The sequence below is a fragment of the [Flexibacter] sp. ATCC 35208 genome (genome assembly GCF_001975825.1).
In the GTDB taxonomy this organism is placed as follows: domain Bacteria; phylum Bacteroidota; class Bacteroidia; order Chitinophagales; family Chitinophagaceae; genus Chitinophaga.
In genome coordinates this window covers 57,672-115,342 of record NZ_MTKN01000023.1, presented here as the reverse complement: position 1 = coordinate 115,342, position 57,671 = coordinate 57,672, and the positions used below count along the sequence as shown (strand labels likewise).

Here is a 57,671-nt window from a genome sequence, read left to right as displayed (position 1 = left end):
TTGTTTTCGTAGTAAATATGGTTGATTGGAATTGACGTATTGACAGACAAAGAAGATAAAGCAGGTAAAGACGGTGATGAAATAATACTGTCTTTTTTCACAACAGTAATCTTCTTTTCTTTTTGCAGACTAAACATCTGCAGACAGCACTGGGCGGAACGATCAGAACAGAAGATCACATCATCTAATAAGGAAGGGCCTTTGCTCAGGAAATAAATATCATCTTTTACATCATTTACCGGATAGCCGAAATTCAAAGGGGCTTCCCAATCTGCTGGATTGGCCGGATTGGCTGAATTTTCCTGCTTGCCTTTTGCATAATATAAATCATATCCTCCCATTCCCACTCGTCCATTGCTGGCAAATACAAGGGTTTGTTCTTTGGAGAAATAATATGGCGCCTGCTCATCATCTGCCGTATTAATTACTGCTCCTAAATTTTGTACAGCAGTAACACGACCAGCTGCATTTAATGATGCCACATACAAATCATATCCGCCGTACCCTCCTGCCTTATCGCTGGAAAAATACAAGGTATTGCCATCTACAAAAGGCTGCTGTGTATTCGAACCCGGTTTATTCACACTGGTATCCAGTTTCAAAGGCTCGCTCCATGTTCCACCCAGTAAACGGCTATAATATATCGCGGCGGATTTCTTACCGTTATTCACACTCCATTGTGTGAGATACATACCTTGTCCATCGGAGTCGATACTCACTGCACCCTGATGCATTTTAGGCGAACCTGCGATTCTCAATCGTGATACATGACTGGTATCGGGCGCCTGAAAGATTCTGTTGATGCCATTGGGTGTAGCCGTGAATAATAAACTATCACGAAACCATACCGGCGCATAAGTAGCCCCATCGTTATTAATCACGGATGAAAATTTGTTCACATGATAATCCCCAGGATCGCTACGTTGCAATTGCTCTTTTATAAATTTCAGATTACGCAATTCCTTCTCCGCTGCTGCACGATAAGTATCCTTTACACCATACGCCTGTAAAAAATGTTCAAATATGACAGTCGCCGAATCATACTTTGCCAGTGCCCGCAAGCTTACTCCATAGTAATAAGCCGTGAGTGGAAACTGGTTGTTATCATACGTCAGCGCCTGCTGAAAATAAGGCGCTGCCTTAGCAGGATCATTCAGTCTTCTATAACTATCTGCTAACTCATACACTGCCTGCTGCTCACTACCTGCATATTTCACATCTGCCACTTTCCCTGCATAAGGGCTATAGTTCACATTCCGCTGCGTACCACTTGCCAGGTATTTTTCATAATACAGTGTAGCAGAATAATAATCTTCCTGCGCATAATAGCGGGTTGCTGCTTTCAGATAAATTGCTTTATGCTGCGCCATTCCCTGTAAGGAACAAACCATCAGCACCAATATCAATAATTGCTTCATGTCGTGTTGATTATAATCTTGGACAAACAAATGCGCCGGCAGGTGTCTTTACCGTTTTCCTGCCAATGAAGGATAAGGAAATCTCAAAGCTGTTCGCTCCCCTGGTTAGTTTTCCAAGGTCTGAGGAGTTCACATCATAACTCATTCCCAGCATAAAGCTTTTGTAGTTAAAGCCTGCGTATACAGCGAATGCATCTTTAAAACGGTAGTTGGCACCCAGCATGACATCCGTTTCTTCTGTCACAGTGTATTGGCCAAATGCACCTAACATTTTCTCTTTCGCCGTACCTTGTTGCATATACATTACATTCGGTGTAATGGTGAATAAGTCCGACACATAACATCGGATACCACCATGTGCTATATACCGCACAGGTATGCGCGCATCGCTACCTACTGCAAACTGATCCTGCGGACGATTTATATGCGAAGCAGAGAACCCTGCAAAGAGATTGTATTTCTTACCGGGTGTAGCATCGTAATAGAGGAAACCCGCACCCGCATCAAAAGCAATGGCTGAAGTACGCTGGAAGCCATCTACCGTTGTATTCAGGGGACTATACCCTGTGAGCGGATTCCACTGATCCCCGAAATGTAATTTGGCAGGATCAAAACGACGCTGTATAAAACCCATCTGTAATCCAAACACTACGCGATGTTGATCTACCGCGCCAAATGTGACGCCTGTATAAGAAACACTGCCATACCCACTGGTATATTTATATCCACCATCGCCGGCTGCCTGGGTCAGCAAGCTACCACCGTAGTTGATATGTTTTGTCGTCGTGGCATCTGCCGCCACACCGTATGTTTTAAAAGGACTATTCACACTACCCCACTGTGAGCGATAAATACCAGATACCCGGTAATTACCATCAAATATGCCTGTGAGAGCAGGATTCAGAAAAGCAGGATATACATAGTATCCTGAAAAGTGGGGGTCTGACTGCGCCAGCAGCTTTTTACCTGTCAGACTCACTAAGATCAGCATCAGCCATGCTTTGGTAAAAGTTCTCATGATGTCAGGATTTTGGTTGAATACTTTTATTATTTCAGGATCGCTACATAACCTGTTATTGGAGCAAACCCATTCTTTAATCTGATCACATAGTAATAGGTGGCCAGCGGCAATGGTTGCCCATTGTAAGTGCCATCCCACGCAGTGCCGTAGCCTGTAGATTGATATACCAGCTGGCCATAGCGGTTAAATACCTCTATTGAACAACCCGCATAATCACTGAGGTTTGTAATCACCCAGGTATCATTGATATGATCGCCGTTGGGAGAAAATGCATTGGGTACTTTGACTGGCTTCAACACTTTCACTGTCGTTTCATCACTGGCTGTACAACCGCCTTCGCCTTTGGCGGTGAGGGTATACACCACATCTTCTGTGGCAAACAGTGAAGGACGAAGTATATCATCTGCTGATAAGCCATCGGCAGGTGTCCACACAAAACTGAGATTGTCTGCATCATTAGCGGTAGCTTCCAGTACCAATGGTGTACCCTGTGCTACGGTGAAAGAAGGCCCGGCATCTACAACTGGCTGTAAATACACTTTTACGGAATTTGTCGCCGGGTCAGCCGCGCAACCGGCGCTACTGGTGACTACGAGCGTTACATTATAATCACCAGGGCTGGCATATCGTTTTACAGGATGGCGGGAGTCGCTGGTGCTGCCATCGCCAAAGTCCCATGCCCATGCCGAAATCGTACTATTCACGGCAAAGCTTTCATCTGTAAATTCATTGTCCGTACCCTGACACAGCGTATCCGGCGACACCGTAAAGGCAGCTATAGGTTTGTCATAGAACGACCGGAATGTTTGGGTCGTATCATCTACACACCCATATGTAGATGTTGCGACCAGGTTGATCTTATAAGATCCCTTTGCAGCATATACATGTGCAGGAGAGGTCTCTGTACTGGTAGCACCATCGCCAAACGACCAGAGATAATCTTTTGCATTGGAAGATGTATTTGTCAATATCACGCCATCTGGCAGACATACACTCTTTGGCAATTTGAAAGCTGCTACCGGTAGTGGATATACATTTGTAGTTACTTCCCCCGTATCACCTGCACAACCCAGATCACTCACTGCTACCAGCTTCACTACATAAGCACCAGCCGTAGCATAAGTATGTTCAAAGGTGGTATTCCCTGTCTGTGTACTACCATCACCCAGGAACCAGGACCAGCTTACAATGTTGCCTGTAGACTGATCTGACACTGTTACCGGCAATCCTATACACACATCGCCCGCTACTGTAAATGAAGTACGCGGAGCTGGATTCACCGTCACTGTACCTGCAACGGAATCTACACAACCACCATCGGAAGTAAACACATACCAGATAGTGTGCGAACCAGCTCCTGCCACTGAAGGTTGAAAATTGCCAGCGGCATCAGTAGCCAGCCCCCGGTAGACACCAGTACCGGTTACGCCATTTGTAACTCCGGCAAGCGCAATTGAAATTGGGGTCTTTGCGCTTTCACAAACAGCTGGTATAGCAGCGTACGTGAGCATTGGCTTCAAATTGAAAGTCGCCTTTACCAACGTATCCGCTGTACAACCATTTGCGGTCGTTACACTGTGCCGGATATTGTAGGAACCATAGTAAGTATAGGAATGAACAGGATCAGCGTCTGTGGCAGTAGTGCCATCTCCAAAATCCCAGGTATACCCTGTCAGCGCCTGTGCGTCTGTAGTGGTAGCCGTACTGGTAAACTGTACCTGACCACCTGCTGGCATACAATTGAGCGGATATGTAAAAGAAGGGGCCGGATTGTCAAATACCTGGATCGTCTTCTTTACTGTATCGCTTATACACACAGCACTTACCTTCGCTACCATTTTCACGGTATAAATACCGGCGCTGTCATAAGTAGCTGTGTTTTTCACATTGCCATAATCCCAAAATAATGATGATATACCCGATGTACCACTATAGGTAGAATTGTCTGTGAATGTTGCGCTATTGCCTTCGCAGGGTAAAGGAAAATTAGAAGTATAATCTGCTACTGGTTTAGCAAAACTCCTGATGGTAATACTGGTATCGCCTACACAACCTTCCTGTGAAATGACTTTTAGTTGTACAGCCTGATCGCCGGCTCCCAACATATGATTCACGGTCTTACCGGAATCAGCAGAATCGCCAAATGTCCACAGCCATTTTTGAATTGCATATCCATTCCCTGTATCTTCTCCACTAAAATGAATGGTATCCAACACACAATCAGATACACGATTATAAGTTGCTACTGCATAAGGTCTCTCTTTTACTGTTACAGAAAAATTCACTTCTTCTATGTTATTACAGTTCTCAATATGGGGTGCAGTTGATATCACTGTCACATCATACACACCCGCTGCCGGAAATTGTGTAACAGTACCCAGTGAATAATGATAATAAGTAACACCTTTTAGCAGCAACATCGAATCTGCCACCGGTGCATTGTTTGTCACATCAGTACCTCCAAACGAACTTAGTTGCCATACCAGTTTAGTGGGTTGATAGGTGAGCAGCACAGACAATTTCACGGGTGTATTCACACAGGTAAATTCACTCACACCTTTGCTGGTATCAAATTGGTTTTTGATTTGTCCGATTGCATTCAGGTTGTTGATAAAAGTACCGGCATTGTAACCATAACTTTCAAAATCTCCTACCCCATAGGTCACTGCTGTAAATCCTGAATCGCAGGATACACTACACTGTGCTTTTTGAGCATTCCAGCTCTTCACGACTACGGTATATCCGGGTTTATTAGGATGTGCATAAGTAGCGTTGAAAGTAGTACCCCCATCAATCTTCAACGAATTCATTCCACTATCGGGCACTACCAGCGTCAAATGATTGGTTTCAATTCCTTCTTCGGTGTTACGGTAAAAGCCCACTTTTTTAGTTGCCTGCTCTATTGGGCTCAGGTAAATCATTTCAGGGTCACCGGGACCATTGGTGGCAGGACATGCATTTTTAGATGCCATGAACTGTGCCATCATCACCGGCTTATCTGCTTCAATATAATCGGCTGTATTGCTTTCGAACTGATAGGTGTTATTGACAGTCATACCTGTAAGCACCATGCCATTTCGCTTTACAACCGTAGCAGGATCCTTCACCAGTACTTTGTAAATGTTTGTCTGGTAAGCAGTAGCCGACCTGCCTGAAAGTGGCGCTGTCAAATATTTTTTACCCCATGCCTGGTAAGGAAATACCTGTTGAATAATGTTGTCCCCACTGCCAGGTGTATAACCGGAACAACCAATATAGGTACGACTGCTGCCTGAGAATACGCCAATGGGAAAACACTTTCCATCCGAATTACCGATCGAGCGTGCGGTAGAACCAGTCAGGTCCTCTCCTTTCCCACTCCCTAACGAAGCGCCTATCAGCTGGTAAATATCTCCTTTCTGTAATGTCACCGTAAAAGGCACATTCGCGGCATGACCAGACCGGGTAGACCGGGAAGGGACAATCTCCACCACTGTATTATTTTCCTTTGCAACGACATACATCCAGGAAAAACAGTTGTCTGCAAATTGCTGCTCACTGTTCAGTGAGATATAAGAATACCCCCATGTCACGATCGGCATCAGCATGGTAGCGCCTGAGGACTGACTACCATAAATATGTGCATATGCGACAATCGGTACATTACTTTCAATGTGAATGGACTTGTTATTAAATACCTGCTCCCCGCCCATACCTCCATAAGATGGTGGTAACGACACCAGCCTGGCATCGTACGTACCTACCTTTGGAATGGTCTCTGTCGCTACTACTGTATTCGCCGGTATAGTGTAGGTACGCGTCCAGGCAGTGCCATAGATGCTGACTGTCACGGTAGCCGCTTCTTCCGCACTCAGGTAGATCACCATATCCTGAGAGTTGGACATGCCAGGCTCCATGAACTGGTGGTGACCATATCCTACCCAGAACTCCTTCCCTTTGTTGGAAAGGCCCTGGGCAGCCGCCTGCAGCGAACACAGTAGTAGTAGAACAGGTATATATCTCATAATGGTTATCTGATCAGGTTAATAACTCCTTTCTTTTCCACCGTGCTGCCATCTATCAGGTGCATTCTGCACACATACATGTACACGCCTGATGGCTGTGGTTTGCCGTTGTAATTACCATCCCATCCACGCTGCTGGTCATCGGTTTCGAACAGCTTCTCACCCCACTGGTCAAAGATCATCAGGTGCATATCGTGAATGATGGCGCCATATACTTTCAGTACATCATTAACTGCATCTCCATTTGGTGTGAAGGCGTTTGGTATATAGATACCGTCTACCAATGTGGAACCTGTCACCGCATTGCCTTCTACGGTTTCACAACCCAGTGCCCTTACATGCAGGGTAACTTCCTGCGATGGCTGCAGACCGGTGATGGTATGAGACAATGTACCGGTAGGGATGATCCAGTTCAGACCGTCGGTAGATACTTCATAGCCGGTGGCATTGGGTACTGCCGCCCATGAGAAGCGCAGTACGCTCACACCAGCTGAATCCACCATGGCTATCGGTGCTGTCAGTTGTGGTAATACAGTCAGTACGGCTTTGGTACGGGTGGTATTGTAACAACCATCTTTAATTGTTTCGAGATAATACACAGCGGATGCCTGTGCATTGGAAATTGTCAATGTGCTACCTGTATAAATCAGGGTGCCTGCTGCATCGTACCAGTTATACACCACATCTGCTGCAGGACTTTGTACAGCGAAAGATTCATTTGTACCGATACAGGTGGCCAGTGAATCTTTTACAAGGATCGCTGCTGCAGGGCCTTTTACTTCGATGGTTGCAGCCGTATCGGCCACACAACCATCTACAGCAATGAGCTGTAAAGTAGCTGTATAGTCTCCGCCGGCGGTGTACTGGTATTGCGGGCTTTGTATGCTATCAACTGCACCGTTACCAAAGTTCCATTGCCACTTTCTGATCGCTACACCATTGCTGGTAACACCATTGCCTGTGAAGTGAACCGTATCGCTCACACAACCATTGAAGTCGTAAGTGAAGGATACATTTGGTGCGGCTATTACTGTCGCCGGGATATAGTCGATCTTATTATTATCACAACCTTCAAAGCTTACATCGTTCATAATGACAGGTATATAATACATACCTGATTTGCTGATGGTAAACTGCTGATCAGGTACAAACGTGTAGTACTTGCGGCCATTGGCAGTGAAGGAGTCCACTGGTACAGGGTTCTGTTGTACGATATCGGCAGCTGGTGTGATATAGCGCACCTGGCTCACCTGCCATGTAATCTGTTGCGGGCGGGTCGTTGATGTAAAGGATATAAGAAACGGTGTATTCGGACAAGTGTAGGCACTGGTCTGTGTAGTATCGCCATATACATTTGTAATACCAGCACGGGTGTTCAATACCTTTACCAGTGTACCTGCATTGTAACCATAGCTTTCATCATCACCCAAACCATATGTGATACCTGTGAATGCGGAGTCGCTGGATGCAAGCGCTTGTGCTTTACCGGCTTCCCATCTTTTTACCACAACGGTATAACCGCTCAGATTAGGATGTTTATAAGTATAATCAAAGTTGCCGGTGCCATCTATCTTCAGGCTCTTCACCCCATTATCAGGAATGACAAGCGTGAGGTAGTTGCTCATTATTTCAGTCTCGGTATTGCGGTAAAAACCGACCTGTTTAATACCCTGTTCGATCGGACTGAGGTAAATCATTTCAGGATCACCATAACCAGCTGTGTTAGAGCAGTATCTTCTGGATGCCATGTATTCTGCTACCATTACCGGTTGGTTTGCTTCGATATAATCTGCTGTGAGGCTCGTATATTGGTAGTAACGACCATTGATCAGGCCTGTCAGTTGTTTGCCATTTAACTTTACGACTGTTGCAGGATCTTTTACCAGCACACGATATACGTTCTGCATCAACACTGTTGCATCATCATCAGTAGAAGTTGGTGCTGTGAGATAACGCTTGCCCCATGCCTGTGAAGGGAAACACTGTTGTATGAAGTTATCCCCATTACCACCCGTACCATCTGCACTACAACCTACGCTCGCACGGCTGCTACCGGAGAACACTGCTATTGGATAACACTTACCCTGGCTATTGGATACTGAGCGGATACGTGTACCTGTCAGGTCAAAACCATTCTGTCCGTTGATCATTGCACCCATAAGCTGTAATACCTGACCACGGCCCAGTGTGACTGTGAATGGTACATTTGCCGGATGTCCGGACCAGGTAGGCGCAGAAGGTGTGATCTCTACGACAGTGTTTGGCTGGTCAGCTACTACATTCAGCCAGGAATGACTGTACATGTCGTAGTGTTGCGTATAGTTGAGCGACAGGTATTCGTAACCATAGGTACCTACAGGCAATAACATGGTTGCACCGGAATTGCTGCCATCGTATATATGTGCATAAGCTACCACCGGTACGTCACTTTCTATGCAGATGCCCCTGTCGTAAATGCCTTCTGTCAACAAACGGGCATCGTCCAGACCTGATTTCGGAATAGGATCTGTCGCTACCACAGCGTGAGCGGTGAGGCTATAATGTTTTACAAATGAAGTTCCATTGACCCGGAGGGTTACATTCGCAGCCTGGTCAGCACTGAGATAAATCACCATGTCCTGGCTATTCACACTTTCAAAATCCCAGTTATGTCCATAGCCTACCCAAAAGCGGGTACCCATGTTAGAACTGTCTGCAGCAGGGAGTAATACAGGTACGACAGCATCTGTACTATCTACAAGGCCAGTGAATTTATCAATGTAGTGCAGGTCATGTGCTGCGATATAGTTCTCCTGATCATGTACGAAACTGGTATCGCCACTGCTGATCCACTTACCTGCTGCATTGGTGCGACCCAGTTTGAGCAGGGATTGGTTTCTCACCGTTCCCTGCCATGGGTCCATGTAGTGTTGCTTTAAGTCGTAGGTATAAAGAGCGCTTTGCGAAGATTCTATTTTGGTGTAGAAATACATATACTCTGCATCTGCTGGCAGATTGGGAGGTATGGTACCTGTATATCTCCTCATGGTCACAGCAGATGGAGCCGCTGCACTGGCATTCCAGGTTACATGAGCGACTGTATCAGACCCCATCATGAATACCTGTGTACCACCTACGGCAGGAGTAGCAGGAATCGCAGTGAGGGCTGCTGGTTCACTGGTGGGTGTGAATTCGAAAGCACCCAGATCAGGCACACCAGTTGCAAAAGTTTCTGCACGGGCGCTGTCATTGAAGTCATGGTTATTGCCCAATACCTGTACACCACGGCCCTGCAATGCCCATACATCTGCATTGGCTACATTTGGATGCAGGTCTGTATTGCTGACGAATGCCGGTTTGTACACAAGTGAATGTTCATCCAGACCGGAAGCGCTCATCCAGGCAGGCAGCGTATTATAGTTTACACCTGCTGTGGTGGCGAGTACAGAACCTGTTGAATACAGCAGGTTGTAGTCAATGTTTTCGTTGTCTTTATCTGATACCGTCAGGGCTACATTGCCACCTCCATGATAGAAGATATTGTTATACCCAACGGTTCTGCTGTTATCATCATGCGCCATGTAAGCCGCAGCATTGGCGGTACCTGTAGCTGTTGAGAAGTTGGCAATTGTATTATTGTAGTAGCTGCTATTCTCATCACCTTTTACATACAAACCATATACGGTTGCATTGGTGGTATTGATGCTGACCACGTTATTCAGCAGGTTAGTAAAGTCACCATAGCCTTTATAAATGCCATACAGACTACCTGTATTACCAGTACCGGCGATGATGGTATTGGCTTCTATGGTATTCGGGTTGGCACTGTTTGCAAAGCAATAGTAGATATACATACCGTACACACCTGCGGAGGTATTATTGATCGTAACGGTATTGTGAGATATTACACAACCCGTATCTGCATAGCGCAGGTAGATGCCATAAGGTTTGCTATACAATGTACCTGTAAAGTCAATGGTATTCTTCTTTGCCTGCACACTGTCCATATAGTAGAATACCAGTCCATACCTGTATACACCACTGATCTTATTGCTATCCACAACATAGCCATGCAGCATATCTCTTTCACCATAACCATTCAGGTATACACCATTTGTACCATTCTGAATGGTATTGCCTTTGATCACATTATGATGACCTCTGAAGGAATTACCATATACACCTGAGGTAGTGGTACCGGAGGAGGTAGTAGCCGGCATGGTGATCTTACAATTCAGGATGCTATCATAAGAAGCGGTACCTGTGAAGACAACACCATTTCCATAGTTCTTATTACCTGGCTGAATGGTCAAACCATTAAAGGTGATATAGCTTGCACTATCCAGCTTTACCACATAGTTATCATCGTCATTGGCGGCAGTATAGGTAAGTATCGTACCTGTTTCTCCATAGAAGCTAATACGGCTGTCAGGCCCTGCACCCGGTACCGGATGCATATACATCTGCTCATTATAAGTAGCAGGTGATGCGTGGAAATTGACAGGACCATCTATACCACATTCCAATGCTGCCACTGCACTGCTGAATGTCTGGAAGTTTGTCGCGCTGACAGGTGCGGCAGGATTGATGGTATAATCACCGGCAGCAAATGCGGCATTCATATTTACATTGGCAACTGTGGAATAAGCGGTATCACCACCACATGCTACTGCACAACGGAAGTAGTTTTCGAATGTCAATTTCGTTTGTAATTCCGCTACATACAATGGGTTCCCGATATTCGTCCATGGGCCGGCAGCTGTTTTCGCCATCTGCCATTGGAAGGTTTGGGTACCACCGGTGGAATTACCTGTCAGGCTCAGTTTGATAGAATCACCCAAACAAATGCTGGCAGCAGGATCTACCACTGCTGTACCGGCCAATGGTGGCGCTGTACAGGCAGGTATTGTGATTTCATAGGCACCGATATCAGGGGTGTTGATATTCCTGGGCTTACCTGATATATCGGTAGTGACACCTACTGATGCACCTGCATTATCAAACGGAGAGATGATAGGTGTAAGATTGCCACCAGCCAGATCAGCATAGACAGGATCAATATTGATGGATTTTGCATCCTGACCGCTCACCGCCTGCCAATCTGCAAATGTAGCCACACCGTTATTGGAATAGTAACCAATGAAGGCATTGGCACCACTTACGAAATAGTTATTATTGTTGATCACAAATTGACTGGTACTATTCCCTAAATACATTGCATACTTCTCTCCGGTACCTGTTCCTTTTATTGAAATGCTATTGTTCAGCATCTGTACATTGGATACGTCTCCTACATGGTTAAAGCCATACAGGCTGCCATTGTTAGTAGTAGAGAAATCCACCGTATTGTGATAGTAGTTTACATTGTCTGAAAAAGCGTTACTGAACGCAGTCGCAATACCTTCACCATTTATACCATACACCACATTGTTGCTCACTGTAGAGACGCCACCTGTAGTATTGTCCCTGTTATCGTTCAGTTCTACGGCTGTAAAACCGGCGCCACTGGTCAGGTCATTCCCGAATGGATTGGTGAACACGTTGCCATTGATGACCATGCGGCTTTGCCCGCCGGCACTGATACCCACAAAGTAGATCTGGTAATTAGAGTTAGGGCGGGAGAAACGGTTGCCGGAAATCGTTGTCTGGTCAGTATTCATCGTCATTACACCATAACTATAAAAGTCTTTGATGTCATTATTCACAATCCTGTTATTAAAAGACAAGCCCTTATCTGCCATTACCTGTATACCTCTCACCCCACCGGCAATAACACAACGCTCTACCAGGTTACCATCTGCAAATGAGCCGGGATATTCACCCCATTCTTCTCCCCCGTTATTGATCACCACACCGATGAAATCAGTACCATTCAGCGGTTCTGCAATTACAATGTTACATCTGCGAATCACGTTGCTGTCAGCATCATGTATCAACTGTACACCATATCCATATGCACCACTTCCTGTAGCATCTACTGTCAGGCTATCCAGGATCACATGGTCAGTGCCATCAAGCATGATCACACCTCTTGCAGTCGTCACATCGGAAGAGTAATGGATAGTATTTCCATTTCCATTGAAAGTAACAGTATTCAAAGCAGATGTTCCCCTGATAGCTTCCAGGTGCAACTGCTCTTCGTAAGGACCAGATCCAGCTACGACATTGAACACTACAGGACCTGTGATACCGCAACTCAACGCATCGGCAGCTGTAGCAAAACTGGTGAAGTTGGTCGCACTTGCAGGTGCACCTTTATTAATCGTATAGGTATTTGGCGCCATAGCAGGGTTCACCGTCAGCAATAGCGGTGTGGAATACGATGTACTGCCACTACAGGTCACTGCCACGCGATAGTATAAAGAAGTGGATGAAGTAATGATGGTATCAGGCGCTGGCAGCGCTGCTCCCAGGTTGGTAAAAGGCCCTGCTATATCCGTAGCCGTTTGCCACTGGTATGTTTGTCCACTACCCACAGAGTTGCCGGAAAGAGACAAGACCACATTCGTATTCACACATACCGGGTTTTTCCCTGATATAGTAGTACCAGCAGTTGGAGGTACTGTACACACAGGCGCCGTATATTCATATGCACCTAAGTCCGGTGTAGTATGACTACGTGCGGCGCCTGTGATGTCCAGATCAATAGATACATATTCACCCAGGTCATCCATGACACTGCTCCTTGGCAGGAAATTGCCGGTAGCAGGATCTGCAAATACGGGGTTAGTAGATACAGATGCTTTGTCCAGACCGGATGCCACCTGCCATGCAGCAAGGGTAGCGGCCTTATACCCTATGAATGCTGTCTGTACACCGGGTGCTATAAAATAGTTATTCCTGTCTGCATCCAGGTAGGCCGGATCGGACAGGGAGTACATACAATATTTATTGCCCACACCAGTTCTGGAAACCACGACCACATTGTATTTAAAGATATTTGCTGCGGAAGCCGCATCCATGTTCACGCCATAGGTACCAGCAGTACCCGCAGGCATATTTCCATCCATCACAATGGTATTATTGTAGAACCAGGTATTGTTTGTATTCTGGATCTGCATACCCGTATTCTCGCCACGGCCATTCATATTATAGACCAGGTTATTCTCAATTCTATTCTCCAAACCAGTGAGGCTGCTTACCCCCTGACAATTGATGGCAATCGCATTATTCAGACTGGTGAGGTCAGCACCAAATGGATTGCTGATGATATTGCGGGCGATAGAAGCCTGTGTATTCAGATTGGCCAGATCGATCGCATAATAAAACTGTTGAGAATTAGTACGTGCAGGGCGGCTGATTTGATTACCCACTACCTGCAACTTATTGGTATATTGGGCACTGATGCCGCCTAACCAGCCATCTAACAGCTGGTTATTGATGATCTTATTATTCCCGGCTGCATCAGTTACATTGCCACGAATAGCGATATTGTAAATACCTCCTGTAATGGTATTGCCGGTAATGGTATTGTAATCACATCTGGAATTATCTGTATCGTAAAATCCACCGCCATTGATCACAATACCCGCAAAGTAATAAGATTCAGATTGTGGACCATTGGAGATTGTACAGTTGGAGATCGTATTATAATCCGCATCATTCGTCAGTTGCACACAATACCCATATCCTGAATTGGAAGCGCTAATGGCGGTGATCTGAAGGTTATTGATCGTAATATAGTCCGCTCCGTTCAGACCGATTGTATACAGCTTATCATAATCGGAACTCACATAATCAAGGGTATTGCCATTCCCATTGATGGTGACTGTATTTGTAGCAGAGGTACCGGCAATAGGATTGATAGTTACCTGTTCATTGTAGGGACCGGAACCTGTCACCACATCAAATACCACAGGTCCGCTAATACCACATTTCAAATAGTCAATCGCTGCGGCAAAGGTCTGGAAGTTAGTACCACCGGTAGCCTGTGCACTATTGATGGTAAAATTGCCCTGCGGCAGTACAGGCGATAATACCTGTACGCCTGCAGTAGCTGATGCAAGACCAGAACTACTACAGGTCACTACACAACGATACCAGCTGTCAGCTGTCTGGGTCACGGTCGCAACGGGGCTGGTAGCACCGCTGATATTGGTCCATGTACTATTGTTTGTTGAAGATTGCCATTGGTAAGTAAGGCTGGAAGCGACTGAAAAGCCACTCAATCGCAGACCTACTGTTCTGGCCAAACATAAATTCGTCACATCGGTAGTGACAGTACCTGCTACTGGTGCACCTGTACAGGCAGGTGCCGCTGTATATGCAAATACGATATTCGGTCTGTAAGTCAGTGTTCCATAAGCGGTGGTATTCGTAATACCACACGCTGTTCCACTGGTATTATCTTTATAAGTATGTTGGCCATTAAAGCTCACAGCAGAGTAAGCCAGGGCCGCATTCTTACTGCTCTTGGCAGCACCGGCTTCCCCACTGCAAATTTCTATAATGATGTTATCCACCCCATTCCAGTTGAATGGTGAGGAAAAGGTGAAGAGGTTTGTACCTACTACAGGTTGATAGTTGGCCGGGCCGTATACATTGGTTGTACCGCTTTCCCAGCTATTAGTGGCCAGTGTGGCGGTGGTCGTGCTGCCAATACTGATGGCATAGCCTTCCAGCACCCCCACAGTGCGCAGGTCAAGAACATTAAAGCTCAATGCACTGATAGCTCCGGGTCCCATACCTGCCGCTTTCAGCTCGGCAGCTGTATACAGGTATTGTGCCCTGGTACGGTTTCCATAGTCCTGTAATGGACAGGGATACCCCGTCTCACTATTCGTGGCGGTACCCGTACCAATACTAATATTTGTCTGGGCAACTGCCTTGTGCAGTCCCATCAGCAACAATACTATCAAACAGGTTAAAGTAGTATACCTTCTCATCATCTTTGGAGAATTTTCGGAAATGAATGAATTAATACCAGGTTATCCATGTCTTACCATCTTTGGCACTCACCATATCATAGGAGGTTGAAGTGGTTTGTACGAGGTAATAGCCATTGGTATCGGCAAATAGTGTTCGGGCAGCAGTTACAGCTGTTTCTCCATCAGGAGCAGTACCGAAAAAACCGTAATAAGTAAACTTAATACGACCATCATCTGTGAAAGTGGGCGCCTTGAATGCAGGGGCATAAGACAGTGTCGCACCATCCGACTCAAGGGTTACAAAACCCAGCAGGTCATAACTGCCGCCGCCATATTTAGGATAGAAGATCAGGAAGTAATAGTTTGGCAATGCCGCAAAGTCTAAACCGTCATTCACCCCATTCACATGGAAACCTGTATAATTTGAAGAATAACTACCGGTAGCCACGATGGCGTCGTACCATTTTTTAGGCAGCGTTTTGTCCACTACCAGTGGTTTGGCCGTTTCGGCAATCGTAGCAGCTGTACCATTCACTGTAAGGGATAACGTCGTATTGGCAGCATTGAATTTCACATTGTCGAAACCAGTGATCACCATATCTCCTACTGTGATAGCGGGATAAAAAGCGATACCACCCGGCGTAGGATAAAAACCTATATTTACTGAATGTGAGGCTCCTGCTGCATCGATCCAGTTCACGATTGCATTGCGGGAAGAAAAGTTGATGGTAAAATCAAATGCCTGCTCACCTATGGTCAGGCGTTTGAAATACGTGAGGAATTTGGAGATGCTGTCTATATCATTCTTCTGTGGTGTACCAAGATATGCGGCTTCCTCTGCGGCTGTTGCTGCTACAAGAAATGCCTTGCTTTCATGATAACGACCTGTGAGCTGAATAGTATCTGCACGAATGCCATCCAGTATAAATTCAAAATCAGAATACAATCCTTCGCCATATACACCACCATTCACAGCCCCATCCGGATCAGCCAGTTCATGCAGATAGGAATAAGTGTCAAACAGCAAACAGGTTTGCTGCAGGGCCTTGAGCCGATAACTGCTTTCCTTCAGGGTTACGGAAGAAACAGCATCAAAATCAGCTAACATTTTCACCCTGTTGGAATCGTTGAACTGCATGTAAAATGAATATGTACCACCATCCATGCCGGCAGGTGCAATGATCATTTTCCAACCATGTGTAGCACTGGTCAGCATGCTCTGATAGCGGGCCAGCGTGTCATTGAGACGGTTGTCGGGGGAATTCCCAAATACATCATCTTCTGCTTTATGACAGGCGCTCAACGCAGAGATGATTAAACATATATAGAGTAAAGATTTGCGCATCATAGTTGGTTCGGTTTAATAGAGTAGTTGCTCCACTGCGGTACGGGTCCTTGTTTGCAGACTATAGAAATCCATGTTCCATGCTGATTTGAAATAATTCACTACAGCGGTTTCTTTGGCCCTGAGCGCAGCCTGCGCCTGTGCCTGTGTCATGCCGGATGTAGTGGTACCTTCAGGAATGCTGTTCACCAGATTATCAAAACCAGCCTTTCCATTCACCAGCATCAGGGAAATGGTTTCTACAAAATCATCGTCATAGCCAGACATGGCATAGGCGGAGATAAATCCTTCCCTGTTCGCATCCGCATCGGAAACGTTGTTCCAGTTGGAGGTATAATGGCCGGTAGAGATATCTTTCCACGTAGCCGGATAGAGAATGTTCTGGTGCAGGATATGTCCGAATTCGTGTTCTATTACATGAAAGATCTGCTTCACATTTTCTGAGTCACTGGGCTGATAGCCATCGCTTTCTTTTGTGCGGAAGTTGTTGATATTGTACAGTACGATCTTCCTTCCTCCTTCGGCTGTACCCAGCGTAACCGTACCACTCTCCGTATTCCAGCTGGCGCTACCACAAAGGATGATAAACTTGGGGCTGTAGCGGATAAAGAAGGTAGATCCGGCTTCGGCCACATAGGTATCTATCCACACTTTCTTCACGGCTTCCATAGAAGGGATCACCATACTCTCATCGGGTGGTACCAGTGTCTTGTCCAGTTCAAATTCGAACTGATCCCATTTGTACCGCACTTCTATGTTGTAGGGCACGACCAGGGTATCGTACAACCATGTGTCCAGCTGTGTTTGTGTCCAGGTATCTCCACCCAGACCTGATATATCTTCTATACCACTCAGGTCATCTTTTTTAGAGCAGGCAGCCAGTAGTAAAATGGCCAGCAACCAGCAATATGTTTTATGTTGCATGTATCGTTGTATTATCTAGGATTAAGTGCAATACCGGATGTTTTGGCAGATGCCGGTATCTGTAATACCCGGCGCAGGTCATCGGCGGCCAGTGTCATTGTTTCGCCTGTGATGGTTGTATGGGTCACAGGTATATTGTATCGCATCAGGTCAAACCAGCGCATACCTTCCTGTATATATTCCACGCGCTTAAAGTCGATCACACCATTGATCAGGGCATCCTGATTGCTGGTCACACCATAATAGGAGCGCAGGTCAGCTACTGCAATGCCGTAGGTAGTTGCATCATAATTCACGATGCGCTTGCTGGCATAGAGGTTCAGGTCTGCCAGTGCAGCGGTGTTATTACCGAGGTAAGCATTCGCTTCTGCCCTGTTGAACAATACTTCTTCAGTGGTGAACAATGGCACCATTACATAAGGCTGACCAATTGTGGCATTCACAGATTCCTTCACGAAGTATTCCGTCATCTTTGGCACCAGGTAATTGTAAGAGCCGGAGGTATAGATGGGAAAGCACCAGCTGCCACCCGTTACATTCCCGCCCAGCATTTCCTGGTACTTGGTATAGTTCATGCCGAAACGGTAAGAGTAATAATACCTGCCATACAGTGAAGGCGTTTCTACCAGTAGCAGATTAGCTTTTTCGGAGGAGTTGCTGTAGATATTGAAAAGCTCTGCAGGTGTCATGTATATATATTCTGTATTCCACTGACGCATGTTATCTGCGAGGTCGCCATTAGGGAATACTTTAGCAGCATATTCAATTACCTTCTGGTAATCCTTTTTATAGAGATAAAAGCGTGTAGCAAATGCATAGGCGGCGGCCTGGTTAAAATGATAGCGTGGTACATTGTACCTGTCATCACGAATCAACGGTAGCCCTGCCAGCAGATCTTTTTCTATTTGTTCGTACACATATGCAACTGTCTTGCGTTCATATTGTTTCATCACCACATCTTCCGGTTCTGTTACGTACGGAATACCCGCATCGGTAGCGGCAGTTGTGGCATCATATGCTTTGGAGAAAAAGGTGACCAGCATGAAATGTGCATATGCACGGCATACCAATGCTTCACCCTTCTGGCGGCTATAGGCTGCGGAGTCTTTGGCATTGTTACAGGCTACCAGTGCATTGTTAGCAGCGGCAATGGCAGTGTAAGCAGCGCGCCAGTAAGCCTCCGGAGAATCATCTTCCGTACTGGCCACATCCTGGAAATAATAGGAATCACGATTCGGTTTCTCGTCTGTACCGGTTCCTTTGTCCGCTACATTGTCCGACATAGATTCACAGAAGGTCATGTAGTTGGATTGTGGATAAGCCGTACCGAGCAGCTGACTTACCTTTTCAGGTGTATCCAGCGATGTCCATGTGCTATCAGGAGCCTTGTCCAGAAACTTGTTACAACCGGCCAGCAATACAGGCACCACGGCTATTAATATATACTTGCGCATAATGTCTTTTTTTAAATACCTGCTTTGATGGAAAGAGTCAGCTGTCTTTGAATTGGTTGGGCCACACCACCTGTGTTAAAGAATTCAGGATCCTGCCCTCTCAGTTTTTTGTCGGAATACAGCAGCCACAGGTTCGTAGCAGCACCAGTCAGCACCAGGCTTTTCAGGCCCGTACGCTTTATCATATCCGCAGGCAGGCTATAGGTCAGGGAAATGGATTTCAACCTGATAAAATCGCCACTGGCTACCCGCTCAGTTGAATAGTTATAGTTGTTATAAGGATAGGAACCAGAGATCAGGGTCTTCTCAAATGCATCCACGATAGAAGGCACTGTTGTCTTGCTTTCGTCCTGTGGCATTAACCAACGTTCATAAAACTCATTGGGCATTGCATCGAAGTCAGTATATGAAGTTTTAAATGCAGGATACAACCGGATCTTATTGCCCCACTGATAAGAGAAGAAGATGTTCAGTGAAAGGTTTTTATATCTGAAGCTGTTAGACCAGCCACCATACGTAGGCGGATCTACGGGACCTTCATATTTCAGGTAAGCGGTAGAATCGCTTTGCAGGTATACATCTGTAGATGTGCCACCACTTTCATCTACGAAAGAAGGCACCCCGGTTTTAGGATCCAGCCCTTTGTACTGGATAGAGAAGAGGCTACGTACGGGATGCCCCTGTACATTCCCACCTTCGGCACTTACGAGGTCGAAGATGATGGGCTGATTCTTTGCATTGGTAATTTTGTTGGGACTATAGGTGAAGTTGAAAGTCGTTCTCCATCCAAAGTCTTTCTGGCGAACGATTTCACCACTGATGCTGGCTTCAATACCTTTTGAAGTCATGTCTGCATAGTTGGCTGCTTTCATTGTTTCGCCACCGATACCGGAAGTTTTGATCACACTGATCAGGTCAAAGCTCTTACGGCTATATGCGTCCAGTGCCAGGCTTAATCTTCTGTCTATGAAGCTCACATCGACACCGACATTGGTGGTATACAGTTTTTCCCAGGTCAGTTCTTTGTTTTGCAGGTGTGCCAGTTTGATCACTGACTCCACTTCATTCAGATGAGGGCGGTTGGTATTGATCGTTTGGTATACAATGTTAGAATTGGTAGCCGGTCCCATACTTGCAGTCAAACCATAGCTTGCACGGAGCGAGAGGTAATCGATCCATGAGAGTGGTTGCATAAATGATTCCCTGTCTACATTCCATTTACCACCAAAGCTCCAGGTAGGCAGCCAGCGTGCACTGGAAGAAGATCCCAGGCGATTTGAGCCATCATAACGCACATTGCCGGTCAAGCTGTACTTATCGCCATAGGCATAGTTAGCCGTACCAAAGAATGCGGCAAAGCGGTCATAGTCTTTGCTCATTCCATAGTAAGGAAAGTTGCTCTCGATCGTTTGTTTCAGTATACGATAATCTATATAGGGAACACCACCATTGTCATACTGATAACCATAACCAGTGCTATTTGCATTTTGTCTGTCAGCATATTTTACCTGCTGCCCCACCAGTACATCGAGGTTGTGAATTTCGTTAAAAGCAGTATTATAATGAAGTGAGTTACGAAAATCATAATTCATGAGCTGGTCTTCGTTGCGGTTGTAAAAACCACCTGCCGGCAGTACTACCTGTGGTTCTGCATCAGGATTGTCTGGATCGGTGTAGAGAAATTTGTTAGCCGCTTTGATCGTAGAGTTACCTGCTGCTCTGTAGGCATTGGCCATGTTTGCATTTTCGGTGATTTCGTGTTCTCTGGATGATTTCACATAGCGCAGGGCACCTACGAATTCATACTTCAGGTGATCGGAGATCTTCCAGCCGATATCTCCCTGCAGGCGCAGGTCCATCATATTGAGGGAGAGGTAATTATTACGTAGTTCGTTGATAATATTGAAGTCGGTATAATTACGATGGAAGTATTCCAGCTGGCCATTCTGATCGTACGCTGTAAGTGTACGACTGGTATTCAGTGCATAACTGAATGGGTTGATATCAAAGTCGCGGTCGTACTGTCCTTCTACAGGGTTGCTGGATCGGGTGAGCGCACCGGGGGCACGCTGTTGTCTTACAGATCCAACTGTAGAGAAACCAGCCGTCACCCTATCAGATAATTTATAGTTGTTCCTGAAGTTCAGGGTGTAACGGTGCACTTTATCTGCAACCGTCCATCCGTTATCACCATAATAACTGGTGGAGAAATAAGATTGAGAACGATCTGTACCGGACGAGATGCTGATGGAATGATCCTGCATGAAGTTGTTACGGAACAGGATGTCGTACCAGTCCGTATTGGCTTTGCCATATCGCATCAGGTATGCCTTACGGGCTTCGGGGGTATTCAGCAGGTCTACATTTCCATTTTCATCGCCCTGCACAGACTCATACATTTTGCCATACACACCATAGTCTGCTTTGGACAGGATATCTGATTTCAGGATGCCTTTTCTATCCAGTTCAGCCAGTACGGAGATCTGGCGGGCAGAGTTCATAATATCATAATCGCCATAGGTAGGTTTCAGCTGGGTGCTCAGACTACTACTATAAGCAATAGTGGGTTTGCCTGCCTTTCCCTTTTTGGTGGTGATCACGACTACGCCGTTCATGGCCCTTGCACCATACAAAGCTGTAGCCGCTGCATCCTTGAGGATGTCGAAACTCTCGATATCGTTGGCATTGAGACCCGCTACTGCAGAGCCCATGAGGGTATTTGGATCGCCGGAAGATAGCTGATCGTTGGAAATATTCACCACGTCTTCAAGTACTACTCCATCTATTACCCACAGTGGTTTGTTGTCTCCATTAATAGAGGTCACACCACGAATACGTACTTTGGGCGCTGTACCAAAAGTGCCGGATACGTTTTGGATAGATACACCGGCAGCACGGCCTTCCAGCATACGGCTCACATCGGCCACGCCTTCAAGTCTTACGTCATCGGCTTTCAATGTTACCGCAGCACCGGCGAATTTTTGCTTATTAATATTCTGAAAACCTGTTACGACCACTTCATTGAGCACGCCTTCCCGATGACTCAGTACTACATTCAGTATTGCTTGTCCGCTAAAGAGTAATACTTTGGGTTGCTTGCCCAGAAAGGAAAAGCGAAGACTGTCCCCCGGTCTTGCAGCAATAGCGAATTCACCTGCTACCGTGGTTACAGTTCCTTTATGAGTAGATAAGTTTTCGATAGATACATTGGGTAAAGGAATCTTTTCTTCCGCATCCATCACCTTCCCTCTGGCGGCGGCAGGCAGAGAATCGCGCTGCAATGGCGCAGCCATCACACCCGAACACAATGACAGTAATATAATAATAAATAGTATCCCCTTCCGGCATGCCGGTGTCTGATTACCATGTAGAGGTAATAGCATAAACAAGTATTAAATAAATGATGTAATTAGATCCTGGTTCCTAAAAATTTTGGTTGTAATGCTCTTTCTTTCAATGCTTAAAATTATTCAAGACGCAGCCTTTTTTTATCCGGGAAAACATCTTAATTAGAAAATAGCGGAAAACCACTATTAATGTATTATCTTACTTCGGGAATCAACCAAAGTAGGAACGAACAACAAAAGACATAGCATGCGATAACCTGTTGCTTTTTAATTGTATTCTTGACACCATGTAATAATCACACTGTTCGAGACCAGGGATAACTGTGCCTTGATCGCACCATTTAATGCTGAAATATGCCAGACCTATTTGATTTGCACCACGGCAAATACGCCCGTATGGTGTTGCTGTTCGTACTGTTGCTACTCACTGGCCATTCAGTGACTGTAGTAGCTAATGATAGTATCATCCCTAGCCACGGAGAACCCGGCCATTACCCAATGGTGGAATCTTTTGGCCCGGCGCACACACGTGCCTATGTGGATAGTATGATGCGCATTGCATCTGCTGACAGGGATACACATCTGGCTACATCTATACGTATTTATTATGCGCTACTGGCCGACGCCCGACTGTTGCAATATGGCAATGGAATTGCCAAAGCACTGGGTGGACTAAGCGCCTGTTACAACATTAGCGGAGAAAAAGAAAAGTCCATCTACTTTGCCAGACTCGCATTGCAGTTTTGTGAAAACAATCCGAAAGGAAAGGAACTGAAAGTGAACAATTATCTTTTGCTTTCACAAAGTTATTTTTTCAAAGGCAGGTACGATTCTTCTGCTTACTATAGATATGCTGCACTCGACCAGGTAGGATCAGATCCTAAAGTACAATTGCGTGTCTATTGTAGCCTGATGGACTTCTGGCTCAACCTGAATGAGGATGTACAACATAGTTTACATGTACAGGAAGTGTTTCAGCACATCCGCGAACTGGAGATCGGGGCGAAAGAAAGAAAGGATACAACCAGCCTGATGCTGCTATATTATTACAAGGCTGGTTATTATACAAATATTCAGCAAAACGACTCTGCCCTTTACTACCTGTTTACCAGCATGCAATTGGGTAATGCCGGCAGAATGTCTATGGTCATGAAAGAAGGGCTCATGGTCAATATCGCACTCACTTATCTGGAAAATAAAGATCCGGAGAAAGCCATCTATTGGCTGCAAAAAGCGAATGCCGGGCAGCATGGTTATTTTGACCGTCAGCAATTGATGGCGCAGCTGGCACTGGGAGAAGCCTATATGTTACAGCACCAATATCAGAAAGCAATTACCATCTTAACCCCTGCCTTGCAGGATGCCACGGAGCACCACATAGCGCATGCCATGGTAGCACATGGTCATAACCTGATCGCCGATGCCTTTGATGCCACCGGCGAGTATCGCAAAGCGTCCCTGAACAGGAAGCTGTACGCCAACATGCGGGATAGCCTGATCAAAGTGGAGAAATTACAGATGGGGTATGACCTGGAAATGAAATACCGTATTGCTGATAAGAACAAGGAAATTGCGGAAAAGCAACTGGCCATCACCAGGAATGAAAACAGGATCAGGACGAAAAATTTGCTCATCGGTGGATTTTCTATTGGCCTGATCGGCATCTCACTGCTTACCTTTCTCTTTTACAGGAATAACAGACAAAAGCAGATCTTACAACTGGAAAAGATCCGTAATCTGCGACAGGAGATGCGCATCAATAACCTGCAAGCCATGATCACCGGCGAAGAAAAGGAACGCAGCCGCATAGCCCGCGATCTGCACGATGGTATGGGCGGTTTGCTGGGCACAATCCGTACCCGCCTCAGTTCCATCTTTCGCAAACATACCGTGATGGATGTGACAGAAGACTTTACAGAAGTATTATTACTACTGGAAGAAGCCAGTAGTGAACTACGTAAAACCGCGCATAACCTGATGCCTGAAATTCTATTACAGGAAGGACTGAATACTGCTACCAGCCTATTTTGTGAACGCATTCGCAAAGGGCATGAATTGAATATCAGTTTCGAAAGCTATGGTGACCTGCCAGCCCTGGCCGCAGATTTTGAATTAACGCTCTACCGCATTATCCAGGAGCTTGTGAATAATATTCTCAAACATGCAGGTGCCTCACAAGCAATCGTACAGATCACCGCCTATAATAACCAACTCTGTATTACTGTGGAAGATAATGGCAACGGTATGCCTGCGCACAACGGACGGGTAGACGGCATGGGCCTGAAAACCATTCGTGAGCGTGTACAATCACTGAACGGCGCCTTGCATATAGACAGTAAACCGCAAGTTGGTACCAGTATCCATATTGAATTTACCATCTTACAAAACACTACCCGACATGCCTATAACACTAGCGATTGCTGATGATCACCCCGTAGTGGCTAACGGTATCCGCACTATTATGCGCGGTGTACCCAATATGGAAGTAATAGATACCTATACCAGCGGACAGGCACTGCTGCAAGGTATTCAAACCCGCCGCCCGGATGTGTTACTACTGGATATGCAACTGCCGGACCTCAGTGGACCGGAACTGGCAGCCAGTATTCTGAAACGCGATCCACAACAACGGATCCTTGTTTTGAGCAGTACCGACATCATTCTGCAGGTCAAAAAAATGCTGAAGCTGGGGTGTATGGGATACCTGCTGAAAGATGCCGATGATATGACGATTATACAGGCTATAGAGACCGTTCAACAAGGCGGTCAATACTTATCCCCGGCACTTAACCAACTGCTGATTGACGACCTGTTTCGCAATAAAAAGGCAGAAAAGAAAAACACCCTGCTGACAAGGCGAGAAAAAGAGGTGCTACAATTAATTATTGATGAACATACCAACCAGGAAATAGCCGATAAATTGTTCATTAGCCTGCATACTGTGGAAAACCACCGCATCAGCCTGTTGCATAAACTGGAGGTTAAGAATACTGCCGGATTGGTAAAAGTAGCCTTACAAACGGGGCTTGTCTGATCCTCAGAAAATATTCGTAGTATCGTAGTATGAGAATGCTAGGGATATTACTGCTTATTAATCTGCCTGTTATGGCACAAACACCGCAGGTGTTAGGAAAAGTAAAATCTGATAAATTAGACGAGGCCTCAGGTCTGGCAGCCAGTGCTACCCTACCGGGATACTTCTGGACACACAATGACAGTGGTGGAAAGAATGAAGTATACCTGCTGAATAGCAAGGGGAAGCTGGTCAGCAGTGTAAAATTGAAAGGGGCAGTGAACAGGGATTGGGAGGATATTGCAGAGAATATTGGCCCCGGCGGCAAACACTATGTATATGTTGGAGATATCGGCAATAACCACGCGTTGAACATAGATATGCAGATCTACCGTTTTCCGGATTTTTTGACCGTACCGGGTGATAAAACATCTGTGCATGCGGATGCGCTCTTTATCAGGTTTCCTGATGGCGCCAGAGATGCAGAGTCACTAATGATTGATCCGATTGGAAAATGTATTTATGTTGTAAGCAAAAGAGAAAAACAGGTGAGCCTGTATAAGGTACCAGCACAATACTTCAATTTTAAAGATCAGCAACAGGTGACGCTGGAAAAGGTACTGACCTTACCCTACACCTGGATTACAGCCGGCGACATTTCGCAGAATGGAGAACACATTGTTATCAAAGACGAATCACATATTTATTACTGGCGACGTAAAGGCAATGAAGCTATCGAAATGACGATGGCCCGGCCGGCAACCTTATTGCCATATGTGCGTGAAAAACAAGGAGAAGCGGTAACGATTAGCGTGGATAATAAGGGGTACCTGACGATCAGTGAGGGGAAGAAACCGGATCTGTTTTTCTATTCACATCCATTTAAATAGGGTTATAGCACTTGTTTTAAAAGGGTGTAGCTGGTGCTACACCCTTTTTTTTATATAGTTAGCTTATGTTTTCCCGGTTGTAAAAGTTGATCTTTCTTACCTGGTAATTTTAATGTCGCGGTTGTATTTGCGGGTACTTCCACTTCCAACATCACCTGTTTCCCATTCCGCTTCCAGGAAGAGACGATCTTACCATAGCGGCATTGATAATCAGCCTTTGCAAAAGTGAGCTGAGACACAAATGAGGGTTGAATAAAGAAATGCTTAAACCCGGGCGCTGTTTCATCCGGACGGATACCCGCCAATGTTTTGTAGAACCAAGCACAATAGTCTCCAAAGAAGATATGATTGTGTGAGAATTCCCCCGGCCAGTCTTCGAACAAGGAAGTGGCACCGTTTGCAATCCAGTGTGCCCAACCTGCATAACCTGTATCTGTCAGCATTTTCATAGCCAGTTCTACATGTCCGTTATCACTGAGTGAAGGCAGCACATATTTGGTACCTAATACGCCGAAATCAGCATGATAATGGTTGTCTGTGATCTTCTTTGCCAGTTGCTCTACTGTTTTAGTCAACGCAGGCTCAGGCACCAGCCCGTGGTATACAGTGGTACTGAGAGCCGTGGCAGTAGTCACATTGTACTGCATGGTCTGCGTATTATAATATTCCTTGTTGAAAGCAGCACTGATCTTTTCTGCCAGTGCAGTATATGCAGTCACATCTTCGTCTTTACCTAATACACGTGCCATTTTAGACACCAGCACCGCGTCGGTGTAATAACAAGCTGTAGATGTAAATGGCACGGGGGTTTCTACCAATGACATCCAGTCGCCCAGGCCCATTTTGAAGATATGGTTCTGCGCTTCGCTGGTGAGCAGGTCAGTGTATTTTTTGATCGCATCGTAGTTCTCTCTTATCGCAGCGGTGTCGCCTTCATAGAGGTATAAATACCAGGTGATGATGGGCAGTGCACTACCCCATGCCGGACCAAAGGTAAAGTCCTTGCGGTCATAGCCCCAGCCATTGGAAGGAACGATACCTGGAATAGATCCATCCGGTGTCTGCGCATCCCGGATGTCATTCAGCCACTTGCGATAACCCGGTGCAGATTTGTAATTCCACAGACCGATTTCTGCGGAGATATGCGCATCAGCCGTCCAGCCGTTCTTTTCACGCTGCGGACAGTCGGTAGGAATACTGAGGAAATTGCTTCTGTAAGATTGACGGGCTGCTTCGTACAGCTTATTGATCATAGGATCAGAGCTGGTGAAATGACCGGCTTCTTCAAAGTCTGTACTGTAGAATAAGCCTTCGATGGCGTTCTTATCCAGTTTTGCATCAGTTTTTACTGATACATACTGAAAGCCATGATAGGTGAATTGTGGTGTGAAAGTTTCGATACCACCGTTCCCTTTTAAGATATACACATCTGTCTGGAAAGGCAGTTCACCCGGCCAGCTACGCATGTGTTCTGTGTTATGAGCAAGGTCTATTTTACCATCTTTCAATACCTCTCTGTAGGAAAGGGTCACTTTAGTACCTGCTGTACCTTTTACTTTTAGGGTCACAACGCCGGCAAAGTTCTGACCCATATCGAAGAGATATTCATCCTTATCTACCTGTTTTACACTTACAGGTTTGATACGCCTGATGATCTTAATAGAAGGCATTTCCTGTGGCACCAGTACACCACCGGGAGAATGGGTTTCAAGGGCGGTCTGCCAGCTGGCATCATTGTACCCCAGCTTGTTCCAGCCCGGTAGTTCTGCCCGGGCATCGTAGATTTCGCCGGTGTACAGGTTGTTGTACTGGCTAGGTCCGGTGGTGCACTTCCAGCTGCGATCCGTAACGATGGTTTCTTTACTACCATCTTTGTAGGTGAGCAGGATGTTGATGAGCATGCGGGGTGTATTGCGCCACGGTGCTTTGTGAAATTCCCATACTGCATGGGATTGTACATTGTACCAACCATTTCCCAGTTCTGCTGCTACGACGTTGTCTCCATTAGCCAACAGGGCGGTAATGTCGTAGGTGTTGTACAGCAATCTTTTGTCATAGCGGGTATAGCCCTGTTCCAGCACGGCATCGGTGACAGGTTTTCCGTTTACATACAACACATGATACCCTACACCGGATACGTAAGCGACTGCACTTTGCAATGGCTTACCCGTATGAAATACTTTCCTGAAAAAAGGTGCTTTTGTGATAGTGGTATCTGTGGTATTCGTGATCCAGCTACCTGACCAGTTGACCTGTGCATACAGGAAACCGGGCAGGCAACATAGCAGGCAAAATAAAATACGTTGCAAGGTTTCTGTTTTTTTTGTGATTTATGGCACTACAGGGAAAGCTACAATGCGTACTTTGGTACAACCATAAGGCACGAGCGTAATATCCTGTACTGTATTGTCTACTTTTCCTTTGTAAATACCTTCCCTGTCGGTAGGTGGCTGAAAGGCCACACCATTCAGTTCTTTCCAGGAAGGGATGGATTTGGCCGGTACGGTGATGGTGACAGGAGCATGTGCCAGATTCCATACGAACTGGTCGTCTACCTGTTTTACCACAGCTGCTTTAAAATGAGCAGCAGGTTTATCCACATTGTCCCTGATCAGCGCATAGTTCCATTTGTCTGTAGGATATACACTGAAGTATTCGCCTTCTACTTCGTCCGTCGCTTTCTCCCATCTTTCATTCAGTTTCAGGGCGTATACCAGTGGGCCTCTTTCTATGGCGCGGGAATGTCGGCCCCATACGGTAGTGGTGATATCCATTGGTAATTGTAATACCAGTTTGTCGTTGTTTTTCCAGCTACGGTTGATGGTGATCACCTGATTGCCTGTGTCCTTTCGGAGTGGCTGTCCATTCAGGAGAATGGTAGCTTCTTTACACCATGCAGGGATGCGTAACTGTAATGGGAAGCTCGCTGCTTTTTTCAATGAGAGCGTGAAGCTGATCTCATCATTGAAAGGATAGGTAGTGGCTTCATGTATCGTCACTTCCGTTTGCGCTGCGCCAACTTTGGTGGTCAGGTCATTAGGTGCATAAGACAGGGCGGCAATGCCGTTGTCTGGTGTGCTGTACCAGAGTTGAGCAGTGAACTTTGTCCAGCCCTGATGCATATTTGCAAGGCAGCAGGTATAGCCGCTTCTGGGACCGAGTACGTTACACATTTCTCTGCTAAAAGGCAGGGAGAAATCGAATACGCCTTTGCTGATCTGTACCTGGTTGGCTACCTGAAAGTATTGTTTGTTATTATAGTCATCCGTTGTCTGCGTAGGCAGGGCGTTGAAGGCCATTTTTTCCAATGCATCCATGTAGTGAACATCGCCGGTGATGGAGATGATGTTTTCCAATGAGTACATGGCTTCTACGATGGCGCAGAGCTCAATGCCCTGAGTAGGTTCATTACCATTCAGGTCTTCATCGCCGCTGAAGATGCCCATGGGCAGACCATGAACGGTCATGAGGTCATGCCAGCCGGTGTGGAGTGCCTGTAAGTCCTGCGGATCGCCGGTACGCTGGTAGTTGATAGCGGGCGATTTCAGGGCCATGGCTACGTTCACACCGTGGCGGTTCATCCAGTTTCCCATGTGGGCATAGGTGGTGGTGCTGATCACCCATTCATGGCCACCCATCCAGCGGGTCCAGGGAAAGGATTGCTGTTCGATCTTGTCTGCCAGTTGTAAGAGGGAGGGATCTTTGGTGATGCTGTAGAGCCATTGGGCTATCATTACATTGTCCGCACCTCTGGAAGCTGCCCAGTCAGTCCATTTGCCAATGGGGGCAATGTCGAGGGCTTTCTGCTGGTACTGGAAGTATTTGGTCATGAAGGTGATGACACGCTGATCGCCGGTGGCGGAGTAGTATTGTTGCAGTACTTTGAGCATGACCATTTTGGGCCACCAGTCGTCGCCGTCGTTGGCGTTGGCAACTTCTACGCTGATGTGTTTTTCTCTTTCAGCACCGGTAAGGGGGCCGAAGTAGCCGCTGGGGCGCTGGTGGTCGAGGGTCCAGTTGACGTAGCGGAGAACTTTTTCTTTTAATGCTTTGTCGTCAAGGAGATAAGCGAGGGGAAGGGCGCCGTCAAGCCAGTAGGGCGTTTCTTCCCAGCCGTCGCCTTTGCCGCCGAGCCAGCCATTGTCGTTTTTTAATTTAGCATAGTATTCGTCCAGGTGACCTGTGGAGCCGTCCCGCATGATGAGGAGCTGGTGGCGGAGCCAACCGGCTGGCTTGATGCTACCAAGAGGTAGGGTGGTGTACACGGGGGGATGATAGGAAGCCGCGTGTGGAGAGATGTGGGCCCTTGCCGGGAGTATGGATAATACGGCAAGGGTACAACCCGCGAGGAAATTGATTTTCATTCGTTGAGACTTGAGTACAATAATAACGTGAGGAGGTAAGGTAGAAAAATAAGCGGTAAAAATATAATGTTTACCGAAGTTAACCCTATTTTCACCGGCAATATTAGTCGTATTAACCTCCCTTCTATTGTGCTTTTACCGGAACAATAGCATATTTGTTTAATAATTCACTCTCATGGAAAACAGTATCCTCACCGTATCCGGGCTTAATGTCAGGTATGGTTCCCTGCACGCCGTACAGGATGTTTCGTTCGATGTAAAGGCAGGTGAAATCTTTGGGTTGCTCGGTCCGAATGGGGCCGGGAAAACCAGTACACTTAGCGCGATTGAAGGTTTACTTCGTCCACAATCCGGGCAGGTCCATATAGCCGGTTATGATATACGACAGCAGCCGCTGCTTGCAAAAGCTAATATGGGGGTACAACTGCAAAGCACCAGTTTTCAACCGGAGCTGACAGTGGCGGAGATCGTTAGTTTGTATGCAGGATTATATGGGGTGGAACCACGGTTGGAAAAGCTGGGAGAAATACCTCCCCATAAGAAAATGTCTGAATTGTCAGGAGGACAGCAACAAAGGGTGAGTTTGCTTATTACTACTATTCACAATCCTAAACTGGTGTTGCTGGATGAACCAACGACAGGGCTGGACCCACAATCGAGGAGAAACCTGTGGGAGAAGATAGAGGCTATCAGGGAAAACGGGAATGGGGTGGTGTTGACTACACATAGTATGGAGGAGGCAGAGGCAGTGTGTGATAGATTGGCAATTATTGATCATGGAAGGGTGTTGACGATTGATACGCCAGAGGGGTTGATAGAGAAATATAGGGATGATCCGGAGGTGGTGAGTGTATCAAGGAAAGGGAAGATTACACTCGAGGATGTATTTATTGCCCTGACCGGACGGGCGGTTAGATTTTAGAAATATTCGGGCCTGACTAAAAAGTAAAACGAAGGCGTTCAGAATTGCGTAAAAGCAATTTCGGCTCCATCACCTACCCGAGAGGGGATAATCTTTTTGGTCAGACCCGAGGCGTGGCCTGCGGCCGGCTTTTAAATGAAACAAAATATTCTTTTATATGCTACCTTCTTCTACTAATGTTTTCAAAGCCTTATTCAAAGCAGACCTTCTTATTCAATGGCGTAACCGCAGAGCGGTTTTCATGGTCCTGCTGATCCCTGTATTTATCCTCTTCTGCTGGAAAAATGCAGTTGCCAAAATCGGCCCTTACTTCGTATTAAGTACCTGCCTCACTTTAGGTTTGATCTCCATTGGCCTCATGGGCTACTCAGCCACCATAACCCGCGACAGGGACAAAGGCGTGTTCCAGCGGCTACGGGTCGCCCCTTTTAACCCTGCATTGATTATGGCCAGCAAGTTGCTCGTGCAGCTCATGATGATCTTTGTGTTAACGATCCTAATTTTCGTGAGTGGTTATTATTTTGATGGCATCACGATTTCTACACAGGGTTATGTGGTCACCTTCTTTACCGCTTTGATAGGTGGTGCTGTTTACCTGAGTCTCGGCCAACTGATCACGGGGCTTATCACCAATCCAGAGTCAGTGAATGGCGCTACCAGGATGATCTACTTTGTGTTTATCATGGTAGGTATGCTGGGTGAACTGGGTACACTGGGTGATAAATTTAAAACGGTGTCCATCTGGTCACCTTATGGAACAGTGAAGGCGATCATCAGTACAGGCATGCAGCCAGGACACTGGGATATGATTAGTACCCAGGCGCTGGCGTTCTGCCTGATCTATGCGGTCGTTTTTGCCGGAATCGGTATCAGGAAATTTCGCTGGGCGGTGAAATAAACATTGGCAATATATCCAGTATCTGTTCCACCTGCCTGAAGTTAGGGCTGTCTATGTGCACATCTATATGTTCATGCGCCCAGGTAGTGTGAAAAGGAATATGGATAGCATGACCACCTAAATCCAGTACCGGCAGTACATCCGACTTCAGACTATTGCCTATCATCAGGAATTGTTCTGGCTGGATGTCCAGGTGTTTCAATAACTTCTTATAGTCCTTCGGTTGCTTTTCGGACATTACTTCTACATGGTGGAAGTAATGATCCAGGCCGGAGTTTTTAAGTTTCCGTTCCTGGTCCAGCAGGTCTCCCTTGGTAGCTACTACCAGCCGATAATCACCTTTTAGTGATTGCAATACTTCTTCCACACCATCCAGTACTACGATAGGGCGTGCCAATAACGCCTTGCCATAGGTGATGATCTTGTCAACGGCAGTGATGTCGATGGTATTATTGCTGACAGTAAGAGCTGTCTCAATCATGGAAAGCATGAATCCTTTGATACCATACCCATAAAGGGTGAGGTTCTTGATTTCTGTGTGCAACAGTTCCCTGGCTACAGTGTGCTGGGGCAGGTAGGCTTCCATTAGTTGGCAGAACTCGTTCTCTGTTTCACGAAAATAGGGTTCATTGACCCAGAGTGTATCGTCTGCATCGAATGCGATTACTTTTATACTCATAAGTTAACAACGGGTTACAATACTAAAATAATTCTTTTTGATGGAGAATCGGGTGCAGTGAAGAGATTGCAAAAAAAATCAATACGCCTTCGGTAAACTGATTTTTTTCTGACCTATCTTGCCCCTGCGAACTAAATTAAACCTACTGTCATGGAAAATTTGTTTACAGTTGATTCTCTTATCAGCCTGTTAACCTTAAGCGTACTCGAAATTGTTTTGGGTATAGACAACATTGTATTTATTTCTATCCTTGCCGGCAAGCTGCCGGAAGAACAACAAAAAAAAGCCCGGAGGCTGGGTTTGACCCTGGCCATGTTTATCCGCATTGGCTTATTGATGTCTATCAGCTGGATCATGTCATTGACAGCCCCGCTTTTCAATCCGGGTAACTGGATTGGCATTCAAAATCCTAAGTGGCTGGAAATGGCGGAAATCTCTGGCAGGGATCTCATTCTGCTCATTGGTGGTCTCTTTTTGATTTACAAAAGCACATCAGAAATTCATGAGAAACTGGAAGGCGGAGAGCATACTACCAATACGCCTAAAGTAACCAGTTTTTCACAGACGATCATCCAGATCTTACTCCTGGATATTGTCTTCTCCCTGGATTCTGTGATCACCGCTGTGGGCATGGCAGATCATATTGAAATTATGATCGCGGCCGTGATCATTGCTGTCGGTATTATGCTGCTGGCATCAGAAGGGATCAGTAAATTTGTGAACATACATCCTACCGTGAAAATGCTGGCACTGTCCTTCCTGCTACTCATCGGTGTGTCATTACTGGCAGAAGCATTTGATCAGCACATTCCAAAGGGGTATATTTACTTTGCGATGGCGTTCTCCGTATTTATCGAATTATTAAATCTGAAAATGCGTGCAAAGAGCGCTCATCCGGTAAAGCTCAAACAGACGAAATTATAATAGAACAGTGCATCGGAAATCATTTATCAAAATGGCAGCATTGCTGCCATTTTTGCCTTACTCTTCACAGATAGAAAAGGCGCTGAACCTGCCAGGTATGTTCCAGCCAACGGAGAAAATGCCTGTATTTTTTGTAGGACATGGCGATCCTGAGAATGCTTTCCGGGATAATCCTTTTACGCAGGCCCTCGCCAAAATGGGGAAAGAACTCCCCCGCAAGCCCACAGCCATCATGGTGATTTCGGCACATTACCTCACCGCCGAAGAATCTTACCTGAAAGTACCCGGACATTTCAATTGCCCTTACTACAGCGTATACGGTGCCACCGCCTTTAAAGATAAAGTGCCGCAGGTGACCGTGGACGAAAGTACGGATATGGACCACGGTGCATTTTCAGTATTGCGACACATGGCGCCTGAGATGGATGTACCGGTGATGGAGTTAAGTATCCCCATGGCACAACGACTGGATTACCACTGGAAACTGGCGCAGTACCTGAAACCGCTGCGGGAAAAAGGTGTACTGATCATTGGGAGTGGCAATATTGTACATAACCTTGAAAAGGGATTTTTCAAAGCGAAACCTTATTCATGGGCGATTGAGTTCGATGAATGGGTAAAAAAGCGAATTGACGAACGGGATTTCGGTAGTTTGTTTTACTATAATAATCTGGGTAAGATCGCCTTGAAAGCAGTTCCTACCACAGATCATTATATTCCCATGCTGTATGCCATTGCAATGGCAGATAAGCATGAGAATATTCAATACACTTATGAAGAAGTATTTTCAGCATTCAGTATGCGATGCTTCAGAGTGGGATGATTCACCTTCTTTTCTATTTGAATAGTAAAGTCAGCAGACTTTTCATCCTGTAAAAGGATGATCTTCTACAAGTTAGTAACGATTATGAAATTGTAAAATACGCGGGTATTATTCGCGCAGGCGCTCGTCGGTATAGGTAATCTCCGTCTTGCCGTGTGCCAGTGGTTTACCATTCTCATCTACACTCACAAATACCATCTTATCGATGGTCAGGATGCTCTTCTTGGTAATTTTGTTACGGGCTTCGCAGGTAAGGGTCAGAGAGGTGTTACCAAAGTGCACTGCCTTGATACCTAATTCCAGGATATCCCCCTGCTTGGCGGAGCTGATGAAATTGATTTCAGACATGTACTTAGTCACACAACGGTTGGTACCTAACTGGATGATGGCGTATATGGCGGCCTCTTCATCGATCCAGGATAATAAACTACCGCCGAACAAAGAACCGTGAGCATTTAAATCCTCCGGTTTTACCCATTTTCTAGTATAAAAATTCATTGCACATTCTATTGCAACGCAAAATTAAAACTTTCCAGGATAAAACCCTGTATGGGGCGGCTGGTTATAGCCCACATTCTGCCATATGATGCTCATTCTGTACTGGTGATCCTGCATTAAAGTGATGATCCTGTGGGTGGTAGGGATGGTTGTGGTATAAATTCTCAGAGATTGATTATCTGACGTTCTCATGACTAATTCCTCTCTCCAATCGCCAAAAAGGTCCGCCGTTAAGGTAGGTGTAGCTTTAGTGCCGTTATTTGCTACACAACCTTCAGCCGTGAAAATGGTTCCTCTGCCATACTTGTCGATATGGTTGCCATCGAGGAGCTCGCGGCTCAGGTCTCCATCCCACCAGATGAGAAAGTTCGTAGAGCGGGGCGCATCGCCAATACGGTTGCCTTTTGTATCGTAGAGTCCTTTGGAGCCTGACCACCAGAGTTGGGCGCCTTTGCGGGTGCTATCGATATTTTCAGCGACCCCACGACCTACATCCTGATCTATGGAACCCCTGAACAGGATCTGGCCGGTGCGGGCATCGTACAATGCAGCGCCAGTGCCTTTGGCGCCATTTTCCAGTTCATGAATTCCAAACACTTCCAAACCCGGGTGATCGGGATCCAGGTCACCTACATGCAGGGCATCGCCATGACGCAGGCCAGTGGTGTAAAGCCCTTTGCCATCATCGTCTACACACATGGAGCCATAGATGATCTCGTCTTTGCCATCGTTATCCACATCGGCCACACTTAGGTTGTGGTTGCCCATACCGGAGTAAGGGCTACGACCGTCTTTGGTATCGAATACCCAGCGGGAAGTGAGTTTGCCGTCCTGGAAATCCCAGGCAGCGAGTACGATGCGGCCATAGTAACCTCTGCACATGACTACGCTAGGGTGCTTGCCATCGAGGTAAGCTACGCAGGCAAGAAAGCGGTCTACCCTATTGCCGTAATGGTCTGTACCACCATTGCCTCCATAACCGCCCCAGCCACCGATATCGCCACGACCGGGGATGTAATCGGTAGTAGCCAGTGCTTCGCCGGTCTTGCCACTGAAGATCGTAAAGTATTCAGGCCCTGTCAGGATCCTGCCGAATGATTTGGATGTCGGGTCCAGATCGCGGTAGTCTTTTGTGCTGTCGCCAATTACCTTCCCTTTGCCATCTATAGTGCCATCGGCGGTTTTGCAGGCAAATTCGGCAATGCCATCACCATCTAAGTCGTAGACCATGAACTGGGTATAGTGGGCGCCTTCGCGGATGTTACGCCCCAGGTTAATTTCCCAAAGGAAGGTGCCATCCAGTTTGTAGGCCTGAAAGATGGGCGGATCGGTAATGCCGGATTGGGAATTGTCTTTGCCCCGGCCGGTTTGATGGAGGATGATCTCGTATTGGCCATCACCATCCAGGTCCGCGGCCGAGGCATCGTTGGGTGTGTAACCAGGTGGTGTTTTGAGGGGAATAGTGAGGTATTGCTGAATGGGTGCATCTGCCTGGATGGTGTAAGTAGCCGTGTTGGTTTCTTTTCCACCAATGACAGATTTGACCAGATATGTATGGGTATGGTGAATATCGGCGTGGTTATCCACATAGTTGGTGACAGACTGGGAAGATAACTTTTGCAGTTGACCATCTGTTTGCCTGTAGATATTGAAAGTAATAGCAGATGGATCTGTGTCAAGCAGGCGCCAGCTGAGGAAAGTCTGGGTAGGTGATTGCGGAATAGCAATGAGGCCACGATCCAGTTTTTCACCGGGTGCGAATAATAAAAGAAATAAGAGGTGCATCATCATCTACCATTTAAAAGGTAAGTACCAGTTTGCTTTGTTCATTAATCTTGATCTCACAGCTTCTGCCCTGCTATCGTTGGCAGCTACAAATTTAGCTGCGATCTTATTAGCCAGCCAGGCAGGATCAGTAGCTTGCCTGCGGAGTGCAACACGCAACAGGTCAGGCCAGCGATAACCTTCGAAGGCAAGTTCCAATCCATCTTCATCTATTAACAGATCTTCCATCCTGTTTGTGAGTGTAGGTCTGTCTATGACAGGTTTATCGGTAAGCAGTGGGTCACTCATGTCAAATACACCGGTGGAGTCTACTTTTACTGACTTTAGCCCTACCCTACCGCGTACCCCTATATTTCGGTACCAGACATTGCGGAACTGTGGGTAGTTGCCATCACGGGCATCAAAGTCATAAGGAGGCACATCCTTTGTCTGCTCTATATCGGTGACATTGCGGCCCTCGCCTCCTGTTACACCAGTGGCCATATACACAGGGTCGTAGGTATTTTTGATACCGGTATTCAGGAGTGCATAGGCGATCTTATCACGATTGTCGCGGTTGGCAGCTTCTGCATAGTGCAGGTGCAGGGCGGCTGCGCGGAACAGTATCCACTTACTGGAGGTTTCGAAAGGTAGTAAAGAAGTATAGTTGTACGTGTATTTTTTGATGACTGGTTGTGTACCTGAATACTTGAAAGAGATATTCGGCCCCCGCAGGTCTATAGGGGTATTATCACTTCTGAATTGCTTATTCCAGTTGGCGATCGCCAGGTCGGAAGGGCGTATCTGGTAGCTACCACTTACATTGTCACAGAGTTCTATGAAAGGATTAGCTGGTGTGAAGTTCTTGTCGAATGGCAGGTTCCAGATGATTTCGTAATTGGAATAACGCTCTCCGTATGGCTGGCTGAAAATGTTGCTCCATAAGGCACCGGACAGGTTAGCAGTATATCCCACTCTGTATACTTCGTACCATTGTTCACTGTTCATGGCTGGGTACAACACATCTGCATAGTTCATCATGACACGGTAGTTAGTTGCTGCCTGTGTATAATTGCCATTCCAGAGATACAACTCGCCGAGTAAGCATTTTATATTGATAAAGAACTTTTCTGTGGAATAACCATCTGTTGTAATGAGCAATGAGGTGCCGGCCGGGAAGGGATATTTGTAAGGTAAGCCTTCTGTAAAGGTGATGAGTTTACTCAGCAATTCATTGAAGGTGACACGGGGAAATTTGGATACATCCTTAATGGCATCGATAGTTTCTAATGGATCAGTGATGTAAGGTATTTCTCCATAGTGAATACCCAATTGTAAATATAACCAGGTACGCATCGCCCCTACAGCAGCGTAGCGTAGTATATAATCGTCATTGCTGATCCGCTTATCCTGTAGCATGGCATCGAAGTTCTTCAGTGCATCGTTGCAGTTCATGATCACTTCATAGAATGGGCGGGGATCAGCGTAGGTATTATCTGCACTGACTTCGTGGATATTGAGTTCCTGCAGATACTTATCTGTTGTGGATGTAGTAACATCTACCAGATCGCCTCTCAGTTCATTGAGGATCATGTACCTGTCTGCCAATCCCATGACTTTCCCATAAATCCCGATCACGGCGGCATCTGCATCATTCACATTTTCGTAGACCTGTGAATGATCAAGTGCTTCTTCAGGTTTGATGTCGAATAGTTTTTTACAGCTGCACAATATGCTACAGCAAAGCAGTCCAGTATATAGTAATCGTTTCATGTTCTTGTTAATTTTATAAGCCCATCCTGATACCTAGTTGTACCGTTCTGTATTGAGGAAATAAGCCGTCGTCGATACCATGTGTGAACACGCTATTGCCACTGCTGAACTCAGGATCAAAGCCCAGGTAATTAGTCAGGGTAAATAAGTTATTGGCAGTGGCAGAGATGCGTACATATTTCATGGCGCCATGCTTCAGTGTAAGTTCATAACAGAGGCTCAGTTGTTGCAGGCGGATGTATTCACCTTTTTCTATCCAGCGATCGGAGAAACGTGCGTTGCCATTAGGATCACCCCATGCAGCACGGGGGACATTCGTTTCCTGGCCATCCTGTTTCCAGCGGTTGCGTACTGCTAAGGTTTGGTTGTTGTAATTGCTCATAGATTCCAGGTTTGCACGGGTGTGGTTGTAGATATCATTGCCATGACTGAAGGTAAAGATGGCATCCAGCGCCCAGCGCCGCCAGCTTACATGGTTCGTGAAAGCACCGGTAAAATCGGGATTGGGATCACCAATCATCTGTCTGTCATTCTCATCGATCTTGTGATCGCCATTCGTATCTACAAAGCGAATATCTCCTCCCTGAGCACCCATACCTGCTTTATTGGCTTCTTCATTAGTTTTGTAGATGCCGTTGGTTTTATAGCCGTAAAACAGATTGGCGGCATGACCTACAGCTGTGAGGATGGTGGCATCTCCGTAGGTTGTGAGCAATTGATTGCCGGGTATTTTGGTAATTTTATTCTTATAGGTAGATAGCGTGAGACCTACATCCCACTTCAGGATATGATCTATTACACGGCCAAATAGTGATACTTCTATACCATGTGTTTCCATTTCGCTGTTGTTGGTGATCACATGATCGAATCCGGTGGCAGCGGCCACAGGTTCTATGGTCAGCATATCTGAGGTACGATGCTGAAAGATATCAAGACTGAAACTTAGTCTTTCGTTATAGAAGGCACCATCCAGCGCGGCATTGTATTTTGTGACCGTTTCCCATTTCAGGTAAGGGTTGGCGATATTAGCGCGTACTAATCCCTGTAAGCCTAAGAGGTTCTGAGAAATGTAATATTGCCGGGAGGTATAATTGCCGATGTCATCATTGCCTGTTCTGCTGATACCGGCTCTGAGTTTGAGCGCATCGATATTGTGCTGATCTGAGACAATGAGCCAGGCGGCAGATAAACCGGGCATCACGGCGTATTGATTGCGGGTAAAGGTATATCTTGAAGAGCCATCTACGGCCAGGTTGAAGCGCAGGAAGTATTTATCTCTATAGGAGTAATCAGCATTGAAGTAAGTATTCAGCCAGTTCCATTTGCCAATTGTACCACTTACTTTTCTCAGTTGGTTTTGTCCCATCCCCACGCTGACAAATTCATCAGTGGCAGAGTTATAACCTAAGCCGTAATCTGATTCACTGTTATTATTGCTATAGCGTACACCCAAACCTGTATTGAGATGATGGTATCTGGTGAATTGCTTATCGTAGGTGATACGGGTATCGTTGTATAGGCTATAATATCTTTCTACATTGCTACCTGAGCGATTGTATGCGACAGCGTTTGACAGTGTATCAGGTTTAACACCAGCTTCAGGAATAAAGAAGGTCTCTCTTACTTTATCAAAAGTGACACCTGTGATGGTATTGATGCTGATATTTTTTGTAACATGGTAGTTGAACCGGATGCTACCAAAGAAGCGATAGTTTTTGTTAATATCCTGCATCTTGTCGATGATGGAAGCAGGATTGGAAACGCCAAAGATGTCATAATCAGCGAGACTGGGCGAAGCAATGCCTTCATCACTAATGGCCTGACGGTGGAGGAAAGGTGCTTTGATGAGCGCGAGGTATAATGGGTTTGTCTTAGGCGAAATACCCTGATCTTTGTCTTTCTGCGTATTGCTGGTAAATGCGAGATTGATAGCCGCCTTGAGTTTTGCAGACAGGTTCAGGTCCGCATTAAAACGGGTTTGGTAGCGGCCCAGATCTGTACGACGGATGGTACCGCTTTGTTTAAGGTATCCCAGTGATAACCCATAAGTGGCAATATCATCGCCACCGGCTACCTTCAGAAAATACTGTTGATTGAAACTTTGGTTCGTGACTTCTTTCTGCCAGTTTGTATTATTGTGATAGCGATAATAATCCGGATTAGGATTGTCATTCATGTAAGGTAATGCAGCTATTTCCGCAGGGGTCTTTCCACTACTTTGTAACAGGTCAGAGAGATATAAACGGTAATCACCTGATTCCATTACAGGCAGCTGCGCAGGTGGTGTATTAAATCCGCCCATCACACCGAAATCGATGCGGGTAGCTAGTTCCTTTGCATGTGAGGTAGTGATGAGGATCACACCGTTAGCGCCTTTGGTACCATATGTACTGGTACCGTCTCTCATGACGGTGATGTTGTCTATATCCTTGATATCGATATCTGCCAGTGGGTTATTCACATAGCCGTTTATTAAGGAGCCACCGTATTCATTGGTATCGTAGATCATGCCATCCACGACTACCAATGGTCTGTTAGTCGCATAGAGAGAGGTATATCCCCTCATAAATAAATCAGCGCCCATACCGGGTGTACCGCTACGCCTGATGACCTGTCCCCCCGGTACTTTGCCCTGTAAATAGTTTTCAGGGGAGGTAGTGATCTGCTGCCAGTTGTCGGTTGTATTGAGAGTGGTAGCAGGATCTGTGGTCTGCTTGCGGTCGTAGATAGAATTGAATGTTTCTTCATGCAGACTCGCGGTGACTGCATGCCTGCCATTCAGGGTGATGATCTTCGTTTGGTAGCCGGGTCCGGATACAGTAAGGGCGGTGCGGTAATCAGGTGCTTTGATGCGGAACTCTCCTTTTTCATTAGTGATGGCAGCAGAGAATCCTGGTATACTAATATTGATACCGGGTATTGTCGTGCCAGTAGCTGCTTCTTTGATCAGTCCTGTTACCACTACTGTATCCTGCGCCTTTGCATGAAACCCCAATAAAACCGCCAGCGTTATGTAAATAAATGCCTTCATAATAGATTGAGATGATCAGTTCAGAATAGGTACCAGTTTGATATAATCCAGCAGAATCGTGTTGCTACCATTGGTCGTGACCGAATTGCCCACGAGATATACATTGTGCACACCATAGCGAACATTGGTATAGTTCCCTACGTATTGTTCATTGTAATTAAGAACCGGAACCGTGGTATATGGTATAGTTATGACACCCGGATCGTCAAAAGCCACCCGCATAGGATACGTGCCTGTCTGCACATCATTGACAGATATCCAATACACCTGGTATGCCACTGAATTTAATCGTGCCCTGTAATTCAGCCAGTAGGAAGCCACACCATAATTGTACATGTACACATCCCTGAATATATTGCCGGTATTGGAATTGACACGTGTACGAATGGCGATGGTCTTTGTTGCATCTTTTACTCCACTGTAGTATTCTCCTTCAATGATGACAGGTTTGATCTTAGTAGACAGATCATAGTCGATATGATTAACTATATACACGATGCCATTGCTTACCTTCTGCGAGCTGATGATGTCACTGGCATTAATATGAAACTGTACACTATCGCGAATACTATAGAGGGTTGCGGGTAAATGTTCTTTGTCGTACACACCATTGAATACAAGATCTTTGATCACATTCCACTGGGTAGTAGTATCCGTAACGGCTTCTGTACTGTCTGTAAAGTATTTGGTTAATCTTTGTTGCTCGTCTTTATAAACATCATCTGCTAAGATTACATAGGTGAGCAGAGAATCTTCGTTATTGATATTTACGCTTTCAAGGAAATGATTTAGCGCTACTTCGCCGGTGCCGGGCTTATAGATAGGTGCACCGGTAGTAGGATTAACGCCGATCTGTTCGGCAGTCGCTGTGTCTATGCCGATGTATGCCAGGGATTGCAGAAACGTCTTTTGCTGATAGCTGGTGCTATTCAGGTATTCCCAGGCATTTTGCTTAGGAATGATAGCGGCATCAATTACCTGCAATACACCATTGGCAGTATATTGATCGGCTTCGCTCACTTTGATACCTTCTACACTACCGGCTGTAAATGCGATCTTCTTACCATTCAGGGTAGCGATCCTTTGTTCATCGGCAGTACCAGTATAAGATAGGGTGCTGATATGATTAGCGATGAGTAAGCGTAGTAGCGCCGTATCATTCAACAAGGCAGGATCTACTGCTGCCCATGCACTATTGACCGGGGCCCATACCGTGAAGGTTTTAGAAGAAGCCAGTACCTGATCATAGCCCGTCTTGGCAAGGTATGTATAGAACTGACTAAGTTCAGTATTGGCCTGTATGGTTTGCAACAGGTTTTGGGTGGTAGCTGGCTTGTTCCGGTCATTCCATTTCTCCTTGCGGCAGGATATGCCCAGCAATAAACCTATTATGATCAGGTATCGTATCATCATTCAAAATTTGAAAGTCATGGCCTTGGTACCTGTGTACCATCAGCTTTGAAACGTGGATAGAGCTGATCCATATCCTGTGGGATAAAGTGGATCATGTCCAGATTGTTATTGTTCTGTGTTCCCTGTAGCGTTGTAAACCGGAGGGTATGGCGTTCAGTAGTTTTGATTTCAATGGTCCCCACCAGTCGTGCGCCCCAGTTGTTGGAGGTAGGATCAGTATACCATTTCCAGCCCTGTGCTTCCATTTCACCTGCGGTACTAGCCGGCATGGCAGTAGTGAAGTTCATGGTACGCTGCATCACTTCGCCGTCTATAGAGATCTGGTTCAGGTTGTTGGAACTATTCGATTGTTTCTGTACACGATAGCAGATCCACACTTTATATTTCCCTTTTACCAACAGCGGTGTTTTCATATCGATGTAAGTACTGCGACCAGGACCACCTAAGGGTATCATTAGAAAATCGCCGTTTACATACGTGCTGCCTACGGAATAAGTCATGGTAGAAGGTCCGGGCACAACGAAGTCCGCCGGCATATTCGTGAGAGAATACGCATAGGCCTGCTTGCGGAAATAAGCTGGCAGGTTGCGGATTTCAGGAAAGTCGGCTACATCCCAGTAGACAGGTACCGGGTTCCTGATCTTGACAGCGAAATGGCCGAGGGAATTGTGCAATACACCATTGGTAGCAGAGTTGTCAGAAGTATTTCTTTCAAGCTCTACACCTGTTTCATGCACACCATTGAAGTCATCATCATTGATCAGTACATGCTGGCCGGAGAGTTTAGCGGTGACTACTTCCAGTGGCGCCAGGGTAGTATGCGAAGAGGAAGTGACAATGTCAGCGAGGTATTTTACGCCATACAGGATGTGATAGTCTACATATAAATGCAAACTGTCTTCCAATTGTGTTGGATCACCGGTATGTGAATAACGTGCTTTGAGCGCTGCATAAGTACCAAAGCCCGCAGCATTGATGGCAGAGTCAGATTCTGCCAACACCGTCAACCATCTTCGACTGCTATCTGTATTACTGCCGGCCGGCACATTCAGGGTATCATACAAACCCGTTTCACGGAGTGCCTGTGTGAATATGCTGTACTTTGGATTATTGGCGAGCATGCCTGCCAATGTTTCTGTGGCAGGAGTTAATACATTATCCACTACGTGAACGATGCCATTGCTTACACGGATATTTGCTTTTAAAATATTCGCCTGTCTGTTCACCGTGATCCTGGTTTCACCACTCACATTTGCCGCACCTGTGATGAGGTATTGCCCAAACATGGTGAGCTTTGACAACTTACCATCAGAGAAAGTAGTAGTATTGATGGTATCCTGTATGATACAAAACTTCACGATGTCCTTTAGCTTTTGCACATCCATTGATTCCAGGGTGGAATGTCCTGTACTTTTCAGGAACGATGCCACCGCATTGTTGTTAGGAACAAAGACAGTGTACGTACCGTATACCCCCAGGAATCCATCATCGCCGGTGATGTTGAGGATCTTCCGGAATTCGGAGAACTGGTCAGGATAGTTTTCCAGGTAACCGATGATGGTCACTTCATCTGAGGTTTGCGAAACGATGGGCGACTTTTTACAACCCGCAATAAAAAGAATTAAGATAATATAGAACGCTTTCATTGATAGTACGGGTTTTGTACCAGTTTTTTGTCAGCTTGTAACTCATACTGGTTGATGGGTAAATAGTGGCTTCGTACATCTTTGTATTTATTGATAATCGACTGTTGCATACTGCTGGGAGCTGTCATGGCAACCATATCGAGCATGATTTCCAGATGTGCGTAGTTATTCCGTTTTGCATGGCGCAGTATGTCATACCAGCGCTTGCCTTCGAAGGCAAACTCACGGGCTCTTTCATTCAGTATATAATTGGATACGTCTATTGCAGAACCGGGATCAGGTGATTCTGAGGTACCATCTATAGCACCTGCCCGGGTACGGATAGTGGTCACCAGGTCCAGTGCCTCCTGCCCTCTCTCTACCCATGCCAGTGCTTCTGCTTTGAGCAGCAGGATGTCGGAATAGCGATATACAAACCAGTGTGCCCAGGAGTCTGCGGCAGTTCTGGCAACGGAAGTCGTACCACCTGTGGCGCCGGCAAACTTCCAGATCATCTGATCAGTTGCCCGTATGCTACCGCCATCTCCCCGAATGTCTTTTTTAGTCGCGTCGGTAAGGTCTATGCCATAAACTTCATCCATTACTCTTGAGGAGCCGATGAAACGATTGGTAGCCACTATAAACATGGAATAGAAAGGATTCAGCTGCTGCTGGTCAAACTGGAATTCGAAAATGCTCTCGGCAGAGTTGCCTATATAAAATACATTGTTGAACCATTGGGATTGCACACTGCCATCCATCAATCCATAGCGGCCGGAGTTGATCACTTTATCACAGACAGCGATACAGTCATCGTACTTTTCATTCCACAGGTATACATCGGCTTCCAGTGCGTAGATACCATATTTTGTAAGACGACCTTTATCCTGTGCGGTACTACCGTAAGTTTCCAGTGCGTGGGTTTCTGCAAAGGTGAGGTCTGCGACGATCTGTGCATACACCTGGTCCTGTGTGCTTTTTTCCAATTGATCCAGGCTATTGTCACTATCGGTAGCTTTGAGTTGTAAGGGGACTTCGCCAAAGGTGCGCATTAGGTAGAAGTACATGAGTGCCCGCAGACCATGAGCTTCGGCAAGATAACCATCCAGCGCTGCCTGTGTGAGTGTCTTGTCGGTCTCCATTACTTTGGCCGCATAGTCGATCACGGTATTGCAGTAATTGATAGTGCTGTATACATATGACCAGCTGGTGTAGCTGTTTGTAGCCAGGATATTCGCCTGCATGATGTTTACTTCATCTACAGCAGTATTGAGTGTACTGCTGACCATATCGGCACGTAGTTCTCCCCATACAAAGAGTTCTGACACCAGTCCATTGTTGAGCAAAGAGGAATAACAACCTATGACAGCGGCTTTTAGCTGCTCCTTATTTTGCCAGTAGTTGTCGCGGATGATGCCGTCCTGTGGTTTTACATCCAGCCATTTACCGCAGGATGAGGTGAGCAACAGGGCGACTATCAGAATATATTTTTTCATAGTTATATTTTTAAAAACTGGCACTAATACCCATCAGGAAATTCCTGGCAGGTGGCGTGAGTGCATTGTCCACCGGGTAAGCGAATGGATCGTTATCTCCCTTCATGGATACATCAGGGTTCTGGCCTTTGTACTTTGTCCAGGTAGCGAGGTTTTCCACAGTGAAGTAGAAACTCGCGTTGCGTATATTCAGTTTGTCCAGCACTTTTTTGGTAAAGTTGTACCGGAGGGTCAGTGATTGCAACCTGATGAAAGATGCATCCTGTACATACCTGTCAGAACCTAACCAGTTGTAACCTGATCTGTAGAGTGCCCTGGGTACGTTGGTTTCATCGCCCGGATTGCGCCAGCGCTTGAGGACAACGGTACTTTGGTTGTCATAACCATACATGTTGCTGGTGATCATATCCGCCCTGTTCACCAGTTGGTAGCCTACCCTGTAAACGAAGTAGGTGGTGAGTTTCAGGTTACCTTTGAAGGTGATATTCGGACCAAAACCTCCGGTTATTTTGGGGATACCATTACCGAGGTATACGATATCTTTGTTGTCGATATTACCATCATGGTTGATGTCTTCATACATTGCATCGCCGGGTTGGAATACGTAGTCAGTACCGGGGTAGTTAAAACGCATGTAGAGTGTTTGCCCATTGGCGCCGTCGATCTTTTTTCCATTGGCGTCTCTTACGATGGTCGCATCTTTGTCTTTGTACACACCTTTGTAGCGGAACCCATAGTAGGAACCAAATGGATTCCCGATTTGCAGATACGTTTTATACACACCATTCTGGTTGATGGCTACGCTGTTTTCTCTTGGGAAGAACTCAGATATTTTTCGCACAACATTCACATTGCGGGCAATGTTCAGATCGAAGCCGATCGTCAGGTTCTTACTGCGGTAAGGAATGGTATTTAACAGTACTTCCCAACCCTGGTTATCCATGGTACCCACATTCATCGCAACCGTTGAAAAACCAGAATAGGTAGGGATCTGCAGATTTTCGTAGAACATATCTCTGGTACGGTTACGGTAAGCTTCCACATCAATACGGATCCTGTTTTTCAGTACCCACAGGTTAAAGCCCAGGTTTGTACCAACGACTGTCTGCCATTTCAGGCTGGTGAGTTCCATATTGGAGGGGTATACTCCCGACATGCCTAAATAAGTGTATGAATAAGGCTGATAGGTATTAAAGTAGTTCCAGACTGCTTTGTCAGGAGGGGCGGCGCCACTCTGTCCGTAGGATGCCCTGAAACTGAGGTCGTCTATGAACTTATACTTCCGCATAAATTTCTCACCAGAGGTACGCCAGCGCACAGATACGGAAGGGAATAAACCATACCGGTAATCAGGACCGAAACGGGAGTTACCGTCGCCTCTTACACCTGCATTGATGATGTACCTGTCCAATAATCCGTACTGCCCCTGTAAGAGCAATCCTACGCTTCTTGTTCTGCCTGAAGTAGATTCAAGATCCAGATCAGAATTTGCCGTACGGCTGGGATTGGATGGATCCTGAAAATTGGAAGAAGCGGTGTTGGAGGTAAGCACATTGTGCGTAACATAACTTCTGTCTTCTGTTTGCAGCGATAACAGTGCCTGCAGCTGGTGTTTCTGCGTATTCGTTTTTGGAGTATAAATGAGGTTCGTTTTTGTATAGACATCGAAGATATCCCCATCACTATCCCCTGCCCTGTTTACCACAGTTTCAGTAACCGGGCGGCCGGTAGCCACCTGTGGCAGAAAGGTCTGCGCTTTTGTATTGTTAATATCGAACTGTACATCGAAGGTAGATGTGAGCACAGATGGGACGATATCATACTGGATGTTGAACTTCGGTGTGATGCGTTCCCCTTGTTGTCTGTAAAGGCTTTCCATTACCATCGCCACCGGGTTGTAGGTAGTATAATAGTAACCTTGTATGTTGGAAGCAGGCGACAGGTAATTCGGTGTCACATTACCATATTCATCATATTCATAGATGGCCATATTCGGCATTTTGGTATAAGCGATACCGCGTACCTGGTAGTCTTTGTCAGGAACATAATTCAGGTGGTTATCCACATGTGTGTAGGTAATGTCTGAACGGAAACGAATACGGTTGGATACGTTGTAGTCCAGGTTAATTTTGGATGTGATCCTTGTCAATGCAGTACCTTTTGTCGTTCCTTTCTGGTCGAAGTAGCCGATGGATGCGTAGTAGCGGGCTTTTTCACCACCGCCGGTCATAGAAATATTATGATCCTGTGAATAGCCGATACGGGTGATGGCCTTTACCCAATCCGTATTGTTACTATAATTGTAATACCAGTATGGATCGGATGGATCGTAGAGAAATTCTTTATTCACATTGATGTTCAGCGGCAGCCCATTGGTGTTTGCAATTTCTTCAGGTATGAGGGTAGAATACTGATCGCCATTCAGGAGCGGAATATTGCGGGGTTGCTTACCAAAGGTACCTTTGAAATTATACGTGATGGCAGGCCTGCCTACCATCCCTCTTTTAGTCGTGATGATCAGTACACCATTCGCCGCGCGGGAGCCCCATACAGCCGTTGCAGCAGCATCTTTCAACACAGTGATCTCTTTGATATCAGAGGGAGCAATGTTGAGCAATTGTGCATAACCTTGTTCATCTGCACTGCCAAAGTTAAAATCAGAAGGTACTTCTGTATCATAAGGCATTCCATCCAATACGATCAGTGGATTCGCAGATCCATTGATGGAAGCTGTACCTCGAATACGGATAGACATGCCTGCACCGGGGTCACCGGAGGTGGTACCGATATCCACACCGGGCAGCCTTCCCTGCAAAGCCTGATCGATAGAGGCAGCGGAGAGTTCTTCCAGTTCCTTTGCCTGAATGGTGGCAGTGGCCAGCGTAGAGTTGCGCGCTTCGATATTCATACCAGTACCATTGTTCACCGTTTGCCGTGCAACGACATTGAATTCGTTCAGATCACGGGTATTGGGTTGGAGCTGTACGTTGATAGTATTACGCCCATTGATGCCCTGTATGATGGTTTTATAGCTGATAAAAGATACGGAGAGCTGGTGTTGCAAATCAGCGACACGAATGGCGAAATTGCCATCTATATCGGTGGCTACACCTGTTACCGTACGCTTATCCTTGTCCAGCTCTACCACTGAGGCGCCAATCACCGGCAGGTGGGTAGTGGCATCTGTTACCTTTCCACGGATGGTTTTCTTTTGTGGTAACTGTTCCTGGCGGGCGAACAGTGCAGCGCTGTATAAAAGACAGATGATAAACAGCAGTTTGTTCATAACAGTTTTTTATTTTCCTCTGAGGTAGTGGGTAATGGCGTGGATGACAGTACGGGCAGAGAGGTTGTTGCTACGTGTGTAATCCAGGTAGGCAATATCATTGTATGAATCTCTGAGCTCCATACTATTGGGATGCTGACTGTTGATAAATATGAAAGAGAGGTCGCCATCGCTGGTCTTCATCAATGTTTCAAAAGCGCCTTCCTTTTTACCATCAGGTACTACAGTGTTGCGGTTCAGGATGTGGAAGTTGATAAACTGGACCACCTTGTCTTTATCCGCATCAGTAGTGGGGGTATAATTAGGTGTGCCGGTGGTTTTATCACCTGGTAATACCCCGTCCTGCACCGCCTGTGTAATAGCACTGTTCACAGGTACAAAAATGGTGTAGCTGGTACCCGGTACTGTGCCAACGATATCCTTGGTGGCGGCGGTCCACAGCGTAGAATTCTTCAGGTACTGGAAGAAACTGTTGAAGCCAGCAGGATCGTTGGTAGCGAGTTTTTCCAGGTGGTAACCGATGGTGTTCTCAGTGAAAGTAAGCAGCCCATCTGTGTAAAAGACTTGTCCATTGGCGGCTTTGCCGATGCTGTTGATATGCAATACGGTGCCGGCATCTGCATTACCGCTGGCCCATACGGTGTTGTTTTTATATTTGATGTATTCACCATTCCATGCTTCCATGATACCTTCACCGGAGAGGTCGTCCATTTCACCATTATTGGTGGTGAGGATGGAGGTTTGTAATATGCGATATACCCTGTCCATGGCACCGGAACCATATTGGATACTACTACCGGGTGCGAGGTAAGACCAGTCATTTCTTTCAGAGCTCCAATCGTATCCGGCGGCACGCAACAGATTGTCCGGCATCATGAACATGGTATAACTGATGCTGGGGTTGATGATGGAATATTTCAGGTCAGCATCCAGTGCACGGGTCATGAGTGAATAGTTCGGATCGAGAAAAGCCTTGGCATAAATCGTTCTGAATACATTGGCATCCTGCACAGCATTAATACCATAAAAGAACCCATTACTTAATACCTTTTTGTCCACAATATTCGATTGGGTGAAGGTGGGTACCTCCTGCTGACTATTCGTGGTATGACTCATTTTATTTGGCCATACGGCTGTCTGCCACATGTGTGCATTCAGCAGGTTCGTGAGTACGGAAGGGGGTGCTGCTTCAAAAGTCTGGTAGAATTCAAGGATCCTTTTTTTGTAAGGTATGAGCACATCATTGGTAGGTACGACCAGCGTCCAGCCTGACTTCTGCGCATCGGTGCCGGAGGCCAGGTAGTTCTCATTGTTTGGTGAGAATGCCAGGGCCGCACTATATACTTTTACAAATACAGAATCTGCATCGCCGGTCAGCACCATATTACGATGTGTGATATCGGCATTGGACTGATAGGTAACAAGCTTTTCCAACAGACTACGAAACTCACTGTAGTTGGGATTTGAAGCGAGGTACCTTTCCAGGTTGTCCAGCGGGGTGATGACTTTATCAATGGTGTGGATAATGCCGTTTTCAGCGGGGATATCGGCTTCCAGTACTTTTGCATCTGCTACATTGAAGCCACTATAAAAGGCACCGGGATAGAAGTAATTATAGTCAGCAGCACTAAGTCCATTTTGCGACAGGAATCCATCTATGAAGTAAGGAATGTTCTTGTTATTATTATCATTGGTAGCGTAGGTACCATTTCTATTGGCAGCGATGAGTAGCCGGCCATTTTCAGCATATACCCAGTCGTAATAAGCGGTTTTGCGCTTAAAGGCCTGGTTGGTATCCGGCCCTGCGCTTGTCTGTTGATCCACCAGCTGTTCTTTTCTATACGCATTATATACCAGCTCGTAGGCTACGATCCTTCTGGCGTGGGCAGAGTCGATAGCGTCGTCACCACTGAGGCCGTTGGCTTTGAAGTAGTTTTCAAAAGCGGAATCAGTAGGTGCAAAAAAGGTCCAGTAACCGGCTTTGCCAAGAATGTCTTTGTAGCCTGCTTTGTCGATGGTAGCAAGCAAATGGGTGAAGTTTTTGCGGGCTTCAAGTTGCTGGTATATTGGTTGTGCCAACCAATCGGGACGTCCATAGTAGGCATCGAACTCCTTTTTTCTGCAGGCGGTGATGGCAAGCAAAAGGAATCCCACACCAAAGACCAGGGATCTTCGGAAGAGTATTTTCATAACAACAATATTTCAGGGCATTTTGTGGAATGCTACATTTTGGTCGATATTGGAATTTAGATGATCTGGAATTTTTATCCCCCGGCGCTTAATTACAGTCAGAAAATGTGCTATTGTATCAGTAAGGCTAAGTTAGAGTGGTGCTAGATAATAAAAAATGTAGAATAGTACTATTGCATGGAATAATTGACATTTTTGGGGATGGAATAATTGGTGGGGGGATGGAAAATTATACAAAAAATGAGGGTGACGCCTACAGCATCACCCTCATTTTTTGATTTAATAGTTAATAGCAGTACAACTCTTGTCCTGGGAGGTGAAAAGGCCCTTAAAATAAGTTTCCTTTCAGCGAGACAGATTTACGGCCGTTTTTGTGCAGGTAACCCAACCACTTCCCATGTTCCTTGTCATGAAAATGGGAATAAGCGTAATCATCCTCCCTATATGGTATGCCCGGGATTCAATTTCCTCAGGTAATCTGATTGGAGGGACGGGTTATCCTGAAAGAAAGGAGTACAACCCCATTTTATTCAATTAATATACGTGACGTTTCTCATCCAGCCGCTTAGCCAGGTCTTCTTTGGTGATATCTACCTGTGCGCCTACCGGCTTGCCGTTGCGATAGGTGATCACTTTCAGGATATTGGCACCTACAGGCCACCTGAGGGGCTGACCCGTATATTTTGGATAATGTGCATCAGGGTTGGTATTATCAAAGCTGTAATACAGATCCAGTCCTTTGATCTCAGTAGCCAGGTTGATTTCATAATCGTAACGATTAATTCTCACCGGCCTGAAGATCACATTGTATACGCTGCGGGCATACTTGATATCCGCGGCATCCAGTCTTTTGAAGTTATCTTCCAGTCTTGGAATGAAGTCATCCCAGTTCCTTTTTGCCTTAGGGCTCCAGTATACTTCGGAGAGCGCGATAGAACGCGGCCATGTCATGTATTCTACATGGCGGAACACGGGAACTGATTCTGTCCAGAGGTTGCCCTGACCACCCAGTATGTATTTTTCATCTACGCTGTCAGGTACGGGATCGTAGTTGTAAGAATCAGACAGGCGGCACATACCATAGGTAGGTGGCTCTGCAGACTGCTCACCCTGATACAGATCCAGGTATACAAAGTCCCATGGCGTCATTACTACATGATGATTCATTTTGGCAGCGGTGATACCTCCACTCATGCCTCTCCAGCTCATCACGGTTGCTTCAGGCGCCAGACCACCTTCCAGGATCTCGTCCCACCCGATCATCTTTTTACCTTTTGCTTTGAGCATGGTCTCCATTCTCTTAACGAAATAGCTCTGCAGTTCGTCTACATCTTTCAGGTGCTCATGTTCCATCCTGGCCTTACATCTGGGGCAGGTTTTCCAGAAACCTTTGTATGCTTCGTCTCCGCCTACGTGAATGTATTTGGAAGGGAATAATGCAGCGAGTTCAGTGAACACTTTGTCTAATACGGTGAAGATACTGTCGTTGCCTACGCAAAGTACATTGTCTTCGCGGGTGTAGAACTCGCGGCCTGCATTTACCTTGTAAGGCAGTTGTGTGCAGGAGAGATTAGGATAAGATGCGATCATAGCCAGGCTATGTGCCGGCACATCTATTTCAGGTAAGATAGTGATACCTCTGGCAGCTGCATATTTCAGCAGTTCCTTAATATCCTCCTGAGTATAGAAACCGCCATCAGTCGCTTTCTCATTGGCTAGGTCTGCTGGCAGTTTACCCCAGCGACCCGTGCGTGGTACTCTCCACGCGCCTACCTTCGTCAGTTCGGGCAGACTCTTGATCTCGATACGCCATCCCTCATCATCCGCAAGGTGTAGGTGCAGGGTATTGTATTTATAGCGGATCATCTCGTCCATGAACTGCTTTACTTCTTCCTTGGTAAAGAAGTGACGGGATACGTCCAGCATCAATCCTCTCCATCCAAAACGGGGATAGTCGAGAATATCAGCGCAGGGCATCGTCCAGGCTACGTTCTTTACTGACTGGCTTTCGATATCGGGAGGCAACAGTTGCAGGATAGTCTGCAAACCGTAAAAGATACCGGAGGTGGTATTGGCTTTCAGCACTACTTCGGAGGGAGTTACCTTCAGGGTATAGCCTTCTTCGCCAATCACATCGTCCGCTTTTGCATTCAGCTCAAGACGGATACGTTTCTTTCCGCTATTACTGCGTTTCAGTTCATAACCAGTACTGGCTTTTAGCCTGGTAGTGAACCAGTCTGCTGTTTCCTTTAATTTGCTATCAGAGAGGGATAATACAGTTCCATTATCCAGCGTAAATTCCCCACTTTGTTCCGTCACCTTCACTGGCTCAGGGATGATTTTGATTCTTCCATCATTAGCATAGGTACGAACCATTATCAGGGCAAAGAAAAGAATTAATCCGCTCCTTGATAAGAGCAACCTTAACCTAAAATCTAACAATCGTGCTGTAGTCATAATTTAAATTGAATTGCTTAACAAATTAACGATAGGCTATAAGTATAATACTTTTTATTTACTATTCGTAATCTGTGTGATGTGTGGCAGAACGGGTTACTGTGCCGCATCCCACCATATTCCGGACGCCATTTTATTCCCATCAGTATAGCGGCGACAGGTGATAGTCTGTACCTGCCGGTGAAGAGCGCGATAAAGAAGTTTAGTTTGAGTTTGGGAAATAATGATACGAAGTTAAGGTTGTCTCAGTTAGGGGATAAAGCAGGGGTGATGGGTCGTGTATGTTGATGCGAAAAAGAATTTTCAATTAAATAAACAAAATGGCCGGCCTTTCGGCCGGCCATTTTNNAAAATGGCCGGCCGAAAGGCCGGCCATTTTGTTTATTTAATTGAAAATTCTTTTTCGCATCAACATACACGACCCATCACCCCTGCTTTATCCCCTAACTGAGACAACCTTAACTTCGTATCATTATTTCCCAAACTCAAACTAAACTTCTTTATCGCGCTCTTCACCGGCAGGTACAGACTATCACCTGTCGCCGCTATACTGATGGGAATAAAATGGCGTCCGGAATATGGTGGGATGCGGCACAGTAACCCGTTCTGCCACACATCACACAGATTACGAATAGTAAATAAAAAGTATTATACTTATAGCCTATCGTTAATTTGTTAAGCAATTCAATTTAAATTATGACTACAGCACGATTGTTAGATTTTAGGTTAAGGTTGCTCTTATCAAGGAGCGGATTAATTCTTTTCTTTGCCCTGATAATGGTTCGTACCTATGCTAATGATGGAAGAATCAAAATCATCCCTGAGCCAGTGAAGGTGACGGAACAAAGTGGGGAATTTACGCTGGATAATGGAACTGTATTATCCCTCTCTGATAGCAAATTAAAGGAAACAGCAGACTGGTTCACTACCAGGCTAAAAGCCAGTACTGGTTATGAACTGAAACGCAGTAATAGCGGAAAGAAACGTATCCGTCTTGAGCTGAATGCAAAAGCGGACGATGTGATTGGCGAAGAAGGCTATACCCTGAAGGTAACTCCCTCCGAAGTAGTGCTGAAAGCCAATACCACCTCCGGTATCTTTTACGGTTTGCAGACTATCCTGCAACTGTTGCCTCCCGATATCGAAAGCCAGTCAGTAAAGAACGTAGCCTGGACGATGCCCTGCGCTGATATTCTCGACTATCCCCGTTTTGGATGGAGAGGATTGATGCTGGACGTATCCCGTCACTTCTTTACCAAGGAAGAAGTAAAGCAGTTCATGGACGAGATGATCCGCTATAAATACAATACCCTGCACCTACACCTTGCGGATGATGAGGGATGGCGTATCGAGATCAAGAGTCTGCCCGAACTGACGAAGGTAGGCGCGTGGAGAGTACCACGCACGGGTCGCTGGGGTAAACTGCCAGCAGACCTAGCCAATGAGAAAGCGACTGATGGCGGTTTCTATACTCAGGAGGATATTAAGGAACTGCTGAAATATGCAGCTGCCAGAGGTATCACTATCTTACCTGAAATAGATGTGCCGGCACATAGCCTGGCTATGATCGCATCTTATCCTAATCTCTCCTGCACACAACTGCCTTACAAGGTAAATGCAGGCCGCGAGTTCTACACCCGCGAAGACAATGTACTTTGCGTAGGCAACGACAGTATCTTCACCGTATTAGACAAAGTGTTCACTGAACTCGCTGCATTATTCCCTTCCAAATACATTCACGTAGGCGGAGACGAAGCATACAAAGGTTTCTGGAAAACCTGCCCCAGATGTAAGGCCAGGATGGAACATGAGCACCTGAAAGATGTAGACGAACTGCAGAGCTATTTCGTTAAGAGAATGGAGACCATGCTCAAAGCAAAAGGTAAAAAGATGATCGGGTGGGACGAGATCCTGGAAGGTGGTCTGGCGCCTGAAGCAACCGTGATGAGCTGGAGAGGCATGAGTGGAGGTATCACCGCTGCCAAAATGAATCATCATGTAGTAATGACGCCATGGGACTTTGTATACCTGGATCTGTATCAGGGTGAGCAGTCTGCAGAGCCACCTACCTATGGTATGTGCCGCCTGTCTGATTCTTACAACTACGATCCCGTACCTGACAGCGTAGATGAAAAATACATACTGGGTGGTCAGGGCAACCTCTGGACAGAATCAGTTCCCGTGTTCCGCCATGTAGAATACATGACATGGCCGCGTTCTATCGCGCTCTCCGAAGTATACTGGAGCCCTAAGGCAAAAAGGAACTGGGATGACTTCATTCCAAGACTGGAAGATAACTTCAAAAGACTGGATGCCGCGGATATCAAGTATGCCCGCAGCGTATACAATGTGATCTTCAGGCCGGTGAGAATTAATCGTTACGATTATGAAATCAACCTGGCTACTGAGATCAAAGGACTGGATCTGTATTACAGCTTTGATAATACCAACCCTGATGCACATTATCCAAAATATACGGGTCAGCCCCTCAGGTGGCCTGTAGGTGCCAATATCCTGAAAGTGATCACCTATCGCAACGGCAAGCCGGTAGGCGCACAGGTAGATATCACCAAAGAAGACCTGGCTAAGCGGCTGGATGAGAAACGTCACGTATATTAATTGAATAAAATGGGGTTGTACTCCTTTCTTTCAGGATAACCCGTCCCTCCAATCAGATTACCTGAGGAAATTGAATCCCGGGCATACCATATAGGGAGGATGATTACGCTTATTCCCATTTTCATGACAAGGAACATGGGAAGTGGTTGGGTTACCTGCACAAAAACGGCCGTAAATCTGTCTCGCTGAAAGGAAACTTATTTTAAGGGCCTTTTCACCTCCCAGGACAAGAGTTGTACTGCTATTAACTATTAAATCAAAAAATGAGGGTGATGCTGTAGGCGTCACCCTCATTTTTTGTATAATTTTCCATCCCCCCACCAATTATTCCATCCCCAAAAATGTCAATTATTCCATGCAATAGTACTATTCTACATTTTTTATTATCTAGCACCACTCTAACTTAGCCTTACTGATACAATAGCACATTTTCTGACTGTAATTAAGCGCCGGGGGATAAAAATTCCAGATCATCTAAATTCCAATATCGACCAAAATGTAGCATTCCACAAAATGCCCTGAAATATTGTTGTTATGAAAATACTCTTCCGAAGATCCCTGGTCTTTGGTGTGGGATTCCTTTTGCTTGCCATCACCGCCTGCAGAAAAAAGGAGTTCGATGCCTACTATGGACGTCCCGATTGGTT

Annotated in this window: 32 protein-coding genes (2 of these 32 cut by a window edge); 10 read left to right on the top strand and 22 right to left on the bottom strand. The window is 46.0% G+C overall.

Features of this window, described 5'->3' with window-relative positions:
- The 8 genes in view from BW716_RS16290 to BW716_RS16255 are tightly spaced (at most 29 nt apart) and all read right to left on the bottom strand, a layout consistent with a single transcriptional unit that may run on beyond the window.
- Window positions 1–1,418 carry the 5' portion of an OmpA family protein gene (locus tag BW716_RS16290; RefSeq protein WP_083723784.1) on the bottom strand. The gene continues 304 nt to the left of window position 1, outside the view, so only the first 1,418 of its 1,722 coding nucleotides appear in the window; it begins with the start codon at window positions 1,416–1,418; its stop codon lies off the left edge, out of view.
- 10 nt (window positions 1,419–1,428) lie between these two features.
- Window positions 1,429–2,436, bottom strand: coding sequence for a PorP/SprF family type IX secretion system membrane protein (locus BW716_RS16285; protein ID WP_083723786.1), 1,008 nt, complete (start codon window positions 2,434–2,436; stop codon window positions 1,429–1,431).
- 29 nt (window positions 2,437–2,465) lie between these two features.
- Window positions 2,466–6,443 (bottom strand): PKD domain-containing protein, encoded by a 3,978-nt coding sequence (locus tag BW716_RS16280; protein WP_083723788.1) that lies wholly within the window; start codon window positions 6,441–6,443, stop codon window positions 2,466–2,468.
- 5 nt (window positions 6,444–6,448) lie between these two features.
- Window positions 6,449–15,310 carry a gliding motility-associated C-terminal domain-containing protein gene (locus BW716_RS16275; RefSeq protein WP_143708874.1) on the bottom strand — a complete coding sequence of 2,954 codons (8,862 nt, stop codon included), beginning with the start codon at window positions 15,308–15,310 and terminating at the stop codon, window positions 6,449–6,451.
- Between the two features lie 28 nt (window positions 15,311–15,338).
- Complete coding sequence (locus tag BW716_RS16270) at window positions 15,339–16,637, bottom strand: DUF4302 domain-containing protein (protein WP_235643740.1); 1,299 nt, start codon at window positions 16,635–16,637, stop codon at window positions 15,339–15,341.
- A 12-nt stretch (window positions 16,638–16,649) separates the two neighbouring features.
- The gene (locus BW716_RS16265; protein WP_083723792.1) at window positions 16,650–17,558 is read right to left on the bottom strand and encodes a putative zinc-binding metallopeptidase; all 909 of its coding nucleotides are present in this window, start codon (window positions 17,556–17,558) and stop codon (window positions 16,650–16,652) included.
- Between the two features lie 11 nt (window positions 17,559–17,569).
- Window positions 17,570–19,012 (bottom strand): RagB/SusD family nutrient uptake outer membrane protein, encoded by a 1,443-nt coding sequence (locus tag BW716_RS16260; RefSeq protein WP_083723794.1) that lies wholly within the window; start codon window positions 19,010–19,012, stop codon window positions 17,570–17,572.
- An 11-nt stretch (window positions 19,013–19,023) separates the two neighbouring features.
- Window positions 19,024–22,395, bottom strand: a complete 3,372-nt coding sequence (locus BW716_RS16255; RefSeq protein WP_083723795.1) for a SusC/RagA family TonB-linked outer membrane protein — start codon at window positions 22,393–22,395, stop codon at window positions 19,024–19,026.
- 318 nt (window positions 22,396–22,713) lie between these two features.
- Between BW716_RS16255 and BW716_RS16250 the strand changes: the two genes are divergently transcribed.
- From BW716_RS16250 to BW716_RS16240, 3 genes are all read left to right on the top strand, one after another.
- Window positions 22,714–24,783 (top strand): sensor histidine kinase, encoded by a 2,070-nt coding sequence (locus BW716_RS16250; protein WP_083723797.1) that lies wholly within the window; start codon window positions 22,714–22,716, stop codon window positions 24,781–24,783.
- Entirely contained in the window at window positions 24,758–25,393 is a 636-nt protein-coding gene (locus BW716_RS16245; RefSeq protein WP_083723799.1) for a response regulator transcription factor, read from the top strand. The genes BW716_RS16250 and BW716_RS16245 overlap by 26 nt, the downstream gene beginning before the upstream one ends.
- Window positions 25,394–25,464: 71 nt before the next feature.
- Window positions 25,465–26,262 carry a hypothetical protein gene (locus BW716_RS16240; RefSeq protein ID WP_083723801.1) on the top strand — a complete coding sequence of 266 codons (798 nt, stop codon included), beginning with the start codon at window positions 25,465–25,467 and terminating at the stop codon, window positions 26,260–26,262.
- A 50-nt stretch (window positions 26,263–26,312) separates the two neighbouring features.
- Here the strand turns inward: BW716_RS16240 and BW716_RS16235 are convergent, their stop codons facing one another.
- A complete protein-coding gene (locus BW716_RS16235) occupies window positions 26,313–28,571 on the bottom strand; it encodes a glycoside hydrolase family 78 protein (RefSeq protein WP_083723803.1) in 2,259 nt (752 codons plus the stop codon).
- Window positions 28,572–28,592: 21 nt separating this feature from the next.
- Window positions 28,593–30,626 (bottom strand): beta-L-arabinofuranosidase domain-containing protein, encoded by a 2,034-nt coding sequence (locus tag BW716_RS16230; RefSeq protein WP_083723805.1) that lies wholly within the window; start codon window positions 30,624–30,626, stop codon window positions 28,593–28,595.
- Window positions 30,627–30,801: 175 nt separating this feature from the next.
- Between BW716_RS16230 and BW716_RS16225 the strand changes: the two genes are divergently transcribed.
- The gene (locus tag BW716_RS16225) at window positions 30,802–31,548 is read left to right on the top strand and encodes an ABC transporter ATP-binding protein (protein ID WP_083723807.1); all 747 of its coding nucleotides are present in this window, start codon (window positions 30,802–30,804) and stop codon (window positions 31,546–31,548) included.
- Window positions 31,549–31,705: 157 nt separating this feature from the next.
- Window positions 31,706–32,446: an ABC transporter permease gene (locus tag BW716_RS16220; RefSeq protein ID WP_083723809.1), complete on the top strand. Its 741-nt coding sequence runs from the start codon at window positions 31,706–31,708 to the stop codon at window positions 32,444–32,446.
- On the opposite strand, the gene BW716_RS16215 is transcribed toward BW716_RS16220, so the two are convergent.
- Complete coding sequence (locus BW716_RS16215; RefSeq protein ID WP_083723811.1) at window positions 32,418–33,125, bottom strand: HAD family hydrolase; 708 nt, start codon at window positions 33,123–33,125, stop codon at window positions 32,418–32,420. The genes BW716_RS16220 and BW716_RS16215 overlap by 29 nt on opposite strands.
- Before the next feature lie 150 nt (window positions 33,126–33,275).
- Here BW716_RS16215 and BW716_RS16210 point away from each other — a divergent pair, with 150 nt between their 5' ends.
- Window positions 33,276–34,049 carry a TerC family protein gene (locus BW716_RS16210; protein WP_083723813.1) on the top strand — a complete coding sequence of 258 codons (774 nt, stop codon included), beginning with the start codon at window positions 33,276–33,278 and terminating at the stop codon, window positions 34,047–34,049.
- A gap of 31 nt (window positions 34,050–34,080) precedes the next feature.
- Complete coding sequence (locus BW716_RS16205; RefSeq protein ID WP_083723815.1) at window positions 34,081–34,872, top strand: dioxygenase; 792 nt, start codon at window positions 34,081–34,083, stop codon at window positions 34,870–34,872.
- Between the two features lie 108 nt (window positions 34,873–34,980).
- Here BW716_RS16205 and BW716_RS16200 read toward each other — a convergent pair whose 3' ends face one another.
- The 10 genes from BW716_RS16200 to BW716_RS16155 form a co-directional block, all read right to left on the bottom strand.
- Window positions 34,981–35,370 (bottom strand): acyl-CoA thioesterase, encoded by a 390-nt coding sequence (locus tag BW716_RS16200; RefSeq protein ID WP_083723817.1) that lies wholly within the window; start codon window positions 35,368–35,370, stop codon window positions 34,981–34,983.
- A gap of 24 nt (window positions 35,371–35,394) precedes the next feature.
- Complete coding sequence (locus tag BW716_RS16195) at window positions 35,395–37,161, bottom strand: rhamnogalacturonan lyase (protein WP_083723819.1); 1,767 nt, start codon at window positions 37,159–37,161, stop codon at window positions 35,395–35,397.
- Window positions 37,162–38,907 carry a RagB/SusD family nutrient uptake outer membrane protein gene (locus BW716_RS16190; protein WP_083723821.1) on the bottom strand — a complete coding sequence of 582 codons (1,746 nt, stop codon included), beginning with the start codon at window positions 38,905–38,907 and terminating at the stop codon, window positions 37,162–37,164.
- Between the two features lie 13 nt (window positions 38,908–38,920).
- Entirely contained in the window at window positions 38,921–41,938 is a 3,018-nt protein-coding gene (locus tag BW716_RS16185) for a SusC/RagA family TonB-linked outer membrane protein (protein ID WP_083723823.1), read from the bottom strand.
- A gap of 15 nt (window positions 41,939–41,953) precedes the next feature.
- A complete protein-coding gene (locus BW716_RS16180) occupies window positions 41,954–43,351 on the bottom strand; it encodes a fasciclin domain-containing protein (RefSeq protein WP_083723825.1) in 1,398 nt (465 codons plus the stop codon).
- A gap of 14 nt (window positions 43,352–43,365) precedes the next feature.
- Window positions 43,366–44,997 (bottom strand): fasciclin domain-containing protein, encoded by a 1,632-nt coding sequence (locus BW716_RS16175; RefSeq protein WP_083723827.1) that lies wholly within the window; start codon window positions 44,995–44,997, stop codon window positions 43,366–43,368.
- Window positions 44,994–46,472, bottom strand: a complete 1,479-nt coding sequence (locus tag BW716_RS16170; protein ID WP_083723829.1) for a RagB/SusD family nutrient uptake outer membrane protein — start codon at window positions 46,470–46,472, stop codon at window positions 44,994–44,996. The genes BW716_RS16175 and BW716_RS16170 overlap by 4 nt, the downstream gene beginning before the upstream one ends.
- A gap of 10 nt (window positions 46,473–46,482) precedes the next feature.
- Window positions 46,483–49,758, bottom strand: coding sequence for a SusC/RagA family TonB-linked outer membrane protein (locus BW716_RS16165; RefSeq protein ID WP_083723831.1), 3,276 nt, complete (start codon window positions 49,756–49,758; stop codon window positions 46,483–46,485).
- A gap of 9 nt (window positions 49,759–49,767) precedes the next feature.
- Window positions 49,768–51,948 carry a fasciclin domain-containing protein gene (locus tag BW716_RS16160; protein ID WP_083723833.1) on the bottom strand — a complete coding sequence of 727 codons (2,181 nt, stop codon included), beginning with the start codon at window positions 51,946–51,948 and terminating at the stop codon, window positions 49,768–49,770.
- Window positions 51,949–52,482: 534 nt separating this feature from the next.
- Window positions 52,483–54,405, bottom strand: a complete 1,923-nt coding sequence (locus BW716_RS16155) for a beta-N-acetylhexosaminidase (RefSeq protein WP_083723835.1) — start codon at window positions 54,403–54,405, stop codon at window positions 52,483–52,485.
- Window positions 54,406–54,486: 81 nt separating this feature from the next.
- On the opposite strand from BW716_RS16155, the gene BW716_RS36165 reads away from it, so the two are divergent.
- Window positions 54,487–54,693, top strand: a complete 207-nt coding sequence (locus BW716_RS36165; RefSeq protein ID WP_143708875.1) for a hypothetical protein — start codon at window positions 54,487–54,489, stop codon at window positions 54,691–54,693.
- 120 nt (window positions 54,694–54,813) lie between these two features.
- Here BW716_RS36165 and BW716_RS36160 read toward each other — a convergent pair whose 3' ends face one another.
- Window positions 54,814–55,020: a hypothetical protein gene (locus tag BW716_RS36160; protein WP_143708875.1), complete on the bottom strand. Its 207-nt coding sequence runs from the start codon at window positions 55,018–55,020 to the stop codon at window positions 54,814–54,816.
- Window positions 55,021–55,101: 81 nt separating this feature from the next.
- On the opposite strand from BW716_RS36160, the gene BW716_RS16150 reads away from it, so the two are divergent.
- On the top strand, window positions 55,102–57,024 hold the full coding sequence (locus BW716_RS16150) for a beta-N-acetylhexosaminidase (protein ID WP_083723835.1): 1,923 nt from the start codon (window positions 55,102–55,104) through the stop codon (window positions 57,022–57,024).
- Between the two features lie 534 nt (window positions 57,025–57,558).
- Window positions 57,559–57,671: the beginning of a fasciclin domain-containing protein gene (locus BW716_RS16145; protein ID WP_083723833.1), read on the top strand. The gene runs 2,068 nt beyond the window's last position; 113 of the gene's 2,181 nt are visible here — the first part of the coding sequence; its start codon is at window positions 57,559–57,561; its stop codon lies beyond the right edge, outside the window.

What these genes read in the sequence shown, in the direction of transcription:
- BW716_RS16285 (WP_083723786.1), bottom strand. Translation starts at nt 2,436, where the DNA reads ATGAGAACTTTTACCAAAGCATGGCTGATGCTGATCTTAGTGAGTCTG.
- BW716_RS16280 (WP_083723788.1), bottom strand. Translation starts at nt 6,443, where the DNA reads ATGAGATATATACCTGTTCTACTACTACTGTGTTCGCTGCAGGCGGCT.
- BW716_RS16275 (WP_143708874.1), bottom strand. Translation starts at nt 15,310, where the DNA reads ATGATGAGAAGGTATACTACTTTAACCTGTTTGATAGTATTGTTGCTG.
- BW716_RS16270 (WP_235643740.1), bottom strand. Translation starts at nt 16,637, where the DNA reads ATGATGCGCAAATCTTTACTCTATATATGTTTAATCATCTCTGCGTTG.
- BW716_RS16265 (WP_083723792.1), bottom strand. Translation starts at nt 17,558, where the DNA reads ATGCAACATAAAACATATTGCTGGTTGCTGGCCATTTTACTACTGGCT.
- BW716_RS16260 (WP_083723794.1), bottom strand. Translation starts at nt 19,012, where the DNA reads ATGCGCAAGTATATATTAATAGCCGTGGTGCCTGTATTGCTGGCCGGT.
- BW716_RS16255 (WP_083723795.1), bottom strand. Translation starts at nt 22,395, where the DNA reads ATGCTATTACCTCTACATGGTAATCAGACACCGGCATGCCGGAAGGGG.
- BW716_RS16250 (WP_083723797.1), top strand. Translation starts at nt 22,714, where the DNA reads ATGCCAGACCTATTTGATTTGCACCACGGCAAATACGCCCGTATGGTG.
- BW716_RS16245 (WP_083723799.1), top strand. Translation starts at nt 24,758, where the DNA reads ATGCCTATAACACTAGCGATTGCTGATGATCACCCCGTAGTGGCTAAC.
- BW716_RS16240 (WP_083723801.1), top strand. Translation starts at nt 25,465, where the DNA reads ATGGCACAAACACCGCAGGTGTTAGGAAAAGTAAAATCTGATAAATTA.
- BW716_RS16230 (WP_083723805.1), bottom strand. Translation starts at nt 30,626, where the DNA reads ATGAAAATCAATTTCCTCGCGGGTTGTACCCTTGCCGTATTATCCATA.
- BW716_RS16225 (WP_083723807.1), top strand. Translation starts at nt 30,802, where the DNA reads ATGGAAAACAGTATCCTCACCGTATCCGGGCTTAATGTCAGGTATGGT.
- BW716_RS16220 (WP_083723809.1), top strand. Translation starts at nt 31,706, where the DNA reads ATGCTACCTTCTTCTACTAATGTTTTCAAAGCCTTATTCAAAGCAGAC.
- BW716_RS16215 (WP_083723811.1), bottom strand. Translation starts at nt 33,125, where the DNA reads ATGAGTATAAAAGTAATCGCATTCGATGCAGACGATACACTCTGGGTC.
- BW716_RS16210 (WP_083723813.1), top strand. Translation starts at nt 33,276, where the DNA reads ATGGAAAATTTGTTTACAGTTGATTCTCTTATCAGCCTGTTAACCTTA.
- BW716_RS16205 (WP_083723815.1), top strand. Translation starts at nt 34,081, where the DNA reads ATGGCAGCATTGCTGCCATTTTTGCCTTACTCTTCACAGATAGAAAAG.
- BW716_RS16200 (WP_083723817.1), bottom strand. Translation starts at nt 35,370, where the DNA reads ATGAATTTTTATACTAGAAAATGGGTAAAACCGGAGGATTTAAATGCT.
- BW716_RS16195 (WP_083723819.1), bottom strand. Translation starts at nt 37,161, where the DNA reads ATGATGATGCACCTCTTATTTCTTTTATTATTCGCACCCGGTGAAAAA.
- BW716_RS16190 (WP_083723821.1), bottom strand. Translation starts at nt 38,907, where the DNA reads ATGAAACGATTACTATATACTGGACTGCTTTGCTGTAGCATATTGTGC.
- BW716_RS16185 (WP_083723823.1), bottom strand. Translation starts at nt 41,938, where the DNA reads ATGAAGGCATTTATTTACATAACGCTGGCGGTTTTATTGGGGTTTCAT.
- BW716_RS16180 (WP_083723825.1), bottom strand. Translation starts at nt 43,351, where the DNA reads ATGATGATACGATACCTGATCATAATAGGTTTATTGCTGGGCATATCC.
- BW716_RS16175 (WP_083723827.1), bottom strand. Translation starts at nt 44,997, where the DNA reads ATGAAAGCGTTCTATATTATCTTAATTCTTTTTATTGCGGGTTGTAAA.
- BW716_RS16170 (WP_083723829.1), bottom strand. Translation starts at nt 46,472, where the DNA reads ATGAAAAAATATATTCTGATAGTCGCCCTGTTGCTCACCTCATCCTGC.
- BW716_RS16165 (WP_083723831.1), bottom strand. Translation starts at nt 49,758, where the DNA reads ATGAACAAACTGCTGTTTATCATCTGTCTTTTATACAGCGCTGCACTG.
- BW716_RS16160 (WP_083723833.1), bottom strand. Translation starts at nt 51,948, where the DNA reads ATGAAAATACTCTTCCGAAGATCCCTGGTCTTTGGTGTGGGATTCCTT.
- BW716_RS16155 (WP_083723835.1), bottom strand. Translation starts at nt 54,405, where the DNA reads ATGACTACAGCACGATTGTTAGATTTTAGGTTAAGGTTGCTCTTATCA.
- BW716_RS16150 (WP_083723835.1), top strand. Translation starts at nt 55,102, where the DNA reads ATGACTACAGCACGATTGTTAGATTTTAGGTTAAGGTTGCTCTTATCA.